Below are 55,528 nucleotides of genomic sequence, written 5' to 3' on the forward strand. Positions count from 1 at the left end.
CCGACCACGCACGGGCGATGCGGTGCTCCCGCGACCTCGACTTCGGCTGCGTGTGGATCAACACGCACATCCCGATCGTCGCCGAGATGCCGCACGGCGGCTTCCGGCACTCCGGCTACGGCAAGGACCTGTCGCAGTACGGGTTCGACGACTACACCCGCATCAAGCACGTCATGTCCTACACCGGCTGACCACCGGACCCGACCCGCGCACCAGCAGGAGGCACCATGGCAATGACCGGCACGTTCGCCGAATCGGGGGCCGATCTGCGGCTCGACCGGATCACCAAGGCCTTCCCGGGCCACACCGCGGTCGACTCGCTCGACCTCACGGTGCCCGCCGGGTCGTTCTTCGCCCTGCTCGGCCCGTCCGGCTGCGGCAAGACCACCACGCTGCGGCTCGTCGCCGGGCTCGAGGAACCCACGAGCGGCACGATCACGATCGGCGGGAAGGACGTCACCGACACGAAGCCGTACCAGCGGCCGGTCAACACGGTGTTCCAGAACTACGCGCTCTTCCCGCACATGAGCGTGCTCGAGAACGTCGCGTTCGGCCTGAAGCGACGGCGCATCCCGGACCCGGTGACGAAGGCGACCGAGGCACTCCGGCTGGTCGAGCTGGAGGGCTCGGCGTCGAAGCGTCCGGCGCAGCTCTCCGGCGGCATGCAGCAGCGCGTCGCCCTCGCCCGTGCGATCGTCAACCGTCCCGCGCTCCTGCTCCTCGACGAGCCGCTCGGCGCGCTCGACCTCAAGCTCCGCCACCAGATGCAGTTCGAGCTGAAGTCGATCCAGGCCGAGGTCGGCCTCACGTTCCTGCACGTCACCCACGATCAAGAGGAAGCGATGACGATGGCCGACACGGTCGCCGTCATGAACGGCGGGCGCATCGAGCAGATGGGCAGCCCGCAGGAGCTCTACGAACTCCCGCGCACCGCCTTCGTCGCGAACTTCCTCGGCCAGTCGAACCTGCTCGAGGGCGAGGTCCGGGGCACCGACGGCGAGCTCCTCGTCGTGGCGACCGAGGCCGGCACCCTCGCGGTCCCCACCGCCCGGGCCGTCGCGACCTCCGGACGCGTGGTCGTCGGCGTCCGCCCCGAGAAGCTCAAGATCCGCACGGCGGAGCCGTCCCCGGAAGCCGGCCGGAACATCCTCGGGCCCGGACGGGTCGTGGACGTCTCGTTCTCCGGCGTCAGCACGCAGTACCTCGTGGACGTCCCCGGGGCCGGGCAGGTCTCCGTCTTCGCGCAGAACTCGAAGGGCGGCCCACGGATCGCCAGAGGAACCGAGGTCTGGCTCACGTGGGGCGTCGACCACGGGTTCGGCCTGGAGGCGCGCCCCGCGTCCGACGCGACCGTCCCCGCCCAGGGCGATCCGGGCCTCCAGTCCGCACCGGCGACCGCAGGAGCGGTCGCGTGACCAGCCGACCCGACCTGGTCCGCGGACTGACGTCCGCGCGCGTCAGCCGACGCGGGTTCCTCGCTGGCGGCGGGGCCGCGGCCGTCGCCGCGCTCCTCGCCGGGTGCAGCATCAAGGGATCCGCTGCCTCGCTCGCCGGCACCGAGGTCGACTGGCAGCGGTTCTGGGCCGACGCGAAGGCGACCAAGCAGCTCAACTTCGCGAACTGGCCGCTCTACATCGACTCCGACAAGGGCAAGTCCGAGTCGATCCAGCTCTTCGAGCAGGCCACCGGGATCTCGGTCGACTACCAGGCGGTGATCCAGGACAACGCGACGTTCTACGCGACCGTCTCACCGATCCTCCGCGCGCAGGGCGCGACCGGGTACGACCTCGTCGTGATGACCAACGGGTTCGAGCTGACGCAGATGATCAAGAACGGGTTCGTGTGCGAACTCGACCACGCGCGGCTGCCGAACTTCGCGAAGCACGCCGGTGACTCGGTGAAGAACCCGACGTACGACCCGGACAACAAGCACTCGGTGGTGTGGCAGACCGGGTTCACCGGGCTCGCCTACAACCCGAAGTACATCGACCGCGAGATCACGTCCTTCCAGGACCTCCTCGACCCGGCCTTCCGGGGTCGTGTCGGGCTGATGAGCGACAACACCGAGCTGGGGTCGCTCGGACTCCTCGCGAACGGGATCGACCCCGAGACCTCGACCCCGTCCGACTGGCGGAAGGCCCAGGACTGGCTGCGGAAGCTCCGGCCGAGCGTCACCGGGTTCTACGACCAGAGCTACATCAACAAGCTCGAGAACGGCGACACCTGGATCACGCAGGCCTGGTCGGGCGACGTGTTCCAGGCGCAGCAGTCCGGGTTCGAGCACCTGGAGTTCGTCACACCCGAGGAAGGCCAGATGATGTGGCACGACAACCTCATGATCCCGAGGCAGGCCGCGAACCCGGTGTCGGCCCTGGCGTGGATGGACTTCTACTACACGCCGAAGATCGCCGGGATCGTCGAGGACTACGTGAACTACGTCTGTCCGGTCCCTGCGGCCGAGGACTACGTGCGGAACGTCCTCGAGGACCCCACCGTCGCCGACAGCCCGCTCGTCTTCCCGTCGCAGGACGTCCTCGAGCGCTCCCACGAGTTCCGGGTCTTCGAGAACTACGACGAGTACTCGGAGTGGAACAGCATCTTCAACGCGGTGGTGCAGTCGTGACCGCGGTCGGGACCGCCGCGATCGCGGGGGTCGGCACGGGGCCGGGGCGTCGTCGGCTCCGGGTGCCGTTCCTGCTCGGGATCGTCGGCACGGCCTACCTCTGCGTGTTCTTCGTCATCCCGCTCGTGTCGGGGCTCATCGTCTCGCTCATGTCGGGCAACCCGGACGACGGGTACACGTTCACGTGGAACGTCGGGATCTACTCGTCGCTCTTCGTCGACCCGCAGGTGCCGTACCTGACGTTCCTGCTCCGGTCGCTCTGGTACGGCGTCGCTGCCACGATCGCGACCATCCTCGTCGGGTACCCGGTGGCCTACTTCATCGCGTTCCGGGTGTCGCCGCGCTGGAAGAACCCGCTGCTCATGCTCGTGTTCATCAGCTTCCTGGTGTCGTTCGTGATCCGCACCGACATGTGGGCGTTCGTGCTCGCGTCGCAGGGCCCGGTCGTGACGACGCTGCAGGCGATCGGACTCGCCGGGAAGGACTTCCACATCCTCGGGACCTCCGGCGCGGTCATCTTCGGCAACGCCTACAACGACCTCGCGTTCATGGTGCTGCCGATCTACGCGGCGCTCGAGCGGATCGACCCGCGGCTCGGTGAGGCCGCCAACGACCTCTACGCGGGGAAGTTCCGCGCGTTCTGGCACACCACGCTGACGCTGTCGCGATCGGGCATCTTCGCCGGGGTGCTGCTCGTGTTCATCGACTGCGTGGGCGACCCGGTGAACTCGGCGCTCCTGGGCGGGACGAACACGTACACGATCGGTCAGGCGATCCAGGACGCCTACTCCGGCAACCAGCAGTACAACGTCGCCGCGGCGCTCTCGACCGTGCTCATGGTCGTGCTCGGCATCATCCTGTTCATCTACGCCCGGGTGTCCGGCACCGACGACCTCGAGGACCTCGTATGACCGCCGTCACACCGACCCGTCCGGGGTCGACCGCACCCCTGTCGCCCGTCTCGTCCGGCACCGCCGCCCGACCGCAGCGCCGCCGTCGTGGGGCCCAACGCCGCGGGCCGTGGCTCGCGATCATCTACTGGGTCGTCATCGCGATCACCCTCGTCCCGATCGTCTCCATGGTGGCGTACTCGTTCAACGACGCCCCGACCAACCGCCTGACCTTCGCCTGGAACGGCTTCACGACGTACTGGTACCAGAACCTCTGGAACGTCTCCGGGCTCGGGGCGGCCTTCGGGACGTCGGTACTCGTCGCGTTCCTGGCGGCGGTCGTCTCCGTGGCGGTCGGCCTGCCGCTCGCCCTCGCCCTGGAGCGCTACCGGTTCCCCGGCCGCGGCATCGTGAGCTCGATCGTCTTCGCCGACATCGCTGCGCCGTCGATCGTCGTCGGGTCGGCGTCGCTGTCGTTCTTCCTGTCGGTCGGACTCGGCACCGGGTTCTGGACGATCCTCATCACCCACGTCGCGTTCGACGTCGCGTACGTCGTCGTGGTGCTCCGCGCGCGGATCGCCGGGACGTCGAAGGTGCTCGAGGAAGCGGCGGGTGACCTCGGTGCGACGCCGTTCCAGGCGTTCCGGCTCGTCACGCTGCCGCTCCTCGCGCCGGGCATGCTCGCTGCGGGGCTGTTGGCGCTCGCGATGTCGATCGACGACTACGTGATCACGTCGTTCGTCGCCGGGCCGTCGGTCACGTTCCCACTGTTCGTGTACGGCGCCGCGAAGGCCGGGATGCCGCCGCAGGTGCTCTGCTTCGGGACCCTCGTGTTCGCGGTGGGCCTCCTCGTGGCGCTGCTGAACGGCGCCCTGAACCGGCGGCTGGCGCGGACGCGGGGCTAGGCCGGGCGGGTCAGCGGAACGCGCAGCCGGGGCATGGTCACAGCGGCGGAACCTGCCGGCGTCCACTCCGCGCCGCGAACGCATCCAGTGCCTCCACGACAGCGTCGTTGACCCACACCCGATTCCGCTGCTTCGAGTTCGCCGGTCGGAGCACCTGTCGTTCGACGAGCTGCGCGAATCCGTTCGCGACGGCGGGGGCACTCGCTCCCGTTCGCTCGACCGCGAGTCGCACGTTCACCACCGGGTGCTCGATCGAGAGCCGCGCGATGCGTCTCGCCGTCGCGTCGGACCGGAGCCCGGACAGTCGTGCGTCCCACTGGTCTTGGAGGGCGCGGATGTCGGAGGCCAGTGTGCTCGCGTTCCGGAGCCCGGCCAGTGACGCGCCCGAGAAGACGTCGACGATCGGGTCGACGTCACCGTCCCGGTAGGCGTCGAGGGCGTCGAAGTACCCGTCCACGTCGGTCAAGATCCCGCTGCTGACCGGGATGGTGAGATGCCTGAGCAGACCCCCTCGTCGCAGGATCGCCTGCACCAGTGCACGTCCAGTCCTGCCGTTGCCGTCGGGGAAGGGGTGGATGGTCTCGAACTGCGCGTGCGCGATCGCGGCCAGGACGAGCAGGGGCAGATCGGTCCGAGCCGTGAACTCCACGAGGTCGTCCATCGCTGCCGGCACCAGTTCCTGGTGGGGTGGGACGAACGCCGCGAGGTGGGGCAGCGCGCCGCCGATCCAGACCTGCTGGTCGCGGAAGCTCCCGACCAGGTGCGGGGTCTGGTCGCGGAGGAGCTCTGCGTGCATCGCGATGATCGTCTCGACGCCCAGGTCGTCCGCGAGCGCGACCGCGGCCTCCATCGCACGGACGTTGCGGACGATCATCGGGGCGTTTCCCTGGATGCGTTCGTCGATCTCCGCCTCGGCGATCGCTCGCGCACCTGCGGTGAGGTGCTCGATCTCCGAGCTCGACGCGGACTCGCTCCGCAGCAGGACCGACGCGAAGGGTGCCGGGAACGTTGCGTGCTCCGCATCGAACCTCGCGATCGCGCGGGAGGCGTCGTCGGCGTCGGAGAGTGCACGGGTCGAGACCGTGAAGTCGGCCGCCGCGATCTGCGGTGGGACGGCGGCACGGTACGGTCCGCTGCGCAGGGCACGAACCCGTCGAGAGTCGAAGTCGGGGTTCTCGGGGCGGGGGAGCCATCGCTCTTCCCACCCGAGTGTCGTCGGCGTCACCGTGCACCCTTTCGTTCGGATCTCCGTTGTGAAAGGTTACGCCACAAACTTTCGCAAGGAGTGGACGGGGGCTTTCGCAAAACCTTGCGCGAATCCGAGCGAAACCTCAATCCGTGCTGAACGGACAATGAGCGACTGCTCAGTCCGCTACGCTCCTGGAGCGCTACTACCCGAGTAGCCCTCACAACAATCAGGAGCAATCGTGTCCGACGCCCCGTACCAGGCGCCTTCCCAGCAGGCCCCCGCGCCCGCCCCTCAGCAGCAGCAACAGCCGTCCGGCAACGGCAACGGCTTCGGCATCGCCTCGCTCGTCCTCGGCATCGTCACGATGGTCGGTTTCGCGATCCCGTTCCTGAACTACGTGACCATCGCGACCGGTGTCGTCGGTGTCGTGCTCGGGATCGTCGGACTCGTCATCAAGTTCCGCCCGCGGAAGGCCGCCATCGCCGGCCTGATCCTCTCGGGTCTCGGGCTCCTGTTGTCCGTCATCCTCGCGGTGATCTACACGGCCGCATTCGCGGGCGCTGCCGAAGCGATCAGCAAGGCGACCGTTCCGCCGGCGGGCTCCTCTGCATCCGCTGCTGCTGCCGGGGACGGCGCCGTCAGCGGCGACGCGTCGTTCAAGAACGGTGTGCTCACGACGTCGAAGATGAAGATCGAGATCACGAGCCACCGCGTGATCCCGGTCGGCCAGCCGGGCAACGAGTACGGCGAGAAGCCCGTGATCGCGTTCGTCTACACGACGACCAACCTCACGAACAAGGAACTCGACCCGACCACCGCGTGGATCGGCTCGTTCGAGGCGTACCAGGACAACGACCCGAATGCGGTCAACGAGTTGAACGTCGGTTCCACGCCGGGTGAGCAGTACCTCGACACGCAGACCGAGCAGATCAAGCAGGGCGGGACCGTCGAGAACGCCGTGGCCTACGAGCTCGACGACGAGACGACCGCCGTCAAGCTCAGCGCCAAGGAAGACCTCTTCAGCGACGAACTCGGCTCGCAGATGTACGAGCTCAAGTAGTACTCGACCAGAGCGGGCGGGGTGACTTTCGCTACCCCGCCCGTTTTCGCGTTCTTCGAACTGCCGGTGCGGGCGCTCGGTTCAGCGGACGCTACCGCCGGGTGAAGAACGGGCGCGCCGCCGGCAGGAAGAGCAGGACCGCAGCGACCGCGGACAGCGCCACGAGCAGGAGCGTCGAGGCGCCGTCGCCGATGCTCAGGAGCGCCCGAGCCGCCGCGACCACCACGAGCACGATGCGCGCGGTCGCCGAGCCGCGCCAGACCCGCAGCACGGCCCAGGCGACGAGCGCCCAGATCACCAGTGAGAGCACGACGGAGATCACGGTCACGAGGGCGCTCGCCGGGAACTCCACGAAGCCGATCACCGACGCGAGCACGCAGCCAACGAGCCACACGGCCCAGAGCACGACCGACACGGTCACCACCTGCGGACGAGCCTGTTGCGAGGTCACGCCAGCAGGGTATCCGTCACGCACCGCAACGATCCGTCGGACACCACGATCCGACCGGAGACTGGACCCATGACCGTCCCGTCCGTGTCCGTGTCCGAGTCCGCCGTCCGCCGTTCCGCTGCCGCCGACCCGCGCGCCGAACGCTGGACCCACGACCACGACCGCCGCGACGGCACCGTCGTCGAGTCGAGCGCCCCGGGTGAGCACCTCAGCGCACTGACGCACGCGGGCGAGGTCGAACTGCGGGTGACGGACGACCGAGCGGACGGTGCACCCGGCGCCGACGGCGCGCTCGTCGACGTCGTGGTCGCGACCGCCACCGCCCGGTACGCATCGGCGCTCGTGGTCGACACCGCCGGACTCGCGGACGGCACCCGACGGCTCCTCGAGGACCGCGGCTTCGCACCCGACCCCCGCGGTGCGGCCGTCCGCACCCTCGACCTCACGACCGCCGACGACGGCACCCCGACGCGGATGCTCGACAACCCCGCGCTCGCGTCCCTCAACGGCGCCCACGCCCGGTTCGCCGAGCGCCGGGGCGAGATCGTGCGCTACCTGCCGGACGTCTCGGTGTGGACCGGAGTGCCGGTGCACCCGACGGACCAGGACTGGGCGGACGTCGCTGCCCTCCTCGGGCCCGGCGCCGGGTTCCGCGTCGACCCGTCCGCGGTGCTGCCGTCCGGCTGGCACGAACTGGAGGGCGCCGGGGGCGTGCAGCTCACGGGAGAGGCGGTCCTCGGCGACCCGGACTCCGAGGCGGTCGAGCTGACGCCCGACGACGTCCCCGAGATGCTCGACCTCGTCACCAGGACGAAGCCCGGTCCGTTCCTCCCGCGCACGATCGAGCTCGGTACGTACCTCGGCATCCGCCGCGAGGGCCGACTCGTCGCGATGGCCGGGGAGCGCCTGCACCCGCCGGGGTGGACCGAGATCAGCGCGGTGTGCACGGACCCGGGGTTCCGCGGCCAGGGGCTCGGACGGCGACTCGTGCTCGCGGTCGCACACGGGATCCGGGAGCGCGGTGAGACGCCGATGCTGCACGCTGCGGCCACCAACACGGGTGCGATCGCCCTGTACGAGCACCTCGGGTTCCGGGTGCGTGATCGCGGTGCGATCCGCTTCGCGCAGGTGCCGGACCGGCCGACGGTCTGACGGGACCACGGGCCGGACGGGAGGCCCGTGGCGGCGCCGCCACGGGCCTCCCGTCCGGTTCCAGGTCACGTTCCGTGATCGTCGATTCTCTATGATCGGACCATGACGAGCACCATGGCCGGGTTCGGCAGTGAGCGGATCACGCAGCTCGGACTGCGCGACCGGGTGTACGACCGCGTGCTCGAGTTCCTCATGGGCCACGACGTCGAGCCGGGCATGCGCCTGTCGATCGACGGGCTCGCCCGGACCCTCGGCGTCTCGCCCACGCCGGTGCGTGAGGCGCTCGTCCAGCTCGAGCGGACCGGACTCGTCACCCGCGAGGCGAACAAGGGGTACCGCGTCGCCCCGCCCCTCGCCGGCGACCAGCTCGAGGCGCTGTTCGACGCCCGGCTCATCGTCGAGAGCGGCGCCGTCGAACTCGCCGCGCGCGGGGACGTCGAGGCGCTCCGGACCCGGCTCGACGCCGCGCTCGCGGTGCAGTCCGACGTCGCCGCCGAGGTCGCCGCGATCGAGGTCGGGACGGTGCCCGACGAACTCATGGCCCGCTTCTTCCGCAGCGACTGGGACTTCCACCAGGTGCTCTTCGACGCGACGCACAACCCGTTCCTCGAGGAGATGTCCGAGATCATCACCACGCGCGTGCACCGGATGCGGCAGATCGTCGGGGGTGGGGACGACGACACCTCGCGTGCGGTGGCGGAGCACCGGTCGATCCTCGACGCGCTCGCGATCAGCCCGTCGGCGGCGGTGTCGGCGATGCGTGTGCACATCGACAACGTGCGGGTCCGGTCGCGCGCCGACGCGTCACACGGGGCCTGACCGCACGGCGTCTGACAGCTCGGCACCCGACCAAACGGGGCCCGATCGCGCGGGCCGGGTTGCGCTCCGGCCGTTTGCGAGTATCTTTCCTATAGGAAAGAGGTTCGGCGCTGAACCGCACCGCACGACTGCGAAGGAGCATGCACGTGGCATCACCACAGGACTGGGTCACCCAGGATTGGGACCCGACGACCTGGACCGACGAGACGTGGCCGATCGCCGCCTGCCTGCACGGGTTCGCCCAGGTCACCCGCGACGGTACGGCCTTCCACGACGCCCCCGCCGAGGTGTGGGACGACGTCTTCGCACAGATCGCGTCCGCGGGATTCTCGCTCGCCGAACTCGCCGACAGCCACATCCGCCCCGCTGACCTCGAGCGGTCCCGGCGTGACGAACTCTTCGCGGTCGCCGCGGCGCACGGGGTCGGCATCCCCTCCGTGCACCTGCAGCGGAAGAGCGTCATCCAGCCCGGGCACGAAGAGGACAACCTCGCGTACGCGCACCGGACCATCGACGCCGCGGCCGAGTGGGGCATGCAGGTGTTCTCGACAGGCCTGCACCAGCCGTTCACCGAGGCGCAGCGGAAGGCCCTCTGGTTCTGGACGGCACCGGGCCCGGAGGACCCCGACGACCCCGAGGTGTGGGACGCCGCGGTGAAGCGCCTCCGGGAGCTCGGGGAGCACGCCGCCAGCGTCGGACTGCCGATGGCACTCGAGCTGTACGAGGACACCTACCTCGGCACCGCCGACAGCGCGGTCCGCCTGGTCGAGGAGATCGGACTGGACACCGTCGGCCTGAACGCGGACGTCGCGAACCTCATCCGCCTGCACCGTCCGGTGGAGGACTGGAAGGAGCTCTTCGCGAAGACCCTGCCGTACACGAACTACCTCCACGTCAAGAACTACACGCGCGACGAAGCCGGCGACGGCAGCTGGGCGACGAGTGCGCCGAGCACCATGGAGACCGGACTCATCAACTACCGCCAGGTGCTCCGGGACGCCGTCGCCGACGGGTTCCGCGGCATCGTCATGACGGAGCAGTACGGCGGGGACAGCCTCGGCGTCTGCGCGACCAACCAGCAGTACATCCGATCCGTCCTCGCCACCTCGGTGGTCGGAGCCACCTCGGTGGTCGGGGCGACGAAGCAAGGAGCAACTCGATGAGCACCCTCGACATCGCCGTCGTCGGGTCCGGCTACATGGGCGGCGGGATCGCCCAGGTCCTGGCCCTCGCCGGCCACACCGTCCGGATCGCGGACGTCTCGGCCGAGATCGCCGCGTCCAACCGCGCCCGGCTCATCGCCGAGACCGAGCAGTTCGTCGCGGACGGCCTGTTCCCCGCGGACGCCGTGGCGCGCGTGGACGCCCACCTCAGCGCCGCCGACTCCATCGAGGAAGCGGTCGCCACGGCCGACTTCATCGAGGAGGCCGTGCCCGAGAAGCTCGAGATCAAGCACGCCACGCTCCGTCGGATCAGCGAGGCCGCGCGCCCGGACGCCGTCATCGGGTCGAACACCTCGACGATCCTCATCGAGTCGCTCGCCGAGGCAGTCGTGGGTCCGGAGCGATTCCTGGGCGTGCACTTCTCGAACCCGGCGCCGTTCATCCCCGGCGTCGAGCTCATCCCGCACCCGACCACGAACGAGCACGCGATCGAGGTCGGTGAGACCGTCGTCGCTGCGACCGGCAAGCAGTCCGCCCGGGTGAAGGACTCCACGGGCTTCGTGCTCAACCGCCTGCAGTACGCCCTGTTCGAGGAAGCGACGAAGATCGCCGACGAGGGCATCGCGAGCCCGGACGACATCGACACCATCGTCCGCACCACCTTCGGGTTCCGCCTGCCGTTCTTCGGCCCGTTCGCGATCGCCGACATGGCCGGGCTCGACGTGTACGCGTTCTGCTTCGAGTCGCTGCAGACCCGCTGGCCCGAGCGCTTCGCCACGCCGCCGTCGCTCCAGCAGCACGTCGACGCCGGTGAACTCGGCACGAAGTCCGGCGCCGGGTACCTCGACGTGCCCGCCGACCGCACGCCCGAGCTGGTCGCCTACCGGAACAAGGCCTACGTCGCGATGCAGAAGCTCCTCGACGACCTCGGCCCGGCCCCGATCCACTGAGGGGACTGAGCATGAGCACCGAACAGCAGACCGTCGTCCTCACCGGCGCCGCCTCCCCGCGCGGGATCGGCCGGGCCACGGCCCACCACCTCGCCGGGCAGGGCTGGAACGTCGGCATCATCGACCTCGACCAGGCCGCGAGCGAGCAGGTCGCCGCCGAGCTCCGCGACCAGCACGGCGTCCAGGCCGTCGGCGCCGGGGCGAACGTCGCGGACGAGGCCGCCGTCCGCGCCGCGTTCGACACGATCGAAGCCGCGCTGCCGCCGATCGCGGCGCTCGTGAACCTCGCGGGCGTCTCGTCCGCGCACGAGTACCTCGACCTGCCCGAGGGGGAGTGGCACCGGGTCCTGAGCATCAACCTCGACGGCGTGCACTTCGCGAGCCTCCGGGCAGCGCAGTCCATGGTCGAGCGCGGGTACGGCCGCATCGTGAACCTGTCGTCGGTCTCCGCCCAGCGCGGCGGCGGCACGTTCAGCAAGACGCCGTACTCGGTCGCGAAGGCCGGGGTCATCGGTCTCACCCGTGGCATGGCCCGCGAGCTCGGCCACCGGGGGATCACCGTCAACGCGATCTCGCCCGGTCCGATCGACACCGACATCATGGGCGGCACGCTCTCCGAGGAGCGCAAGACCGCGATGGCGGCCGACGGTGTGCTCCCGCGCATCGGCACCCCGCGGGACATCGCGGCGGCGATCGCCTACCTCATCAGCGAGGACGCCGGGTTCGTCACCGGGCAGACGCTGAACGTCGACGGCGGCCTCTACATGCACTGAAACGCCCACAGGCGTACTGGGCCGACCCAGCCCCACGACCAGAGCGAGCCGGTGTGCTCGTCGTGAGTCGTGCCTCCAGTCAGACCACCCGATCGCGAAGGAGCGACCGTGTCCGCAACCAGCCCCGCCCTGGGGTCCACCCACGATCCCGCCCTGAAGTCGGCGATCGGCAAGGCGACGAAGCACCTCATGCCGATGCTCGTCATCCTGTACTTCGTCGCCTTCCTCGACCGCACGAACGTCGGGTTCGCCGAAGAGGCCCTCAGCGTCGACCGCAACATCTCCGACGCCGCGTTCGCGCTCGGCGCCGGCATCTTCTTCATCGGCTACGCGATCTTCGAGATCCCGTCGAACCTGCTGCTCAAGCGGTTCGGCGCCCGCTTCTGGCTCGCCCGCATCGCCGTCACGTGGGGCATCGTCGCCGCGCTGTTCTCGTTCACGACGAACGACACGATGTTCATCATCCTGCGCTTCCTGCTCGGCGTGACCGAGGCCGGGCTCTTCCCCGGCGTGATCATGTACCTCTCCGAGTGGTTCCCGAACAAGGTCCGCGTGCGGATGTTCGCGATCTTCTACCTGGCGCAGCCGTTCTCGCAGATGATCGGCGCGCCGCTCTCCGGCGGCCTCATCAGCGTCGGCGACCAGGTCACCCCGTTCCACGGCTGGCAGGTCATGTTCTTCGGCGAGGGCATCCTCGCGGTGCTCGCCGGCGTCGCGGCCCTCTTCTTCCTGACGAACAGCCCGCAGCAGGCGAAGTGGCTCGACGACGGGCAGAAGGCGTCCCTCACGGCGGCGATGGCCCGCGAGGACCACGCCCGGAACGAGGACGGGCCGAAGGGGATCTGGAAGGCGATGGCGAGCGGCCGCGTCTGGTACTTCACGATCATCTACTTCTGCCTGCAGGTCGCCGTCTACGGCACGACGTTCTACCTGCCGCAGCAGGTGTCGTCGCTCCTCGGGCAGGACGTCGGCTGGCAGGTCGGCCTCGTCGCCGCGATCCCGTGGCTCGTCGGCCTCGTCGCCTGCTACCTCGTCGGCTCGAAGGCGGACACCGTCGGACGGCGTCGCCGCTGGGGCACCATGTTCTACGTCACGACGGGCCTGTCGATCCTCGGGTCGGCGTGGGCGGGCGCGAACGGGCAGCCGATCCTCGGCATCCTGTTCATCACCCTGGCCGTGGCGAGCTTCCTCGCGGTCGGCCCGATCACCTGGGCCTACCCGACGGCGTTCCTCACCGGGGCGGCGGCGGCCGCGGGCATCGGCCTCATCAACTCGCTCGGCAACCTCGGCGGCTTCGTGGCCCCGATCATGCGGACGGCCATCAACGAGGTGGTCCCGACTGACAGCGGCGCGTTCGGCATCGTCTCGCTCGGTGTCCTGGCGTTCGTGGCGGCCGTGATGATCTTCTGCACGAAGTTCTTCCGAGGCGCGAAGGCGGATGATCTGCTCGACACCTCACACGTGGCGACGAGTGCGTCGAAGGAGACGACACGATGACCAGGCTCTTCAACGACCCCGCGGACTTCGCGGACGAGGCGGCGGACGGGTTCGTCCTCGCCAACCAGCGGTGGGTGCGCCGGGTGCACGGCGGCGTGGCCCGCGCCACCACCAGTCCCGACGGCACGGTCGCGGTCGTCATCGGCGGCGGCTCCGGGCACTACCCGGCGTTCGGCGGACTCGTCGGGCACGGGCTGGCGGCCGGCGCGGCGATGGGCAACCTGTTCGCCAGTCCGTCGGCGCAGCAGGTCGCCGGGGTCGCCCGAGCAGCCGAGCACGGGGGCGGGGTGCTGTTCTCGTACGGCAACTACGCAGGTGACTGCCTGAACTTCGACGCCGCCGCACGCACGCTCGAGGGCGAGGGCATCCCGGTGCGGACCGTCCGGGTCACCGACGACGTCGTGTCCGCACCCACCGACCGCACCGCCGAGCGCCGCGGCATCGCCGGCGACCTCTGCGTCTTCAAGGTCGCGGGGGCCGCCGCCGAGGAGGGGCGCAGCCTCGACGACGTCACCACGGTGGCGTCGCGGGCCAACGACCGGACCCGCTCGTTCGGCGTCGCGTTCTCCGGGTGCTCCCTCCCCGGTGCCGCCGAGCCGCTCTTCGAGGTCCCGGAACACCGGATGGCCATCGGCATGGGCATCCACGGCGAACGCGGCATCGACGAGACCGAGGTACCCACGGCCGAGGGGCTCGCGTCCCTCCTGGTGTCGCGTCTGCTCGACGAGCTCCCGACGGGCGTCACGGCGTCCGGCGCGCGGGTCGTTCCGATCCTCAACGGCCTCGGCAGCGTCAAGTACGAGGAACTCTTCGTCGTGTACCGCTCGGTGGCCCGTCTGCTCGAGGACGCCGGCGTCGTCATCGTCGAACCCGAGGTCGGCGAGCTCGTCACGAGCTTCGACATGGCGGGCGTCTCGCTCACCCTGTTCTGGCTCGACGAGGAACTCGAACGGCTCTGGGCAGCGCCCGCCGACACCCCCGCGTTCCGCAAGGGAGGTGCGGTCGCAGCCGAGCGGCTGCCGGAGTCCGAGCTCGAGGCGTCCGACGGCATCGAGGTCGGCACCGGCACCGCGGAGTCGCAGGAGGTCGCGGCACGGGTCGCCGCGGCGCTCGCCGCAGCGCGCCGCGTCGTCGACGAGCACGTCGACGAACTCGGAGAGATGGACGCGGTCGCTGGCGACGGCGACCACGGCATCGGCATGCAGCGCGGGGCGCACGCCGCGGACGCGGCGGCTTCCGGTGCGTTGCACCGCGAGGTCGGAGCCGGCGGCCTCCTCGCGATCGCCGCCGACGCCTGGTCCGACAAGGCCGGCGGGACGTCCGGAGCGATCTGGGGAGCCGCCCTGGAGGCACTGGGTCGCGTCATCGGGGACGAGTCACGTCCGTCGTCGGCGCGGCTCGCGGAAGCGGTGCACGCCGCGACCACGGCGGTGTCGGCCTTCGGTGCCGTGCCCGGGGACAAGACGATGGTGGACGCCCTCGTGCCGTTCGACGAGGCGTTCGGCGCCGCGGTCGAGGGTGGGGCGTCGACCGCGGACGCCTGGCGCACCGCGGCGACCGCTGCCCGCGAGGCGGCGGACGCCACGGCCGACCTCGTGCCCCGGAAGGGACGCGCCAAGACCCACGCCGACCAGGCGGTGGGGACGCGGGACCCCGGAGCGGTGTCCTTCGCGTTGATCGTCGAGACGGTGACCTCGGTCATCGAGGAAGGAGCAGCACGATGACGCTGCGACTGGTGGTCGGATCGGACGATGCCGGCTTCGAGTACAAGGAGGCGATCAAGGCCGACCTGCTCGCGGACGAGCGGGTCTCGGACGTCGCCGACGTCGGCGTGGACGCGGACGGGCACACCGCCTACCCGCACGTCGCCGTCGACGCCGCACGCATGGTCGCGAACGGCGAGGCCGACCGGGCGATCCTGGTCTGCGGCACCGGGCTCGGCGTCGCGATCAGCGCGAACAAGGTCCCGGGCATCCGAGCAGTGACCGCCCACGACAGTTACAGCGTCGAGCGTTCCGTGCTGTCGAACGACGCGCAGGTGCTCTGCATGGGGCAGCGGGTCATCGGGCTGGAACTCGCACGACGGCTGGCGAAGGAGTGGCTCGGGTACGAGTTCGACACGTCCTCCGCCAGCGCCGAGAAGGTCGCGGCGATCTGCTCCTACGACGGCTCGGCGGCCGAGGGCATCGACGCGACGGGGGCCGACCGCGCATGACGCTCGTCGGGGTGTCGCTCAAGATGTACTTCTCCCACGCCCGGACCCTCGACTGGGTCCGGCAGGTGGTGGACATCGCCGAGCGGCACCCCGCCGTGCGTTCCGGGGCCGCGCAGCTCTTCGTCGTCCCGACGTTCCCGGCGCTCGTGCCCGTGCGCGAGGTCATCGGCGATGCTCCGGTGCTGCTCGGGGCGCAGGACCTGGCGTGGGCCGACGAGGGCGCGTTCACGGGAGAGGTCTCCGGCCCCGAGCTCCGTGAGATCGGGGTCGACCTCGTCGAGATCGGCCACGCCGAACGGCGGAGCCTGTTCCACGAGACCGACGAGGACGTCGCGGGGAAGGTGCACGCGGCGTACCGCAACCACCTGCGGCCGCTGGTCTGCGTCGGGGAGCCGCACCGGGCCTCCAGTGCGGACGCGATCGCCGAGGTGACCGCGCAACTGGACCGCTCGCTCGCCACCGCGACCGCGGACGGTCTCGCCGGGCCGCTGATCGTCGCCTACGAACCGGTGTGGGCGATCGGTGCGCCGGCGCCCGCGCCGGACGACCACATCGTGGACGTGCTCGCCGGCCTCGAGGCGCACCTCGCGTCGCGGCCCGAACTCACCGGCAGCACGGTGATCTACGGCGGCAGTGCCGGACCGGGGCTCCTCACCCGTGGGCATGGGCGGATCGGCGGACTGTTCCTCGGACGCTTCGCCCACGACCCCGCCGCGATCACCACCATCCTCGACGAGGTGCTGACCCTGCCCGGTCAGCGCAGCGAGTAGCCGCCGTCCATCAGCAGCTCGGTCCCGTGGCAGTACGAGGCCGCGTCACTCAGCAGGAAGTGGATCGCCGCCGCGACCTCGGCCGGCTGCGCGAACCGCCCCGGCACGATGTCCCGCATCCACTCGTCGAACTGGTGGTGCTTCTTGGCGAGCAGCGGTGTGTCCACGTAGCCGGGTGACACGCAGTTCACCCGGATGCCCTCCGACCCCCACTCGACGGCGAGGGTCTTCGTGAGCGCGGTGACGCCCGCCTTCGACACGTTGTAGGCGACCTGCTTCTGCGGGTGGTTCACGACGTGGTTGCCGGACATGGACGCGATGCTCACGATCGCTGCTCCACCGCGCCCCGCCATCACCCGGTGGAGGGCCTGCGAGGTGAGGAACACCCCGACGAGGTTGACGTCGAGGACCCCGCGGAACTGTTCGGCGGACATCTCCGCCGCGGCGACGTCGTCCTCGACGATGCCCGCCGCGTTGACCAGGTCGATGCGGCCGGGGTGCTCGGAGCCGACCCGGTCCGCGAACGCGCGCAGGGACTCCGGATCAGTGATGTCGACCGTGTCCGACGTCACGCCCGCGGGGACGTCGGTCGGTTCGCGGAGGTCGACCGCGACCACCTCGGCGCCGGCGGCGTGGAGGCGGCGCACGACCTCGCGGCCGATGCCGCCGGCCGCTCCGGTCACCACCACCGTCCGGTCCGTCAGGTCGCGGGCCACGGTCGTCGTCTGGTCGATCGTCATCGATCGCCCCTCTCTGCCCGGCGCACCGGGCGTCGTTCGGTCGGTGTCCGGGACGGTACCCGGCGACACCTGACGTGCGTCCGTGCCGCGTCCGCCGCGTCCGCCGCTACGCCTCGTCCGCCGCTACGCCTCGTCGCGTGCGCCCGCGAGCCCGTGGTCGTGGGCGTACACCACCAGCTGCACCCGGTCGCGGAGCTGGAGCTTCCCCAGGATGCTCGAGATCTGGGTCTTCACGGTCGACTCGGTGACGAACTCCTTCGCGGCGATCTCGGCGTTCGACAGACCCCGCGACGCCCAACCGAACACGATGCGCTCGCGGTCGGAGAGCGTCTGGAACTCCTGCGGTTGCGGCTTCGGCGCACGCTCGACGTCGGCGCCGAACAGCTGCGCGAGGTCGTTCGGGGCGATCACCGAGCTGCCCTCGTGCACGGCGCGGATGGCCGCGAACAGGAACGGCGGCGTCGTGTCCTTGAGGAGGAACCCGCTGGCACCGAGCCGGATCGCGGTCGCTGCCGCCGGGTCGAGGCCGAACGTCGTCAGGACGATCACGCGGGGGATCGGGCCGTCGACCGCGCCGGAGAACAGCTGGCGGACGGTCTCGACGCCGTCCATGCCCGCCATCCGCATGTCGAGCAGCATCACGTCCGGACGGACGCCGGGGATCGCTGCGAGGGCCTCCGCGCCGTCCGATGCCTCACCCACCACGACCATGTCGTCCTGGGCGTCGAGCACGACACGGAGCCCCGCGCGGAAGAGCGCCTGGTCGTCGGTGAGCAGGACGCGGATGGGCGCCGGTCCCGTCGCGTCGGTGCTGGCCGGGCCGCGGGCCGGATCGGCGGCGGCTGCGTGGTCGGTCGTGTCGGTCATCGGTGGTTCCCCCCTGGGATGTCGATCGGGATGCGGGCGCGGGCGACGAACACGTCGTCGAGGACCGCGGCGTCGAAGGAGCCGTCGAGGGCGGCGAGTCGGGAGCGCATGCCGTCGACCCCGCGGCCGGAGCCCCCGGTGGCACCACCGCCGATGACGTTCTCGACCTCGAGCACGAGGTCCGCGGAGCGCCAGGTCTCCCGGACGGTGACGGGCATGCCGGGAGCGCCGTGCCGGAGCGCGTTCGTGAGCATCTCCTGCAGCACCCGACGGGCAGCGGTGCCGGCGTCGGGGCCGAACGTGCGCGGGACGCCGCGGACGGTGTGGTCCACGGTGACCCCGGCGTCACGGATGCCCTGCACGATCTCGTCGAGCGTCGCCGGACCGGCGTCCCCGGTGCCGTCGATCTGCCCGAGGACCTGCCGGACCTCCATGAGCGAACTGCGCGCGGTGCTGGCGATCGTGGCGCTGACCTCGCGCACCCGTGCCTCGTCGGCGAGGAACGGCACCGAGTCGGCCTGGGCGATGATCACGGCGAGGGAGTGACCCACGACGTCGTGCACGTCCCGGGCGATCGCCGCTCGGATCCGCTCGGACTCCGCGACGTCGATGGCACGGGTGGCGGTGGCCTCGGCCTCGGTGGCGACGGCCTCCGCTCGGGACCGCGCGGCCTCGGCGTGGGCGCGTCGCTCGGACTCGCGGTCGCGGGAGCGGAACGCCCGCACGGCCAGCCCGCCGGCCCACACCGCGAGCAGCGCCGCCGCGGGGGCCGCCATCGCCAGGAAGGCCTGGTCGCGCGGCCCGTTCACGAGCACGGCGAACCGGAACCCGGTGACGGTCAGGTACAGCGTCGCGCCGACACCGGTGACGAACGCGAGCAGTCCGGAGAGGACGACCTCGGCGCGGGTCCCGACGATCGCGGTCGTCCCGATGACGACGAAGATCGCGAGGTCCACGAGCGACGGACGCTCGCCGCCGGCCACCTGCACGAACCCGAGCGCGACGACGAGCAGCATCGCGACGGACGGCGAGATGCGTCGCACGGCGATGGCCCCGGCCGCGGCGACGACGGCGAGGATGCTGGCGTGCTCGAGCTCGAGGTCGACGGGGGCGAGGAACGCGAGCGCCGCGACGACCGCCCAGACCACGTCGACGACGATCGAGCGCGTGGCGAGCGGTCGGATGAACGTGCGCCCTTCCGTCACGGGTCCGATCATCGCACGGAGGGGTCCGTCACCCGGCTGCGCGTGGGGACGGTCCCGCGGGTCGCCCCGCGCTTCACGCCACCGGTGACATCGCGATGAGCGCCCACGCGGTGACGACGACGATCCCGGCGCAGACCGACAGGGTGGCGATGACGTGCTTGATCGAGGAGTCCATGCTCCTCAGCCTCCGCGATCCCGGGCCGCCGGGCATCGGGCGGACGGCCGAAGCGCATCCGTCGCGGGGACGAACGGCTCAGCGCGCGAGGGCTGCCAGGTCCGAGACGACGTCGTCCAGCGGCCGGGTCGCGTCGAGCTCGTGCGTGCACCCGGCGCGGAGCAGCGGCAGCACCTCTGCGAAGTCCGCCGCGATCATCGCTCGCTCCACGTCGGTCTTCCCGTACGGGTTCGTCGTCCGTCGCGCGACCCGTTCGAGCAGGACGTCGAGCGGTGCGCTGAGGAGCACGACCGCATCGAAGCGGTCGTACCAGCGGCCCTGGTTGCGGACGCACCCCTGGACGAAGAGCGACCGGTCGTCGTCCTCGTCGAGCAGCGCCGTCATCCGGTCCTCGGCCCAGAGCCACTCGCCGCGGTGTGCCTCGTCGGACGGGTGCGGGTACGGGTGGTACCTGCGCCAGCCCGGGTCGTCGGTGTCCACGACGCGGTGACCGAACGTCGCCAGCCGCTCCAGCGCCGAGGACTTGCCCGTCCCCGACATCCCGGTGATCAGCACCCTCTTCACGGTCGCGCGGCGTAGAGGTCCCGGAGGAGCGCCGCCTCGGCACCGTGGTGGATCAGCTCGTCCGCCACGTGCAGCACGAACGACCGCTTCGTCGACTCGGCGTACGGGCCGGCGACGGCGCCCATCGGCTCGGAGGCGGAGTCGCCCACCTCCGTCGCGGCCGCCAGGAACACCCCGATCGCCGTGTCGAGTCCGGCGAGCGCCTCGGCGGCGGTCGCCGGGGTGCCCGGCGTCGGTCCGGTCGACGGCGCGAGCCCCAGCCACTCGCGGTTCCGGCTGGCCGTGAGCACCTCGACGACGTGGTCGAGCCGCCACCGCACGGTGACCTCCGCGTCCCCGGTGATCGGCTGCCATGCCCACTCGTCGTCGGAGAGCCCTTCCATCCGGTCCGTCAGCCGCCCACCGGCGTACTCGACGAGTCCGACCACGTCCTGCTCCGCAGTGTCCATGCCCCATCTTGACCCTGCACCGGGCGCACGGACAGGGCGCTGACGCACCACGGGACGGACGGGAGGCGCGGGGCGGGCCCGCCACGGGCCTCCCGTCCGCCGCGACGCGGCTTCAGACGACGACGGAGCCGAGCATCCGGTGCGCGATCGAGATCGACTCCCCGCTCAGTGCCGAGAGCGGCGACGACAGGAACGCGACGAGGTCGGCGATCTGCTGCGGGCTCGACTCGCCGCCGGCTCCGCGCTGCACCTCCGACGAGGGCTCGTCGGTGACGGTCCCAGGGTTGACCACGTTCACGGCGACGCCGGACCCGGCGCACTCGTCAGCGAGGTTCTTCGCGATGACGTTCGTCGCGGTGTTCCGCAGCGACGCGGTGATGTTGCCCGCGATGTAGGCGTTCTGGCCGCTCACGACGACGACCCGACCGAAGCCCGCCTCCCGCTGGTGGGGGAGCACGGCGTTCGCGACGCGGAGGAAGCCGAGTGCCTTGCCGTCGATCGCCTCGGCGACCTGCGCGGGGTCGGACCCCCGAGCCGGGTCGAGGGTCTGCGCGCTCGGGGCGGCCGTGACCACGAGCACGTCGATCCGCCCGTGCCGCTGGAGCACCGACGCGACGCCGGCGTCGACCGAATCCTGCGACGCGGTGTCCATCGCCACGCTGCCGTCGTCGTCCCCGGCGCTCCGGGAGGCCACCACGACGGTCGCCCCCTCGGTCCGGAGCCGTTCGGCGACGGCACGACCGATGTAGCCCTTCCCTCCGACGACGAGCGCGACACGTTCCGAGAGTTGCAGGTCCATGCCGGCCACGCTACGCGCGGCCCGTCGGGCCGGTGCCCGCGCGATCCGGCCACACCCGCCGCGCGATCGGGCCACTCCCGGACGGCCGCTCAGTGCGGCGCGCCGACCATCGGCCGAACCGAGCGGTCCTCGGACGAAGCGGACCGCGCACCACTGATCAGGAGGCGACATGACCGACCGACAGCAGCCCCCGGGGAGCGACCAGGAGCTCAGCCCGACGGCGGACCACGGCGAGCAGTCGTACCGCGGGTCCGGCAAGCTCACGGGCAAGCGGGCGGTCATCACCGGCGGGGACAGCGGCATCGGCAAGGCCGTCGCGATCGCCTTCGCCCGCGAGGGTGCCGACGTACTCATCAGTCACCTCCCCGACGAGGAGGACGACGCGCAGGACACGAAGCGCTGGGTCGAGGAGGCGGGGCGGACGGCGGTCCTGCTGCCCGGCGACGTCAGCGACCCCGCGTACTGCCGGTCCGTCGTCGCCACCGCGGTGGAGCAACTCGGCGGGCTCGACGTCCTCGTGAACAACGCGGCGTACCAGATGACGCACGAGACGATCGAGGAGATCAGCGACGCGGAGTGGGACCACACCCTCGCGACCAACCTCAGCGCCTCCTTCCACCTCGTCAAGGCCGCGCTGCCGCACCTCGGCCCCGGCTCGGCGATCATCGGGTCGAGCTCGGTGAACTCGGACAACCCGAAGCCCGACCTCGCGCCGTACGACGTCACGAAGGCGGGCGTCGCGAACCTCTCGGCAGCGCTGGCGCAGCTGCTCGGCCCGCGTGGCATCCGCGTCAACAGCGTCGCGCCCGGGCCGATCTGGACGCCGCTGATCCCCTCGACCATGCCTCCGGAGGAGGTCGAGCAGTTCGGGAAGCAGACCCCGCTCGGCCGTCCCGGACAGCCCGCCGAGCTCGCCCCGGTGTACGTGCTGCTCGCGAGCGACGACGGCAGCTACGTCTCCGGTGCGCGCGTCGCCGTCACCGGCGGTACCCCGATCCTCTGAAGCGCACCACCGAACGAAGACAGGAGCACGATCTGTACTTCCACAAGCAGGAACTCCAGTTCAAGTCCACGCCCGACAAGCCCGACGCCGTCTACGCGCGCAAGCTGCAGGAGGTGCTCGGCGGTCAGTACGGCGAGATCACCGTCGCCCTGCAGTACCAGTTCCAGGCGTGGAACATGCACATGCCCGGCAAGTACCGCGACCTGGTGTTCGGCATCGGCGCCGAGGAGATGGGCCACGTCGAGATGCTCGCGACGATGATCGCGCAGCTGCTCGAGAAGAGCCCGCTCGGCATCACCGAGGACGCCGTGCAGGACGACCCGACCGTCGCGGCGATCGTCGGTGGCACGGACGTCCAGCAGGGCATCGTCGCCGGAGCCGGCGCACGTCCGGTCGACAGCAACGGCAACCCCTGGCAGGGGTCGTTCATCACCGCGAGCGGCAACCTGCTCGCCGACTTCACGGCGAACGCGAACGCCGAGATGCAGGGCCGCGTGCAGGTCGCGCGGCTCTACCACCAGACCGACGACGCCGGGGTCCGGGACCTCCTGTCGTTCCTGCTCGCGCGCGACACCATGCACCAGAACATGTGGGCGACGGCCGCCGCGGAGCTCCGCGAGAAGGGCATCGAGGACTTCCCTGTGCCGAGCAACTTCCCGCAGGCGAAGGAGAACCAGGAGGTCAACTACCAGTACCTCAACTTCTCCGACGGCAAGGAGGCGGCGAACGGCCCGTGGGCGAGCGGCCCCTCGTTCGACGGCAAGGGCGAGTACACGTACCACGACGGTCCGACGACCTCGTCGCCGATGCCGCCGCCCACGCACCCGGACGTCCGGTTCTACGGCACGACCGAGCTCCCGAACGTCGTCGAGAAGACGGCCGGCACGGTGCAGGACAAGCTCAACAAGGAGTAGTCGCGGAACGGGACGCGCGCGTTCCGACGTGGCACCCGTCGATCGACCGGTGCGATGTCGGAACGCGCGCGTTTCGTTGACTGATGGGGCGGACGGACGGGAGGCGCGTTGCCGCTGAGCGGGGCGCGCCCGTCCGTCATGCGGTCACCGCGCGGTCGTCGCGATCGTCCCGGTCTCGCCCGCCGGTTCCGGCGGCGGGGCGAAGACGCCGTCGTAGAGCCGGACGACGCTCCACCCGGCCGTGAGCGCCGCCGTCCCGAGGACGGCGGCCACCCACGGCACGAACCCGGAGAACGCGCTCGGTGCGACCACCCACGCGAGGAACGCGCCGACCGTGCTGCCGGTCGCCCCGAGCACGAGGGCGACCCGCCTGTCCAGACTCGTCGCGGTGAGCGCGGCGGTCACGGCCCCGATCGCGAGCAGCGCGTTCAGGAGTGCTGCCATCGCGCCTCCGACCTACTCGGAGGCCCCGCCGCCGACGGCGAGCTGCTGGGACCCGCTGCCCACCGCGACCTCGATCTTGCGCGGCTTCGCCGACTCCTTGACCGGGATCGTGATGCTCAGCACACCGTTGTCGTAGGTCGCGGTGATGCGTCCGGCGTCGAGGTGGTCGCCGAGGGTCAGCTGGCGGACGAACGTGCCGGGCTGCCGCTCGCGCGTGATCCACTGCGAGCCGTCCGGGGCGCCGAGGGTGCGCTCGGCGCGGATCGTGAGGACCGAGCCGTCCACGTCGACGTCGACGCTGCCCGGGTCGATGCCCGGCAGGTCGACGTCGAGGACGTAGTGGTCCCCGGTGCGGTACAGGTCCATCGGCATCGAACGCGGTCCGCCGGCGCTCCCGAGCAGGGATCCGGCGAGGCGGTCGAGCTCGCGGAACGGGTCGAAGTTCATCGTCATCGTCGTCAACTCCTTCACGTGATCCTCGTTGAGTCCCCTCGACTCAACTGCCATCCGTTCTAGCACTCGAACCCAGAGAGTGCCAACAGTGCGCTCCGAGGACGCTGAGGGTCAGGCGAGGAGCGGCTCGAGGCGGTCGGCTCCACGCTGCAGGAGCGGCAGGAGGTCGCCGGGGGAGTCGATCCGGGGCGCCGCGGCGGACAGCGTGAGTCCGGCGACCAGCAGACCGTGCTCGTCGAGGACCGGGACCGCGAGGCACCCGAAGCCGGACCGGAACGCGCCGACCTGCCGGACGACCTCGGTGCCGCCGTGCGCGTGCAGTCGCCCCATCGCGCTCGCCCCGGGGTCTGCGCGGAGCCCCCGCTCGTCGAGGAGCGGGAAGTCGGGGTCCACGTCGACGTCGGCCAGCCCGGAGGCGTCGTACCGGGCGAGGTGCACGCCGGCGCGGACGCTCGACCGGACCTCGGCGAGGACGGACCGCACCGCGCGTGACAGCGGCGGGAGGGACGGCGCTGCCCCGAGCCCGGCCAGCTCGGCGACCTTGTGCCCGAGGGCGAAGCCCCGCAGGTCGGACAGGCGGACCAGGTACTCGTCCTCGACGAGGAGCGTGATGAGCCGGTAGGTCGTCGCCCGTGGCATGCCGAGTGCCTCGGACACCTGCTGCGCGGTGGTCCCCGGCCCCGATGCGGCGACGGCCTCGAGCACGGCGAAGGCGTTCTGGATCGCCTTCGGCTGGCGTGCGCGCAGGCCGGGGTCGCTCACGGCCGGTCGCCTCGGCCGGTCCGGTCGGGGTCGTCGGGGCGCAGCCGGGAGGCACCCAGGAGGTCCGTCTCGACGGGCACGTCCCACACGGCCCGGCTCCTCGCGCGCCGCCACGGACGCCGTCGGGTCACGACCGCGAAGGCGAGCAGGACGACGGCGACCACCCCGACGACCAGCGCGACGGCGGGCCACCGGTCGCTCGTCGCCTCGACCCCGGCGTAGACCACGAGGACTCCCGTCAGGAGCGCCGCCGTCACGACCGCGACGGTCGCGACCCGGGCGGTCAGCTCGCCGATCCGACGGAGGAACACCGGCGCGGCGACGCAGGTGAGCGCGTAGGCGACGAGGTACCCGAGTGCGGCGACGGCGAGTTCGGTCTCCATGAGCGTCCACGTCGCGACGCCCGCGGTCAGTCCTGCGACCGGGACCGCGGTCAGGACGACGCTCGCCACGATCCCCGCGACGAACGGCGTCCGGAAGCGCGGGGACGTCCGACCGAACGCACGGGGGAGCACGCCCTCGCGGCCCATCGCGAAGAGCACCCGGACGAGCGCGGTCGTCGAAGCGATCGCGCACGCCGCGAACGAGGCCGCGATCGCGAGGTCGAGCACGCACCCGACCCAGCCCACACCCGAGGCGACGGCGAGCTCGTTCACCGGCGAGGCGCTCGTCGCGAGTTCTGCTCCCACCGCCGCGAAACCGGACTGCTGGGCCACGGCGCTGCCGAGGTAGAGGACGCCGGCGAGCAGGACGGTCCACGAGATCGCGCGCGGGATCGTGGCGAACGGGCGGCGGGCCTCGACGCCGAGCACCGACGCGCTCTCGAAGCCGACGAACGCGGTGACGGCGAGTGCGGTCCCGACGGAGAACGGCGCCGGCATGACGGGGCCGAGTGCGACCGCCCCGAGGTCCGGCGGTCCGCTGCGGGCCAGCAGGGCGATGACGAGCACCGCGATCACCGCCACCGAGACGGTCTCGACGAGCAGCGTCAGACGGGTCGACAGCCGGACGCCGACGGCCGTCACGGCGAACACGACGGCCCCCGTGACGAGGACCACGAGCACGGTGACGAGCACACCGCCGTCCCCGAGCGGGACGAATCGCGACAGCAGGTACTCGAGGTAGTAGCCGGTCCCCGTCAGCGAGAACACCGCGATGCACCCCGAGCCGAGGAGCAGCGCTGCACCGCACACCACGCCCGCGACCGGTCCGAGGCCGAGGGACACGTACGTGTAGAGGGATCCAGGGCCCGCGACGCGGCGGACGAACTCGTTCACGGTGCGTCCGACCAGGAACGAGAGCGCCATCGCCGCCAGCAGCGACCACGTCGCACCGCTGCCGGCGACGGACGCGACGAGCACCGGGATCGTGGTCGCGGCGGCGGACGGGGCCACCGCGGAGACCGACTGCGAGAGCACGTCGACCGGCCCGACACTGCGTCGCGAGAGTCCGTCGACGGGCGAACCCGCACCGACGCCCGGCACCCGGGGCGGGTGGGCTATCGCACGGTCGAGGGCGGTCACCCGGCCACGGTAGGGCCCGCGCGTTGCCCCGGTGTGGCGGCCGTGTTTCGGGCAGGTACCGGCGGAACGGGACGCCGGCGACGGAGGTGTCCCGTTCGGGTGCGACCGGGTTTCACCTCGGCGGTACGTGGCCGCAACGGCGGCGCGGGACCGTGGTGCCGACCCCCGAAGCCACCCGAACCGGAAGGCCACGATGTCCAGCATCACGAAGGACCCCGCGTCACTCGGAGCGCTCCCCGCCCCGCACGGCCGGACCATGCACGGCTCCCTCGGCGTCACCGCGATCGTCTTCATGGTCGTCGCGGCCGCCGCACCGCTCACGGTCGTCGGCGGCGCAGCCCCGCTCGGCATGCTGCTCGGCAACGGCGTCGGGTTCCCGGCGCTCTACGCCGTCTCGGCCGTGGTGCTCCTGCTGTTCTCCGTCGGGCTCGCCGCGATGACCCGTCACCTGCCGCGGCCCGGCGCCTTCTTCACGTTCGTCGGGCACGGACTCGGACGTCCGGCCGGCGCGGGGGCCGCGACGCTCGCCCTCCTGACGTACACGACGATCCAGGTGGCCGTGCACGCGTACATGGGGTACCTGCTCGGCGTCACCGTCGCGGGCCTCGGCGGGCCGGACGTGCCCTGGTACGTCTGGTCGCTCGCCGTGGTCGTGCTCGTCGGCGTCCTCGGGTACCGGCACATCGACCTGTCGAGCAAGGTCCTCGGGGTCCTGCTCGTCGCCGAGGTCGGCATCGTGCTCGTCCTCGTCGCCGCCGTGGTGTTCCGGGGCGGCGCCGACGGGCTGTCGCTCGCGCCGTTCGCGCCGTCGCAGGTGGTGTCCGGCTCGCCCGGTGTCGGACTGATGTTCGCGATCGCGGCGTTCATCGGCTTCGAGGCCACCGCGATCTTCCGCGACGAGGCGAAGGACCCCGACCGCACGATCCCCCGCGCGACCTACGCGGCCGTGATCGGCATCGGGGTCTTCTACACCCTCGCGTCGTGGGCCCTCGTGATGGCCTGGGGGCCGGACGGGGTGCTGGCCGAGGCGGCGGAGGACCCGGGGTCGCTCATCCTCACCACGGCGGCCCGGTACATCGGCGGAGTCGGCGAAGCGGTCCTCAACGTCCTGCTGCTGACGAGCATGTTCGCCTGCGTCCTCTCGTTCCACAACGTCATCACCCGCTACCAGCACGCGATGGCGAACGCCGCACTGCTCCCCGGTCGCCTCGGCCTCGTGCACCGACGACACGCCTCCCCGCACACCTCGAGCGTCGTCCAGACCGTCACCGCCGTCGTGTTCACCGCGCTGTTCGCCGTCCTCGGCCTCGACCCCGTCCTGCAGGTCTTCAGCTGGTTCTCCGGCGTCGCCACGCTCGGCATCGCCGTGCTCATGGCGGCCACGAGCCTCGCAGTCGTCGTCTACTTCCGCCGCAACCGAGCCGACCTCCGCGTCTGGAACACCGTCGTCGCGCCCCTGCTCGGCTTCGCGGGGCTGGTCGCGTCGGCCGTCCTGATCTGGGCGAACTTCCCGACCCTCGTCGGCGACGTGGACGCAGCCGGGCACAGCGTCTTCGGCGTCGTGAGCACCGTGCTCACCGGCCTCGTGGTGGTCGTCCCCGCCGTCGGGACCGTCCAGGCCCTGGTGCTGCGTCGGCGACGACGCGACCGCTACGAGCTGATGCTCGACCGCCTCGAAGCGGAGCAGTGAGCGGCACCGACCGGCGGCGTCCCGCCAGCAGGACCGACCGACAGCACCGACCACCCGGTCGGCGTGAGCCGACCCACCGACCCACACCGTGCCTCCCGACCGAACGCAAGGAACCACGCGCATGACCATCACCGAACCGACCGTCCCCGCCACCTCGACCACCCACCCGCTGGCGAGCCTCACCGCCCCGGAGATCACCCGGATCCGCGACGTCGTGACGGCGCAGCCGGACTGGACCGACACCACCCGGTTCGCCTACGTCGGTCTCGCGGAGCCGCACAAGCGCGACGTCCTGGCATGGCAGGCCGGGACCGGCGCAGTCCCGGAACGGTGCGCCCGCGTGATGCTGCTCGACATGGCGACGGGCCGCTCGACCGACAACGTCGTGTCGATCGACGGCGGCACGGTCCTGCGCACCGACGTCCTGGACGGCTCGCGCGGTCAGCTCCCGGTGCTCATCGAGGAGTTCGACGCCGTCGGCGAGATCGCGGCGGCCGACGAGCGGTGGGTGGCCGCCCTCGCGGCACGCGGGCTCACCGTCGAGGAGGTCAAGTGCGTCCCGCTGTCGGCCGGGTACTACGACCTCCCCGAGGAGGAGGGCCGACGCATCCTCCGCGTGCTCGCCTTCCGGCAGGACCACCCCGCCGACCACGTCTGGGCACACCCCGTCGACGGGCTCTCGGTGTACGTCGACGCGGCGAACCGCACCGTCACCCGGATCGTCGACGCCGCCGGCATGCCCGTCCCCGCGACCTCGGGCAACTTCGACGACCCGGAGCTCCAGGGCGAGCCGCTCGACCTCAAGCCGATCGTCATCACCCAGCCCGAGGGACCGTCCTTCACGGTCGACGGTGAGTTCGTCGAGTGGGCGAACTGGCGGTTCCAGGTCGGGTTCGACCCGCGCGAGGGGCTGGTGCTCCGCCAGCTCTCCTGGCAGGACGGCGACCGGCTGCGCCCGATCGTGTACCGCGCGTCGATCGACGAGATGCTCGTGCCCTACGGGGACCCCTCGCCCGTGCGGTTCTGGCAGAACTACTTCGACACCGGCGAGTACCTCTTCGGCCGCTTCACGAACTCCCTCGAGCTCGGCTGTGACTGCGTCGGCGAGATCCGCTACTTCGACGCCGTCCTCGCCGACGAGCTCGGCAACCCGCAGACCATCACGAACGGGATCTGCATGCACGAGGAGGACTTCGGCACGCTCTGGAAGCACGAGGACATCTACACCGGCTCGCACGAGGTCCGCCGGTCCCGCCGCCTCGTGATCTCGTTCTTCACGACCGTCGGTAACTACGACTACGGCTTCTACTGGTACCTCTACCTCGACGGCACGATCGAGTGCGAGGCGAAGCTCACCGGCGTCCTGTTCACCTCGTCCTACCCCGGCCGGGACGCCGACGGATCGGACTACGGGTTCGCGTCCGAGGTCGCCCCCGGGCTGGGTGCGCCGTACCACCAGCACCTGTTCTCCGCGCGGCTCGACATGACCGTGGACGGTCTCACCAACGCCGTGGACGAGATCGACGCGGTCCGGATGCCGGTCGGACCCGGCAACGAGCACGGGAACGCGTTCACGAAGCGGGCGACACGCATCGCCTCGGAGTCGACGTCGGGGCGGCTCGCGGACGCGTCCCGTGGCCGGACCTGGTTCATCTCGAACACCGAGGAGCGCAACCACCTCGGCCGGCCGACCGGCTACGTGCTGTACCCGCAGGACGCCCCGGTGCTGCTCGCCGACGACTCGTCCTCGGTCGCGTCGCGCGCCGAGTTCGCCCGCAAGCACCTCTACGTCACGCAGTACGACCCCGCCGAGCAGTACGCGGCGGGTGACTTCGTGCACCAGAACCCGGGCGGGGACGGCGTCGCGCGGTACGTGCAGGCCGACCGGTCGCTCGACGGTGAGGACATCGTGCTCTGGCACACCTTCGGTCCGACGCACTTCCCCCGCCCGGAGGACTGGCCCGTGATGCCCGTCGACTACGCGAAGTTCACCCTGAAGCCGTACGGGTTCTTCCCGCGCAACCCCGCCCTGAACGTGCCGGCCGCGGTGGCGGCCGCCACGGAGGCGCACTGCGCGCACCACACCGGGCACTGAGGTGACGGACGTCCTCGGGCTGGTCGCCGTCCTGCCGGCGTCCGCCGGAGCGTGCTGCACGGTCGGGGCGTGGCGCCCCGGCCGTGCGGTCGACGTCGTCGCGGCGATCACGATGGTCGCCGCGATGGCAGACGGCCTCCTGACGCCCCGCGTCCTCCCCGGAGCCGCCTGGTTCCTGGTCCTGGTCGTCCTGGCGGTGGCGCTCGCCGCGGTCGACCGGTCGCAGCGGAACGGCGCGCGTGCGGACCGGTCCGCGCGGCTGCACGCGGCGCTCGGGTTGCTGGTGATGGGCGCGATGGGCGTCGGGATGTCGCACGACGGTTCGATGCCCGGCATGCACGACCACGGCGGACCGGTCGCCGCGACGTGGGCGGTCGTGCTCGCCGGGCTGACCGCCGGGTACCTCGTCCTGACGGTCGCGGAGGTCCGCGGCTGCCTCCGGGAACGGGAACGGGCGCAGGAGCGAGGCCGGCGCCGGGCGGGCATGCTCCCGCTGCTCGAGACCGTGACGATGGGGACGGCGGTCGTGGTCATGGCCGTCGGCATGCTGTCCTGACGGCACCGTCCGAACGGTTCAGTGCGCGAATCGTCCAGGATGGAAACTGTTCGTTGCGCAAACCGTTCACCTCGTGAAAGAGTCTGGATCGTCCACGACGGACACCTCGACCACAGCAGGAAGGCGGGATCAGACATGCGCAGCACGTACACGGGGATGCCGCGACTCGCAGCCAGCGGACGGAGCCACCCCCGGGTCGGCCTGACCGACCAGGCCGTGATCGACGCCTTCGTCCAGCGTCGGATCGAGGATCCGTCGCTGCTCGCGAAGCAGACCGAACCGTCCTACGCCGACTTCTTCTCGGCACCCCTCGTCTGACCAGGAGCGCATGACCGCATGCCGTTGACCGTCGTCCGCCGCGAGCACGCCCACCTCTACGCCCGCCAGCCCCGCTCGGCCGCCGCCAAGACCGCGGTCGACGCACTGCTCCGTCTGCAGCACGCCGAGGAGCAGCAGATCGAGGCCGCACGTGTCGAGACCGGGCTGACGAAGAACGAGTCGCTCGCGCTCCGGTACCTGCTCCAGGCGCACCGCGACGACCGGCCGATGAGACCGAAGGACCTCGCGGTGATGCTGTCGGTGTCCAACGCGTCCGTCACCAAGCTCGTCGACGGGCTCGTCGCGTCGGGCGACCTCGTACGGGCCGCGCACCCGACGGACCGTCGACAGCAGGTCCTCGAGCCGACCGACCAGGCGGCGGCGAAGATCGGTGTCTCCTACGCCTCGTTCCACGAGGCCGTGGTGGGCGTGCTGGACGGGCTGTCGGACGACGACAACGAGGTGCTCACGCGGACGCTCTCGGCGATCGTGGACGCGCTCGCGGAGGGATCGCCCGTGCCGGTCGACGAGTACACGGTCCCCGCCGACGCAGACTGAATGACCATGCCGTGGTGCGGCGCGCGATCGTGCGCCGGCCCGTGCCCACGACCGGTCGCGCGGAAAACCTTCCAGCGGTAAGTTGGCGGGGTGACCTCCCCGGCCGACGACGACGCGGTCCCGCGACGACGCGGGTACCGCAAGGGCGCCGAGCGCCGGGCGCAGATCCTCGACGAGATGATCCGCATGGTCGCGGCGCAGGGCGTCGACGCGTCGTCGCTCCGGTCGGTCGCCGACGCGCTCGGCATCACCCACGCAGCGCTCCGGCACTACTTCCCGAGCCGCGACGAACTGCTGCTCGCGGTCTACCACGAGCACGAGGTCCGGTCGCAGGCCGATCCGGAGCGCGTCAAGTCGGCGATCGGCGACATGCGGGACAGTGCCGTGCGGAACCGAGCGGTCCCCGGCCTCGTGCAGCTCTACACGACGCTGTCGGCCGACGCGGTGCAGGAGGGGCACCCGGCGACCCGGGAGTTCATGCGCGAGCGCTTCGCCGCACTGCGCGCCGAGCTCGCCGAGTGGATCCGGGCCGACCAGGCCGCCGGGCGCATCCGCGACGACCTCGACCCGGTGGACCTGGCGAGCCTCGGCATCGCGGCGTCGGACGGCCTGCAGGTGCAGTGGCTGCTCGACCCGGACGCCGTCGACGGGGAGCGCGTGCTCCGCATGCTCGAGCGGCTCCTGCCCCCGGCGCCCTGACGCGACCGCGGCTCAGCGGGGCGCGGTGACCCTCGTCGTCATCGTGACGAGCCGCGCGCCGGGGACGTCCTCGACGCTGATCGTGACCGCGGGGTCGACGAGGTCGGCGAGGGACTCGGCGTGCGTGCCGCCGCAGGGGATCGCCGCGGTGCCCTCGGGCAGCGCGCACGTCCACTGCCGCCGTGCGGAGAGGCCGGTACCCTCGGCGTCGACGTGGATCGAGCCCCCGGCGGCGGTCCAGGCGCGGAGCTGCTCCGTCACCCGGGCAGCGATCGCGTCGGGGTCGTCGAACGCGCTCGGGTCGAAGCCCTTCTTCCGGAGCGACTTGCCGATCCGGTAGACGTCCTCGGACCGGTACTCGTGGATCGAGGACCGGGTGACGGCCAGCGCGTCGAAGGCCGGACGGCCGAGGGCGTCCTCCGGCACGGCCTTCGACCAGTGGTCCGCGAGCGCGGCGTCGAGGGCGAGGGCGGCGAGGTGGCAGGCACTGTGCGCGACGCTCAGCGCCGCGCGGTACGCCGCGTCGACGGTGACCGTGACGGTCTCGCCGACCCGTGGTGGGGTCCCTGCGACCACGTGCGCGACACCGAACACCCACCCTGGCGTGCCGGTCCGCACGGGCAGGGCGTCCCCGAGGAGCACGCTCCCGTCGTGGAAGCCGGCGACCCGTACCTCCGCCACGTCGTACGCGTCGTCGGGCCCCCGCAGGGCCACCCGGTCGGCTGGCTGGTCCGGCCAGGCGGTGTCGACCGGGTGCGCCGCGGTGCGGTCGAGGAACACGGCCCACCGGTCGTCGCCCGCGGGCTCGACCTGCAGGACCGTCCCCTCGCTCGTCAGGGCGCCCGCGGGGTAGGAGACCTCGGTGTCGGTCGTCGGTGCTGCCATGGTCGCGCCCTCCTGCTCGTCCGCCGGTCGACGGCGTCCACCCATCTTGGCGCGGACGCCGAACGACCCGTCGGAGGCGGGCCGACCGCGCGGGTCTCGTGGACCGGGGCGGGATCAGCCGTTCGCCAGCGCGTCGTCTCGGGTCCGGACCAGCAGCTCACGGAGCACCGACCGATCGACCGCCTCGAGTCGGGTCAGGTAGAGGCAGGCGGTGCTCGCCCGGTGCGCTCCGAGCTGCTCGAGCAGGTCCGGCCACCGTTCCGCGAACCCCGAGGCGAGGTAGACCGTGTGGTGCTTCGGACCCGGGGCGAACGCGAGCAGGGGCACGGTGCCCGAACGGCCGGAGTCGTGCCGGTACTCGACCGCACCGAACCCGAGGATGCGACCCGCCCACACCACCGGCTCCGCCCCGCTCAGGTCGCGGTGGAGCGTCACCAGATCGTCGACCTCGGCGCGACGGGCACCGGTGGCCCGGCCGAGCACCTCGGCGAGGGGCGTCGGCGTCGGTGTCATCGCAGGGGTCTTCGCCACGGGGCGACGCTACCCCAGCCGGACGGGCGCGGTGTCCCGGATCGACCCGCGCGGCGCGACCGGTGCCCGCGGGGCGGGCGCGACCCGTGCCTCCCGGCCGACGACGCTGGACGGCGGACACGAAGGGGGCCGGTCCCTGACGGAACCGGCCCCTCCTCGTGCGGTGCGACTAGGCGTTGACGCCCTCGGCGAGGACCGCGGCTGCCGGGTCGAAGTCCTCGGGCAACGGCTCCGGCTTCGCGATGCGCGAGGCGATCTCGACGGCCTGGCCGGACTCGGCCGCGTCGCGGATGCCGAGCATGACGTCGAGCGCGTGCGACGCGACAGCACCGGAGGCCCGCTCGGGGCGGCCCTCGGCGATCGCGCGGGCCATCTCGACGACGCCCGTGCCACGACCCCAGGTGGAACCCTTGTGCGCCAGCGTCGTCGGCTCGTCCTTGCCGAGCGTCCACAGCGTGCTGTCACCGTCGAAGACGTTCGGGTCCGGCAGCACGATCGTGCCCTCGGAGCCGTTGATCTCGACGAAGCCGTTGCGCGGCAGGGCGTGCTGGAACGACAGCGTCGTCTGCGCGGACTGCCCGTCGGCGAACGAGATGAGCGCGGCGTGGTGCGTGGGCACCTCGACCGGGAACTCGGTGCCGGCACGGGGACCCGAACCGATCACGCGGGTCTCGCGCGACTTCGACGACACGGCCTGCACGCGCGAGGCGGAGCCGAACGCGTGGAGCAGCGTCGTGACGTAGTACGGGCCGATGTCGAACAGCGGACCGGCGCCCTGCGCGTACAGGAACTCGGGGTCCGGGTGCCACTGGTCCGGGCCGGGCACGTGGAACATCGTCGTCGCGGTGAGCGGCGTGCCGATGTCCCCGCGGGCGATGGCGCGGATCGCGGTCTGGATGCCCGCACCGAGCACGGTGTCCGGCGCCGTGGCGTAGCGGACCCCGGCAGCCTCGGCCGCGGCGAGGAGCGCCTGCGCGTCCTCGGCCGTGGTGGCGACCGGCTTCTCGCTCCAGGTGTGCTTGCCGGCGGCGATGATCTGCTGGCCGACCTTGGCGTGCTCGGCCGGGATCGTGATGTTCACCACGATCGAGATGTCGTCGCGGGCGAGGAGCTCCTCGACCGAGCCGTACGACGGGACGCCGTACTTCTCGGCCTGGGACTTCGCGCGCTCCTGGATGAGGTCGGCGACGAACAGGACCTCGACGTCGGCGAACTGCGTCAGGTTCGTCAGGTACTGGTCGGAGATGTTGCCGGCACCGATGATGCCGACGCCGACGCGGGTCACGCGGCGCTCCCGGCGGTGTCGTTCTCGCGCAGCCACTGCAGCGACTCGGTGATGCCCTCGAAGACGTCACCGGCGTAGGCGTCGAACTCGACGACGCGGATGGCCTGCGGAGCGGCGGCGAGGATGCCTGCGACGTCGACGTCGCCCTGACCGGCGGGCTTCTGGTTCTCGAACGCGCGCTGGAGCGCCTCCGGGACGATGAGGGCGCTCTCGGCGGAGGGGAGGGCGGTGAGGATGTCACCGTCGACCTTGCCGTCCTTCACGTGGATCGCGACGACGCGGTCACCGAGGGAGCGGAGCACGGCGGGGGCGTCCGCGCCGCCGACGGTCGCCCAGAAGGTGTCGACCTCGAGCACGGTCTCCGGTGCGAGCTGCTCGACGAACAGGTCGTAGACGGTGCGCCCGTCGACCTTGTTCGTGAACTCCCACTGGTGGTTGTGGTACCCGAACTGCAGGCCGTGCCCGGCGGCCTCGGCGGTCAGCTCGTTGACCCGGTCCGCGATCTTCTTGACGTCGTCGGCGGTCTGCCAGCGGTCGGTCGGGATGAACGGGTCGATGACGGTCTGGATGCCGAGGCGCTTCGCGGCGTCCCAGATCGGGGCGGTGTCCTCGGCGTCGATCACCGCGACGTGGCCCGAGGGCGCCGAGAGGCCGTTGGCCTGCAGTGCCCGCTCGAGGTCGTCGACGCGCTCGACGAAGGCGTACGGCTCGACGTTCTCGTAGCCGATCTCGCGGACCCGGGCGATGGCCTTGTCGAGGTCTTCGGCGATGGCGTCGCGCAGCGAGTAGAGCTGCACAGAGGTGGTGGGCATTGCAGAGGCTCCTTCGGTCCTGACTGGTGTCGCGGCACTGGTCGCCGTGACGGTGTCGTCGCGGCCCTGGTCGTCGCAGCCCGCAGAGGAGCGATGCTCCACGGCGAGATCGAGGACGACGCTACCGGAAAAACCACCCGGTGGGTAGTTTTCGACGCCGTGTCGCGGGCGTCGGCGCTAGCGTGGAGGGCGTGACCGATCTGCGCGCGTTCGAGACCCCGGTCGGCACCGTCCAGGCCCGCGTCGACGGGGACGTCGTCCGGGCGCAGGGGATCCCCTACGCCGTCGCCGAGCGCTTCGGCCGGCCCCGACCCGCACCCGCGTTCGGTACACCGTTCGCCGCCGTCACCCCCGCCCCGGTCGCGCCGCAGCCGCCAGCAGCGTTCGTGGACGAGTTGCTGCCCCCGATGCAGCACCTCGCCGTCGCCGAGGACTGCCAGCGCCTGACCATCACCCTCCCCGCCGACGTGCGTCCGGACGAGCAGCTCCCCGTCATGGTCTGGGTCCACGGCGGCTCGTACGTCATCGGCGGCGGCGACCTGCCCATCCACGATGCGCACGACCTCGTGGTCGAGCAGCGGGTCGTCGTCGTGTCGGTGACCTACCGCCTCGGCGTGCTCGGGTTCCTCGGCGACGGGAAGCGCGTGCCCGCGAACCTCGGACTGCTCGACCTCGTCGAGGCGCTGCGGTGGGTGCACGGGAACATCCGGTCCTTCGGGGGCGACCCGGACGCCGTGACGCTGTTCGGGCAGTCGGCCGGTGGCGACGCGATCGCGCACCTCATGATCAGCGACGGCACCGAGGGGCTGTTCCGTCGCGCGATCATCCAGAGCGCCCCGCTCGGCATCTCCCGACGGCGAGCGCGGATGTCACGCGCGGTGCTCCGGGCCGTCGGTGTCGTGGGCGCGACCACACCGCTCGACGACGTCCTCGAGCGGCAGCTGGCCGGCACCCGGGCGGGCGCACCGTTCGGCCTCCGCGGCGGCATGCCCTTCGGCACGCAGTACGGGCACGATCCGCTGCCGACCGAGCGCCGGGCGGCCGACGCCTGGCGCGCGGTGGCGCCGAGGATCGACGTGCTCATCGGCTCCGCGGTCGACGAGGCGGCGATGTTCGTCCGGGCCGTCCCCGCGCTCGCAGCCGTGACCCGGATCCGCCCACTGCGCTCCCTCGTGCGATGGTGGCTCGTCCGGCCCCTGTCCGAGGTCATCTACGGACGGGACGTCCGGCGCTTCCGCGACCGGCACCGAGCAGCCGGCGGGCGGGCGACCTCGTACCGCCTGCTCCGGGGCACCACGGCCCGCCCCACCGGCGCGGTGCACATGAGCGACCTGCCGATGCTGCTCGGGGGGCGTGCGGCGTGGGCCGGGTCGGCGTTCGTGCCCGAGCGGGACTGGGCGGCGGTCGATGAGCGTGGTCGCCGGATCCGGAAGGTGTGGGCCGACTTCGCGCGGACCGGACGGGTCGAGGAGCCGGACGACGGGACGATCGCGTTCGACCGCGGCTGACGAGCACGAGCTGACGAGCTGACGCGCTGACGGGCGGGCGGGACCGGCTGGCGGGTGGTTGGCTGACCGGCGGGGCACCCCGGCGCCCCGGACTGACCCCCTGAACTGGGCGATGCTCCGCACCCGCCGGTCGGGACAGGATCGACGGCATGCCCGATTCCGACGCCGACCTCCGGTCCCGTGTGGTCACCGGTGCCGTCGAGGCCTACCGGTCCGGTGACTTCCACAGCGTGGGTCACGCCGAGATCGCCGGCGCGGCCGGCCTCACGGAGGACGACGTGCGCCGCGCCTACCCGATCTGGGACCTCCTGATCGTGGCCGTCATGGACCGTTGGAACAACGGGAGCCGCCGGGCGCTGTGGAGCATCGCCGAGCGGGACGGCGTGGTCGCCTACCTCCGTGCCCGGTTGCAGGCCGGGCTCGACGAGCCGTCGCTCGTCCGGCTGCGGATCGCCCTCCTCAGCGCCGCGTCCACGCCGGGTCACCCGGCCGAGGGCTGGTTCCGCGCCCAGTACGCCCACTCGTTCGAGGACATCACGCTCGGACTGACCCGCGACGTCGTCGCCGGGCGCGAGTCGCGGGGCGCGTCCCCACGGCACGCCGCCGAGCAGCTCGTCGCGCTGTACGAGGGCCTGCAGCTGCAGGCCATGCTCCGCGACGACACCGAGGTGCTGGGTGCGTTCGACCGAGCGGTCGCTCGGCTCCGGGTCGGGTGGAGCACGGTCGCGACGGCGTGAGCACCGTCACACCGCGGTGAGCGGCGGCGTGCGGTCGTCCCGCCGCATCAGCCGGGAGGCACGGCGCGGCTGAACGAGTCGCACTCGCCTTCCTGGCATGGTCGGGTCATGGAGTACACGGACTACGACACCCGGCTCGCGGCGTACGCCGTGATCACCGAGGGCGACCGGGTGCTCCTCGCGAAGCTCCGGTTCCCCGAGGCCGGGACGTGGACGCTGCCGGGCGGGGGAGTCGAGTTCGACGAGACCGTGGAGCAGGCCGTCGTGCGCGAGGTGCAGGAGGAGACCGGGCTGGACGCCACGGTCGGGCCGCTGCTCGGCATCCGGCACCACGTGGTCCCGGGGGAGCGGCGCATGCACGCCGGAGCGAAGGGCCGCCCGATGAAGGCCGTGCAGGTGGTGTTCCGCGCCACCGTCACCGGTGGGGTGCTCCGCGACGAGCTCGACGGATCCACCGATGAGGCCCGGTGGATCCCGATCGCCGAGCTGCCCCACCACCGACACGGGCTCCTCGTCCCGATCGCCCTCGCGTGGGCGGGTGCGCTCACACGCTGACGGCCTGAGCGGACCGGAGCTCCCAGTCGACCTCCGGCGCATCGACCCGCCACCCCAGCGCACGCAGGGCGTCGGCCGTCTCTGCGGGGAACTGGCGTGCCGTCGCAGCGGCCTCGTCCCGACGCCAGTCCCGCCGGTACTCGTGCACCGCGATCCGCCAGCCAGGTCGTGCGTCCACGCCGCACTCCTCGATGAGGAACTCGACGAAGTCGGCGAGCCCGGTCCGGAAGTGCGGCCCGCCGAGCGGGAGGTGCAGCGACGCGAGCCGGCCGGGACTGCGCGTCCCGCCGTCCGTGCCGTGCGTCCGCGCGAGCATCGCCCCGAACGCACTGCGCTCCGCGTGCACGTGGAAGTGCGAGGGCGGCGTCGACGTCAACGACTCGTGGTACTCGAACCGCACGAGTGGCTGGCGGTCGCCGACCAGGAACAGCGCCATATTCGATGCCCGGACCACCAGCGCATCGTCCGGGACGGACCACCGGTAACGCAGGTCGATGGTGGCGCTCCCGACGTGCTCCTGAGCGGCGAACAGCCGGATGGTGTGCGTCCCGTCGGCGTCCTGCGCCGTGACCAGGTCGATCCCCGCACGGCCGGTCTCGGCCGTCACGATCTGCGCTCCGTGGTCGGGCAGCGTTCGGTCGAGCAGAAGCTGCAGCCGCTCTCCAGCCTCGGCGAGCGGCAGCGACACGTCGCTCACCGGTCCTCCCCGAGCAGGAAGGCGATGCCCTCCAATTCGTTGTTCGCGAGGTATTCGTCCCAATCGAGTTCGCGCCACTCCAGGATCGGCGCGAACCCCCGTTCGTCGAGGCGGAACTGTTCCAGGATCGCCGCGCGCTTCGCGTGGAGTTCTTCGTCCGTGTACTTGATGACCTTCATGGCCGTGTCCTCTCACTCGTGTGGAGAGGACCGTACGGCCGTCAGTCCCGAGGGCCGCAATCCTCGGGATACGACATCCCGACTACTCCTCGAGGACGCTGAGCACGTTGCCCGACGGGTCGGTGAACCACGCGATCAGCGGACCGCCCTGCCGGTTCACGCCCCGCTCGTCCGTGACACCGTCGTAGTGCAGGAACACGACCCCGGCATCGGTGAGCTCGTCGACCGCCGCATCGATGTCGGGCACCGGGAAGTTCAGGACGGTGAAGGACGCCGGCTCGTGCGCGGGACCCTTCGGGTAGACCAGCACGTGGGTCCCGCCGACCTGCAGGGAGAGCATGCCGTACTCCTCCGTCACGGGGACGCCGAGCACCCCCTCGTAGAACGCCCTCGCCTCCGGGACGTCGCGCACCGAGAACCCGCTGAACGCCTTCGTCGCATCGACCATGCGGCCAGTGAACCACCGCGCCTGCGAGGATGACACCGTGCCGCAGCAGGAGATGTCCGTCGACGAGGCCGTCGAGCGAGCCGTGGAACTGGCACGGGGCGCGGACCGGGTGGTCCTCGGCATCGTCGGCGCTCCGGGCGCGGGGAAGTCCACGCTCGCCCGACGCATCGTGACCGCGGTCGACGAACGGCTCGGCGCGGGGACGGCCGTGCAGGTGCCGATGGACGGGTTCCACCTCGCGAACGCGGCGCTCGACGCCCTCGGCCGGCACGACCGCAAGGGAGCGGTCGACACCTTCGACGCCGCCGGGTACGTCGCGCTCGCCCGTCGACTGGCGACCGCGGACGAACCGGTCGTCTGGGCCCCGGACTTCGACCGCCGGATCGACGAACCCGTCGCGGGCAGCATCGCCGTCCCGCGTGCGACCCGACTCGTGGTGACCGAGGGGAACTACCTCCTCGACACCGAGGCGCCGTGGACCGCGCTGCCGGCGCTCCTCACCGAGACGTGGGCCTGCGTCGTCGACGACGCGGTCCGCGTCGACCGCCTGGTCGGTCGCCACATGCGGCACGGGCGCGACCACGACGCAGCGCGCGCGTGGGCGGTGGAGGTGGACGGTGTGAACGCCGCACGGGTCGCTGCCACGGTGAGCCGTGCCTCCAGGACGGTCCGGACGTGACCACCCGACCGACGCTGGCCGGCCAGCCCCGCACCACCCGACCGACGCGCGCCGGCCGGCCCCGCACCCCACGAGAGGACCGACCATGACCATCGCCGTCACCGGGGCCACCGGCAACATCGGCGGCGCCGTCGCCCGCGCGCTCGCCGCGGCCGACGTGCCCTTCCGCATGATCGTGCGGGACGCCTCCCGTGCGCCGCAGCTCCCCGGCACCGAGCTCGCGGTCGCCTCCTACGACGACGCCGGGGCCGCACGCGCCGCGCTCGAGGGCGTGGACCTGCTGCTCATGGTGTCCGGTGCCGAGGCCGAGGACCGCCTCGCGCAGCACCGCACCTTCGTCGGCGCCGCCGCGACGGCCGGGGTGCGCCACGTCGTCTACACCTCGTTCGTCGGTGCGGCCGCGGACGCGACGTTCACGCTCGGCCGCGACCACTGGGCGACGGAGCAGGCGATCCGGGCGACCTCGATGGCGCACACGTTCCTCCGCGACTCGTTCTACCTCGACTTCGTCGAGGACCTCGTCGGCGAGGACGGCGTGATCCGCGGGCCGGCGGCGGACGGCGCGATGGCCGCGGTCGCGCGCGCCGACGTCGCTCGTGTCGCGACGGCCGTGCTGCAGGCGCCGACGTCGCACCTCGACCGCACGTACGAACTGACGGGACCGGCCGCGATCACCCTCGCGCAGGCCGCGGCGACGGTGTCGGAGGTCCGCGGGCGCGGCGTGACGTACCACTCGGAGACCCTCGACGAGGCGTACGCCTCCCGCGCTCGGTGGGAACCGGCGCCGTGGCAGGCCGATGCCTGGGTGAGCACCTACACGGCGATCGCCGAGGGGGCGCTCGCACACGTCTCGGGCGACGTCGAGCGCGTCACCGGGCGCCGGCCGATGTCCCTGCGCGAGGTGCTCGAGCAGGCCTGACGAGCAGCTCGACCCGGCCGTGGCCGTCGGCCGGGTGCACGAGCACGCTGCCGACCGAGGGTCCCGACAGCCCGCAGCGCCACACCGACCACCGCAGTCCGGCGATGGCCCAGCGCCCGCGGGTGTGGTGCCTGCCCGGGAGGACGTCCCCGACGGTCCGGCACCCGCCGAGCAGCACCGCGCGGAGCACCGGGTCGCCGAGACGGGTGCCCTCCCGCACGACGACCACGCGGAGTCCGTGGTCGATCCGCTCCCGGATCTGGTGCGTCGTGAACACCGCGACGGTCCCGGAGAAGCCGCCGTCGGTCAGGACCGGCAGCCCCGTCGCCGAGATGACGCGGGAGGACAGCCGCCACGTGTCCGTGAGGAACAGCGGCACGCCGTGGCGGGGGCCGTCGATGCGCTCCGAGAGCGCGACGAGCCGGCGGAGCGCGACCGAGTAGGCGGTCGGCTCGCCGCCGCGCCAGTCCGGCGACGAGACACGGAAGCGCTCCGCCGCGTCGGCCGTGCGCCCCACCGACGCGTCGAGTCCACTGCCGTCGCGTGCCGCGTCGAGCGCCTGGAGCGAGAAGGCGGCCGGCCCCGCCACGAGGGCCAGTCCGGTGGCGGTCGCGATCACCGCACGGGAGGCACGGTGCAGCCCCGACGGTCCCCCCGCGACCTGCCGTGGCCGCCAGAGCAGTGCCACGACCGCCGCGACGACTCTCGCGTTCGCGACGACGTGCGCCGCGTGGGCGAGGACGGTCGGCTCACCGGCGCCGTGCGCGAGGAAGAGCCACCAAGCCTCCTGCCCGACGGCGAGGACGAGCGGCAGGGCGCGCAGCCATGCGGACCGGGAGCGCGCCAGGCCGACCGCCCCGCACCAGCCGACGGCGGCGAGGACCGCGAGCTGGACGCCGACCGCGGCGACGTAGGCGGTGTGCGGGATCCGGGCCACCGAGAGCACGGCGGCCGCGGTCGCGAGCCAGACCGTCACGACGACGAGCGTGACGGCACCGGCGCGGGTGTCGAGCGCGCCGCCGAGGACCAGCGCGGCCCGGTCGCGCCGTCGGATGCACACCACGACGGCTCCGACGAGGACGGCGAAGAGCGCTGCCGGCAGCAGCCACGACACCTGCGAGCCGAGGTGCGGCTCGAGCAGCTTCGTCAGCCCGCCCGGGTCACCGGACGGCGCCGGCGTGGCCGAGGGGTGCACGGCGACCGACCCCGGGAACGTCCCCGGTCGGAAGCGGTCGAGCCCGTTGTAGCCGAACACCATCGCCCACGGGTCGTCGTCCGTCGAGCCGTCCACGACGGGCCGTGCCCCGGCGGGCGTCGCGGCGAGCCAGACGATCCACACGAGCGAGGCCGCGACGGCGACGGTACCGAGCACCGCGGACCGCCCGAGCCGCATCCACACGCTCCACCGTCGTCCGTCGGGCCGGGCGTCCGCGAGCAGTGCGCCGGCCACCAGTGCGGGCAGGATGAACCACGCCTGCAGCATCTTCGCCTGGAACCCCACCCCGACCGCGAGGCCGGATGCCACGAGCGGCCACCACGTCCCGGTGATCGCGGCACGCTGCCAACAGAGCAGGGCGACGGCGAGTGCGGCCGTGACGAGTGCGTCCTCCATCGGGTGCGCGAACACGGACACGAAGATCGGCGTGCTGGCGGCGGCGAGGGCGGCGACGAGTCCCGTCCCGGCACCGGCCCAGCGGAGGCCGACGACCGAGCACGCCCACACCGTGACGAGTCCCTCGACGACCTGCGGCAGCGCGAGGGCCGAGGTGGAGTCGCCGAACAGCCGGATGCTCAGTGCCTGCGGGACGAGGAACCCGCTGAGCTTGTCGAGCGTCACCGTCCCCGAGGGGTCGAAGGACCCGGACCACAGCGCGTGCCACGATCCGGACATCGAGCGGGCGGCCGCCGCGTAGAAGGGCGCATCGCCGCCGCGGGCGAGGTTCCACCCGAGCAGCACCGTGGAGCCGGTCAGGACGAGGAGCAGTGCGACCCGCGCCGCGGGGTGTTGGTCGGCCCACCGGGCCGGACGTCGGGTGTCCACCCCTGGACCCTCGCGCTGCCGGGTGACGGTGTGCCGCGACGCTGCCGCCAGCATGCCGCGAAGCCGGAGCCTGCGCTGAGCCGACGTGCGGTTCGTCCGGGCAACGTCCAGCCCGCGTGCGGCCTCGACTGACCGGAAGCTCAGCCGACGCCGAGGACCGGTCAGTCGACCCGACGCGCCGAGATCGTGCCCGCGACGCCGAGGGTCAGCACGGCCACGAGGACGACGAGCAGCGGCGCCGTCCAGTCGCCCGTGGCTCCGTGCAGGGACCCGGCCACGAGCGGTCCGGCGCTCCCGAGGAGGTACCCGCCGCCCTGCACGAACGCCGACATCCGCCGGGCATCGGCGTCACTCGAGACGATCCGGACGATGACGATGAAGATGACCGTGATGCCGCCGCCCTGCGCCGCGCCGCCGAGGACCGACCAGAGCAACCAGAGCTGCGGCGCGAACAGCAGCCCGAGCGGCATCGCGAGCCAGAGGAACGCGACGAGCGCGATGATCGCCCGTGGACGCCACCGGGTCGCGAGCAGCGGGACGCCGAGCGCCCCGACGACGGCGAGGATCTGGAAGACCGACGAGCTCGCGCCCGAGGACTCCTTCGAGAAGCCGATCTCGTCGTGCAGCAGCGTCGGGATCCATGCGGTGAGGGCGTAGTACGAGAACGCCTGCCCGCCGAACGCCAGCGTGAGCCCCCAGGTGATGAGTCGCCGAGCCGGACGGACAGGGGTCGTTCCCGCACCGCCGTCGACGGTCCGGATCGACCCCGTGCCGAGCACCTGGTCGATCGGTCCGGTCTCCACGACGGGCTCGACCGCGACCGGCCGACGCCAGGCCGCCCGAGCCCCGACGGTGTACGTCCAGCCGATGCCGGCGAGGACTGCGAGCACACCCCAGATCGCGATCGCGATCGGCCAGCCCCAGACCGCGGCGATCGGTGCCGTCCCGAGCGAGGTGATCATCGACCCGACGTTGAGCGCCGAGGTGTACACGCCCGTGACGAGTCCGACCCGCTCCGGGGAGGTGTCCCGCCGGATGACCACCGGGATCACGACGTTGCCGATCGTGATGCCGATGCCGATGACCGCGGTGCCGACGAGCAGCGCCACCGACGAGGGCAGCGACCGGACGACCGTGCCCGCGAGGACGACCACGAGCGAGAGCGACACCGCGCGCTCGGGGTCCGCCTTCGCGATCACCCAGCTCGCGAACGGTGTCGCGAGTGCGAAGCAGAGCACCGGGATGGTCGTCAGGAGACCGGCGATGCTCGCGGTCAGCCCGAGGTCGGCGCGCACGTCACCGATGACCGGGGCGGTCGCGACGATCGGGCCGCGGAAGTTCAGGGCGATGAGGACGACGGCGGCGGGGAGCAGCCACGCGGCCCCACGGAGCCCGGTGCGGACGGCGCCCGTCACGGGAGCAGGATCGGCAGGAGGTCGAGCGGGGTCGCGGCCCGGGCGACGGTGCCCTCGGCCTCCTCCGGCGAGCCGTAGCCCCACTCCGCGAAGATCGTCGGCACGCCGTGGACCGCTGCGCCCTCGACGTCGTGCTTGCGGTCGCCGATCAACACGGGACGGCTGACGTCGAACCCGCGGGCGTCGAGTCGGCGCAGCGCCTCCGCGACGACGTCGGCCTTCGAGCTGCGGACCTCGTCGTCGCTCGCGCCGGTGATGATGTCGATGTCCCCGGTCAGGCCGTAGTGCTCGAGGATGTACGTCGCCGGGGTCTCCGGCTTGCTCGTCGCGGTCGAGATCGGCAACCCGGCCTCGTGCAGCGTGTGGAGCACGACGTCGATCCCTTCGAACATCGCCGAGTCGAGGGCGCCGTGCGAGAGGTAGTGCTCGCGGTACACGGCGAGGGTGTGCTCGGCCTGCGCGGCGTCCATGCCCATCGCGTCGTGGAAGGTGTCGAGGATCGGCGGGCCCACGAACGACATGAGCGTCGCGTGGTCCGGCACGGGGACGCCCACGGTGGTGAAGGTGTGCGTCATGCTCTCGAGGATGCCCGGAGCGGAGTCGCTGATGGTGCCGTCGAGGTCGAAGAGGATGGCGGTGAACGGGCGCGTCATGTCCCACCCAGCCTAGCCGGGGCCGTGGAGACGACCACGCGGCCGCCGTCGGCGACGGGGCGGACCCGCACCGTGCCTCCCGGCTGCGGGTGAGCGGGGTCCACGAAACGCGCGCGTTTCGACGTTGCACCCGTCGATCGACGCGCGCGATGTCGGAACGCGCGCGTTTCGCGACCCTGTTGCCGGCAGACCCGCGCGTCAGAACAGGCGGGTGTGCCCGCCCTCGATGCCGCGCATCGCGTCGTAGTCGAGCACCAGGACGCGGATGCCGCGGTCCTCGGCCAGGGTGCGGGCCTGCGGCGCCACCGTCTGCGCCGCGAGGACGCCCTGCACCGGACGGAGCAGCGGGTCGCGGTTCATCAGCTCGAGGTACCGGGTGAGCTGCTCGACCGCGTCGATGTTCGCGTTCCGCTTCATCTCGACCGCGACGCTCGCCCCCGCGTCGTCCCGCGCCAGGATGTCGACCGGCCCGATCGCGGTCATGTACTCGCGGCGGACGAGGGTGTGCCCGTCGCCCAGGAGCTCGATCTGCTCGGCGAGGAGCTGCTGCAGGTGGGCCTCGACGCCGTCCTTCACGAGACCAGGGTCGACGCCGAGGTCGTGGGTCTCGTCCGCGATGACCTCGTACAGGCTGACGACGAGCTTGTCCTGCGTCTTCTTCTGCGTCACCGTCCAGACCTGCGTGATGCCGGCCTCGGCTTGCTCCTCGCTCGGCTCGCCCATCTCGATCGAGCAGGGCGGGCTCATCCAGTTCAGCGGCTTGTAGCTGCCGCCGTCGGAGTGCACGAGCAGCGAACCGTCCGCCTTGAGCATGAGCAGGCGCGTGGCGAGCGGGAGGTGGGCCGAGAGTCGCCCCGCGTAGTCCACGGAGCAGCGGGCGATGACGAGACGCACCCGGCGATCCTAACGGTCGGTGCGTGCCCCGCCCGACGACGCCGGGTCTGCCATCGTGTCGTCCGTCGCGTGGTCCGGGCGGTCGGCCTGGAGGCGCGGCTCGCCTCCGCCGCGCTGCGTCGCGTCCCTCTGGTGGTCGGGTGCCTGGTGGCCGGGTGCGGCCCCGTGCGCACCGTCGGCGCGGCGGTCGCCGCCGGCCCGCCGCCTGCGCAGGGTCTCGGCGGCCGCGCCGGTCTCGCGGGCGGCACCGGACGCCAGGCCCGCGGCGATGATGAAGACGAACACCACGAGCAGGGCGCCGAGCAGCCCGATGTGCTCGCCGAGGAAGCCGATCAGCGGCGGGCCGGCGAGGAACGCCACGTACCCGATCGTCGCGACGGCGCTGACCTTGAGCGCTGCGGAACGGGGGTCGTCGGCGGCGGCGGACATGCCCATCGGGAAGCCGAGGCTCGCCCCGAGGCCCCACAGGACCACGCCGACGATCGCGATCGGGATGACGTCGACGAAGATGAGCAGGCCGAGTCCGACGACGGCGACGGCGGCGCTCACCCGGAGCACGGGGACACGGCCGAACCGGTCGATGAGCGGGCTGCCGGCGATGCGCCCGGCGGTCATCGCAGCGAGGAACACCGTGAGCACCGCGGAACCGGCGGCGTTGTCGAGGCCGTGGCCGTCGATCATGGCGAGGGGCAGCCAGTCGTTCGCGGACCCCTCGGCCAGCGCCATACCGAGCACGATCACGCCGATGAGGAGCGTGGACGGCTGCGCCCACACCTGCCAGCGGGTGAGCTGCACCGGGGTCGGGCTGGTCTCGGTGTCTTCGTGCTCCTCGTACCGGTGCTCGTCGCCGAAGCGCGAGGCGGCGGCGAGCATGACGAGGCAAATCACCACACCGAGGACCGCGAAGTGCAGGACCACCGGGACGTCGAGCGCCTCGGTCAGGGCGCCGAGGCCGGCACCTGCGAGCGTCCCGACGCTGAACGCGGCGTGGAAGAGCGGCATGATCGTGCGGCCACCGGCCTTCTCGGCGGCTGCGCCGGAGACGTTCATCGAGACGTCCACGAGGCCGTTGCCGAAGCCGAAGGCGACGAGGCCGATCCAGATCGTGGCGAAGCCCCAGCCGAAGGTGACGGCGAACCCGGCGAAGACGATCCCGGCCGCGAGGCAGACCGACGCGACCTGCACACCCCGACGGGCGCCGACCTTGGCGACGATGTGCCCGGCGAACGTGAGGCCGCCGATCGAGCCCACCGCCATGCCGAGCACGAGCAGGCCCATCTCGAAGGTGGTCGCGCCGAGGGAGTCGCGGACGCTCGGGATCCGACCGAGCCACGTGGCGATCGCGAGGCCGGACATCGTGAAGGCCACGAACACGGCGGTGATCCACGCCCGGGTGGTCGGTGCGGTGCGTGCGGACGTCGTCGTCATGGTGCTCTTCCGGGTCTCGTGCTGGGTGGGGTCCCGCGTCGTCTTGCGTGTCGGGCCGCTGGTCGAATCGATTCGACCGCCGTTGACGATTACGCTAACGGGCGATGGACGAACCGGCAACCGCGAACGGCGCGGCGCGACCCACGACGGGCAGTCGTGTCGCGCGCCCGACCCTGGCCGCGGTCGCACGGGCCGCCGGCGTGGCACCCTCGACCGCGTCGCTCGCGTTCAGCGGTGCCGGCCCGGTCTCGGACGAAGCCCGCGAGCGCGTGCTCGCGGCCGCCGCGGAACTCGGCTACGGCGGCCCCGACCCACGTGCGCGCTCCCTCCGCCGAGGTCGGTCCGGGGTCATCGGCGTGGTGATGGACGAGCGGCTGAGCGACGCCTTCCGTGACCCGGTGAACGTCCTCACGCTCGACGGCATCGCCGAGGTCGCCGGCGAGGCGGGGACCTCCCTGCTCCTCGTCCGCAGCCCGCTCGACGACGCCGGGTTGGTGGGACCGCTCGTCGACGCCCCGGTGGACGCGGTGGTGCTCATCGGGTGCAACGTCCGGATCGATCCAGCGGTCGCCGTCCTCCGCCGTCGGAACATCCCCGTCGTCGCCATCGAGGCGGACGACATCGAGGGCGCGGTCCCCGTGCAGCTCGACAACCGGGAGGCCTCGCGCCGCGCCGCTGCCTTCCTCCGTGACCTCGGCCACACCGACGTCCTCGTCGTGACGCTGCCGCTCGACGGCACCCACCGACGCGGGCCGATCAGCCCCGGACGTGAGGCCGAGGGCATCGCGCACACCTCGCTCGAACGCCTGCGCGGGGTCCGCGGGGTCTTCCCGTCCGCGCCGGCGCACGAGGCGGCCGGCAGCTCGGTCGAGGAGGGCCGCATCGTCGGGGCCGCCCTCTTCGCCCCCGACGGGCCTCGGCCCACCGCGGTGGTCGTGCAGAGCGACGTCCTCGCGGTCGGGGTGATCTCGGCGGCGCTCGATGCCGGACTCCGCGTGCCCGAGGACGTCAGCGTCGTGGGGTTCGACGGCATCCCCGTCGACGACAGCCTGTTCCACCGCACCCCGATCCGGCAGCTGACCACGCTGGTCCAGCCGTTCGTGCAGAAGGGCCAGGCCGCGGCCCGGGCGGCGATCGCCATGCTCGAGGGGGCTCCGGCCCAGCCCGCTGCCTTCCGCTCCGAGCTCCGCATCGGCGACACGACGGCCCCGCCGCCCGCGCACTGACGCGGTGCGCGGAACGCGCCGGCGATCGTCGTTTCCGCGAAAGCGACAGTCTGCCGCGGGGATCCGCACGGTTCTTCTCGCTCTCGCGAGAGCGACACGGCACATCTGTCGCTGGCACGGCACCCGCGCGCCCTCACCAGGGCGCGCGGACGCCGCCGCTCAACGGGCCAGCGCCACCTCGATCCAGCCCCGCCGGTGCGCCCGCACCCCGAGCGTCACCGCGCGCACGCCGATGTACCCGAGCGCGAACGCAGCCCAGAGCCCTGCGAGTGTCCCGCCCGCCCACCACAGCAGCGGCAGGTACACGACGAGGTTCACGCCGCCCGCGAGTGCCAGGTACCGCGCGTCCCCGGCGCCGATGAGCACCCCGTCCAGCACGAACACGTACCCGGCGACCGGCATCCCCACCGCGACGATCACCAGCACCAGGGGGAGTGCCTGCTGCACCGCGCTCGAGCCCGAGAACACCGGCCCGAGCACGCCGCTCACCGCCGCGGTCAGGAGTCCGAGCACGACGCCGCCCACGATCCCGAGCAGCACCAGCCGGCCGGTCACGAGCCGCACCCGGTCGGGATCGCGCGCTCCGAGTCCGTGGCCGACGAGGGCCTGCCCTGCGATCGCGAGGGCGTCGAGCGCGAACGCCAGCGTCGAGAACACGGTGAGCCCGACCTGCGTCGTGGCGAGCCCCGTGGTGCCGAGTCCCGCCGCCACCGACACCGTCGCGAGCATGGCGATCCGGAGCGAGGCGGTGCGGAGGAACAGCCACGCCCCCGACCGGAGCGCGCGTGCCACCCCCGAGGCGCCAGGGCGCAGCGGGGCACCGGACGCCCGGGCTGCCCGCACCGCGATCACCACGTAGACGGCGGCCATCGCCCACTGCACGACGACCGTCCCGGCCGCCGAACCCTCGACGCCCCAGCCCGCGCCGTAGATGAGGACCGCGTTGAGCAGCCCGTTCGCGACGAACCCGACGGTCGCGACCACGAGGGGGGTCCGCGTGTCCTGCAGTCCGCGCAGGAGCCCGGTGGACGCCGTCACCACGAGGATCCCCGGCAGTCCGACGAGCGACAGCGTGAGGTACGCCGTCGCTGCCGCCGAGACCTCCGGCGCAGCGCCGAACGCATCGACGAGCGGTGCCGCGAGGGGCCACCCGACGAGAGCGAGCACGACCCCGAGCACGAGGGCGAGCCACATGCCGTCGATGCCCGCGTGCACGGCTCCGCGTCGGTCACCGGCGCCGAGGGCCCGCGCGACCGCAGGGGTGGTCGAGTACGCGAGGAAGACGAGCAGCCCCGTGACGGTCTGGAGGACGGCACTCGCCAGACCGACCGCTGCGAGCGGCGTCTGGCCGAGGTGCCCGACGAGGGCGGTGTCGGTGAGCAGGAACAGCGGTTCGACGACGAGCGCGCCGAGCGCGGGCACGGTGAGTCGGACGATGTCCCGGTCGACTCGACGGGTCTCGGTCCTCAGGTGCACCGGACCATCTTGACGGGTCGCGCGGCTCGCGCGGCTCGCACGGGAGGCTCGGGGCGGGCCGGCGACGAGCCTCCCGTCCGTCCCGTGCCGGCGTCTCAGTCGGCGCGCGGCTCTGCGGGGACCGCACCGGTCGCGGCGTAGGCCGCGTCCGACGCCGCAGGCGTCGCCGGGTCCGTCCCGCGGGCCCGGCCGATCAGGTCCATCACGTGGTACACCACGATCGCAGCGACCGTGCCGACGATGATCCCGCCGAACGTCGCGCTGCCGAACGAGAACGTGAAGTCCGCGATGCCCATGATGAGCGCGATCCCCGCCGTGAGCTGGTTCTTCGGCTTCGCGAAGTCGACCTTGTTCTCGACCCAGATCCGGATGCCGATGATCCCGATGAGGCCGTAGAGCGCGGTCGTCGCTCCGCCGAGCACCCCCGCGGGGACCGACGAGATCAGGACACCGATCTTCGGGGAGAGTCCGAGCAGGACCGCGACGATCGCCGCGACCCAGTACGCCGCGGTCGAGAACACGCGGGTGGCGGCCATCACGCCGATGTTCTCGCCGTAGGTCGTCGTCGCGGATCCGCCGCCGATGCCCGCGAGGACCGTCGACACCCCGTCCGCGAACAGCGCACGCCCGGTGAGCGGGGTGAGGTCGCGGCCGGTGAGCTGTCCCACGCCCTTCACGTGGCCGACGTTCTCGGCGACCAGAGCCAGGACGACCGGCACGAAGCCGAGGTAGATCGCGAGCTGGCCGGCGTCGAAGGCCGGGGCGGTGAACGTCGGCAGACCGATCCACGGCGCCGCCGCCACCTTCGAGAAGTCGACCTCGCCCGCGATGACCGCCGCGACGTAGCCGACGACGACGCCGATGACGATGGAGAGCCGCCCGATGAGCCCCTTGAACAGGACGGTCACGAGGATGATGGCGAGCAGGGTGATCAGCGCGATGACCGGCGCCTTGACGAAGTTGTCGCGTGCGGCGGGCGCGAGGTTGAACCCGATGAGGGCGACGATCGCACCGGACACCACCGGCGGCATCACCCGGTCGATCCACCCGGCGCCGGCGAGGTGCACCACGAGTCCGACGACCGCGAGCAGCGCCCCGACGACGATGATCCCCGACAGGGCGAGCGGGATGCCGCCGATCTTCGTGGCGGCGCCGATCGGTGCGAGGAACGCGAACGACGAACCGAGGTAGCTCGGCAGGCGGTTGCCGGTGATGAGCAGGAACAGGATCGTCCCGATGCCGCTGAACAGCAGGGTCGTCGACGGCGGGAAACCGGTGATGAGCGGGACGAGGAAGGTGGCGCCGAACATCGCCACGACGTGCTGCACGCCGAGGCCGACGGTCCGTCCCCAGCCGAGGCGCTCGTCGGGGGCCACGATCGTCGTCGCCGAGACGGTGCGGCCGTCGCCGTGCAGCTTCCAAGGGAGTCCCATGCGGGAAACGGTAGTGGCACCGGGACCCACGTGACGAGGACCCGCGCCGACTGTGGAAAAGTTGTATATGGTGTGTGACGTACCACCGAGGAGTCGCCCGTGCACCGTCCCGTCCGGGGACGGAGCCCGCGGGACCGCTCGCCGCTGCCGCCGGGCTGCTCGCAGCAGGGGCGGTGCTCCTCGGCGTCGGACGGTCGTCCGGGCGCCGCGGCCGACGCCGGCACTGAGCGCCCGCGCACAGGGCAACGGTGGCTATCGTGGACGGCATGACCGACGTCGCAAGCACCTCCGGCATCCACACCGACGAGCTCGACGCCGGTGTGCGCCCACAGGACGACCTCTACCGGCACGTCAACGGCACATGGGTCGCCGCCACCCCGATCCCCGACGACAAGGCGCGGTACGGGTCGTTCACCGTCCTCGCCGAGTCGGCTGAGCTCGCCGTCCGCGACATCGTCGAGCGCTCCCAGCAGGCAGCCCCGGGCACGGAGGAGCGCAAGGTCGGCGACCTCTACACCTCCTTCACCGACGAGACGCACCTCGAGGAGCTGGGCACCGGCCCGATCGAGCCCCTGCTCGCCGAGGTCGACACGGTCGAAACGGTCGAGGACGTCGTCCGCATGGTCGGCCGCTTCGAGCGCCTCGGGCTGCCGAGCTTCCTCCAGCTGTTCGTCGACAACGACCCGGGTGACCCCGAGTCCTACGTCGTGTTCCTCGAGCAGAGCGGCCTCGGACTGCCCGACGAGTCGTACTACCGCGAGGACCGCTTCGCCGACATCCGCACGAAGTACCGCGAGTTCGTCGCCGCGATGTTCCCGCTCGCGGGCTTCGACGACGCGGGCGACCGCAGCGACAACGTGATCGGCCTGGAGACCGCCCTCGCCGCCGAGCACTGGGACAACGTCACCACGCGCGACAGCCAGAAGACCTACAACAAGCTCCCGTGGACCGAGGTCGCGGCGCTCGCCGAGGGCATCGACCTGCGGCAGTGGTGGGAGGCCATCGACGCCCCGGCCGGTGCCTTCGAGACCGTCGTCGTCCGCGAGCCGTCGTTCATCACCGGGCTCGCGCGACTGCTGCGCACCGAGCCGCTCGCAGCGTGGAAGGACTGGCTCCGCTGGCAGGTCGTCCGCGGCTCGGCGGCCTACCTGACCAGCGCGTTCTCCGCGACGAACTTCTCGTTCTACGGCACCGCGCTGACCGGAGCGCCCAAGCAGCGCGAGCGGTGGAAGCGCGGCGTCTCCCTGGTCGAGGGCGCCATGGGCGAGGCGATCGGTCGCATCTACGTGCAGGAGCACTTCGACGAGACCTCCAAGGCCGAGATGGACGAGCTCGTCGCGAACCTCGTCGAGGCCTACCGCCAGAGCATCACGGGTCTCGACTGGATGACCGACGAGACCCGCGCGCGTGCCCTCGACAAGCTCGACAAGTTCACGCCGAAGATCGGCTACCCGGTGAAGTGGCGCGACTACTCGGCGCTGCAGGTCTCCGCCGACGACCTCATCGGCAACGTCCGCGCCGTCGCGAGCTTCCAGGTCGACCGTGAGCTCGGCAAGATCGGCAAGCCGATCGACCGCGACGAGTGGTTCATGACCCCGCAGACGATCAACGCGTACTACAACCCCGGCTTCAACGAGATCGTGTTCCCCGCCGCGATCCTGCAGTTCCCGTTCTTCGACGCCGGACGCGACCCCGCCGCGAACTACGGCGCGATCGGCGCCGTGATCGGCCACGAGATCGGTCACGGCTTCGACGACCAGGGGTCGCAGTACGACGGCGACGGTCGCCTGCAGAACTGGTGGACCGAGGCCGACCGCGCCGCGTTCGAGGAGCGCACGAAGGCCCTCATCGCGCAGTACGACGCCCTCGTCCCGACCGAGGTCCCCGACGGTCACGTCAACGGCGCGCTGACGATCGGTGAGAACATCGGCGATCTCGGTGGCCTCTCGATCGCGTGGAAGGCGTACCTGCTGTCCCTCGACGGTCAGGAGCCGCCGGTGGTCGACGGGCTCAGCGGCGCAGAGCGCTTCTTCCTCAGCTGGGCGCAGGCCTGGAGGATGGCGATCCGTCCGGAGGAGGCCGCGCGCCTGCTCAGCATCGACCCGCACTCCCCGAACGAGTTCCGGTGCAACCAGGTCGTGCGCAACATCGACGGCTTCTACGACACGTTCGGCGTGACGGAGGGCGACTCGATGTACCTCGACCCGGCCGAGCGCGTCGCCATCTGGTGATGGTCGAGCCGGACGCGGCTCTGCCGTCCCGGCGACGCCGTCAGGGGTCGGCCGGCGACGGCGACCGATCGCGCGGCGGCAGCGGCGGCCGTGCGCACGGCCGGCACCGTGGCGGTGCCGACGAGCGCTTCGGAGCCACCCTGGAGGCACTCGGTGCGTTGGCGAGGGACGGTGCGGGGGTCAGTGCCTCCGTCATCGACACGTCGACCGGCAAGGCGCTGCTCGCGGTCGACGACACCTTGGTCCAACCGGTCGCGAGCCTCGGGCGGGTGCTGCTGCTCATCGAGGTCGCTGCACTGCTCGAGGACGGTGGTCTGCACGGCGACCGCCTGCAGCGGATGGCCCGGGACACCGCGACGGGCGCCGGCCTGTGGCAGTTCCTGCAGGAGTCCACCATGCAGGTGTCGGACCTCGCGACCCTGGTCGGCGCCACCGCGGACGCCTGGGCCATGAACGCCCTGCTCTCGACCGTCGGCATCGACGCTGTCCGTGAGCGAGCCGAGTCGCTCGGCATCGAGCGGACGGCGCTCATCGACCGCATCCGTGACCGTCGCGGTCCGGACGACGCCCCGGACGCCTCCGTCGCCGCGACCGGTGAGCTGAGCTGGCTCTTCCGCGGGCTGGCGCTCGGGGAGGTCGTCGACGAGGCCGTCTCGAACCGGGTGCTCGGGTGGCTCTCCCTGTCGAGCGACCTCTCCCTCGTGGCGGGCTCCTTCGCGCTCGACCCGCTGGCCCACCGGTCGCTCGACCACGGGTTGCAGGTCGTGTCGATCACGGGTTCGTCGCTCGGGGTCCGTGCCGAGGCGGGGATCCTCCGCGGTCCGGCGTCCTCCGTGAGCTACGCGGTCACGGTGACGTTCGACGACGCCACCCTGCAGCGGCGACTGGCGGTCGTGGATGCCCTGCGCACGATGGGCACCGAGGTGCTCGAGGCCGTGCACCTGCCCGCTCGCCGCTGACCGGCACCGTCTCAGTCGAGGAGGCGCCGGACCCACGCGTCGAACCGCTGCCGGATGACCCGCGCCGTGATGTCCTCCCGACCGATCCCGGCGTAGTTGGGCGCCCACGTCTCCACGTACGGGTCGGCGCGTGCCGCGGCCGAGACGTCCCAGGCGTGCACGTCGAGGACCCGCACACCGCCAGCGCGCTCGTACGCGGCGAGGAACCGGTCGGCGGCGTCGGTCGAGCCCAGCAGCACGAGGTCCTGTCGGCACCACGCCACGTC

At 72.0% G+C, this 55,528-nt stretch carries 58 protein-coding genes (2 of these 58 running past the window's edge); 31 read left to right on the forward strand and 27 right to left on the reverse strand.

Annotated features, from left to right (window positions below; translation table 11 throughout):
- The 5 genes in view from ACRQ4C_RS00550 to ACRQ4C_RS00570 are tightly spaced (at most 36 nt apart) and all read left to right on the forward strand, a layout consistent with a single transcriptional unit that may run on beyond the window.
- Positions 1–191: the 3' portion of a gamma-aminobutyraldehyde dehydrogenase gene (locus tag ACRQ4C_RS00550; protein WP_439689661.1), read on the forward strand. 1,255 nt of this gene lie to the left of the window's left edge; only the last 191 of its 1,446 coding nucleotides appear in the window; its start codon lies off the left edge, out of view; the stop codon is at positions 189–191.
- Between the two features lie 36 nt (positions 192–227).
- The gene (locus tag ACRQ4C_RS00555; protein WP_439689662.1) at positions 228–1,415 is read left to right on the forward strand and encodes an ABC transporter ATP-binding protein; all 1,188 of its coding nucleotides are present in this window, start codon (positions 228–230) and stop codon (positions 1,413–1,415) included.
- Positions 1,412–2,623, forward strand: a complete 1,212-nt coding sequence (locus ACRQ4C_RS00560) for an ABC transporter substrate-binding protein (protein ID WP_439689663.1) — start codon at positions 1,412–1,414, stop codon at positions 2,621–2,623. Before ACRQ4C_RS00555 ends, ACRQ4C_RS00560 begins: the two co-directional genes overlap by 4 nt.
- Positions 2,620–3,534 (forward strand): ABC transporter permease, encoded by a 915-nt coding sequence (locus ACRQ4C_RS00565; RefSeq protein WP_439689664.1) that lies wholly within the window; start codon positions 2,620–2,622, stop codon positions 3,532–3,534. Before ACRQ4C_RS00560 ends, ACRQ4C_RS00565 begins: the two co-directional genes overlap by 4 nt.
- Positions 3,531–4,418: an ABC transporter permease gene (locus ACRQ4C_RS00570; protein ID WP_439689665.1), complete on the forward strand. Its 888-nt coding sequence runs from the start codon at positions 3,531–3,533 to the stop codon at positions 4,416–4,418. The genes ACRQ4C_RS00565 and ACRQ4C_RS00570 overlap by 4 nt, the downstream gene beginning before the upstream one ends.
- Positions 4,419–4,455: 37 nt before the next feature.
- Here the strand turns inward: ACRQ4C_RS00570 and ACRQ4C_RS00575 are convergent, their stop codons facing one another.
- A complete protein-coding gene (locus ACRQ4C_RS00575) occupies positions 4,456–5,643 on the reverse strand; it encodes a Fic family protein (RefSeq protein ID WP_439689666.1) in 1,188 nt (395 codons plus the stop codon).
- Between the two features lie 202 nt (positions 5,644–5,845).
- Between ACRQ4C_RS00575 and ACRQ4C_RS00580 the strand changes: the two genes are divergently transcribed.
- Positions 5,846–6,667, forward strand: a complete 822-nt coding sequence (locus ACRQ4C_RS00580; protein ID WP_439689667.1) for a DUF5067 domain-containing protein — start codon at positions 5,846–5,848, stop codon at positions 6,665–6,667.
- Positions 6,668–6,758: 91 nt separating this feature from the next.
- On the opposite strand, the gene ACRQ4C_RS00585 is transcribed toward ACRQ4C_RS00580, so the two are convergent.
- On the reverse strand, positions 6,759–7,118 hold the full coding sequence (locus ACRQ4C_RS00585) for a hypothetical protein (protein ID WP_439689668.1): 360 nt from the start codon (positions 7,116–7,118) through the stop codon (positions 6,759–6,761).
- Between the two features lie 69 nt (positions 7,119–7,187).
- Between ACRQ4C_RS00585 and ACRQ4C_RS00590 the strand changes: the two genes are divergently transcribed.
- The 9 genes from ACRQ4C_RS00590 (at position 7,188) to ACRQ4C_RS00630 (ending at position 16,457) form a co-directional block, all read left to right on the forward strand.
- Complete coding sequence (locus tag ACRQ4C_RS00590) at positions 7,188–8,270, forward strand: GNAT family N-acetyltransferase (protein WP_439689669.1); 1,083 nt, start codon at positions 7,188–7,190, stop codon at positions 8,268–8,270.
- A gap of 102 nt (positions 8,271–8,372) precedes the next feature.
- On the forward strand, positions 8,373–9,089 hold the full coding sequence (locus tag ACRQ4C_RS00595; RefSeq protein WP_290133325.1) for a GntR family transcriptional regulator: 717 nt from the start codon (positions 8,373–8,375) through the stop codon (positions 9,087–9,089).
- Between the two features lie 140 nt (positions 9,090–9,229).
- On the forward strand, positions 9,230–10,252 hold the full coding sequence (locus tag ACRQ4C_RS00600) for a sugar phosphate isomerase/epimerase family protein (protein WP_439689670.1): 1,023 nt from the start codon (positions 9,230–9,232) through the stop codon (positions 10,250–10,252).
- Complete coding sequence (locus ACRQ4C_RS00605; RefSeq protein WP_290133323.1) at positions 10,249–11,202, forward strand: 3-hydroxyacyl-CoA dehydrogenase family protein; 954 nt, start codon at positions 10,249–10,251, stop codon at positions 11,200–11,202. Before ACRQ4C_RS00600 ends, ACRQ4C_RS00605 begins: the two co-directional genes overlap by 4 nt.
- A gap of 11 nt (positions 11,203–11,213) precedes the next feature.
- Complete coding sequence (locus ACRQ4C_RS00610) at positions 11,214–11,975, forward strand: SDR family NAD(P)-dependent oxidoreductase (RefSeq protein ID WP_290133322.1); 762 nt, start codon at positions 11,214–11,216, stop codon at positions 11,973–11,975.
- A gap of 108 nt (positions 11,976–12,083) precedes the next feature.
- Complete coding sequence (locus tag ACRQ4C_RS00615; protein ID WP_290133321.1) at positions 12,084–13,472, forward strand: MFS transporter; 1,389 nt, start codon at positions 12,084–12,086, stop codon at positions 13,470–13,472.
- Positions 13,469–15,196, forward strand: coding sequence for a dihydroxyacetone kinase family protein (locus ACRQ4C_RS00620; protein WP_439689671.1), 1,728 nt, complete (start codon positions 13,469–13,471; stop codon positions 15,194–15,196). Before ACRQ4C_RS00615 ends, ACRQ4C_RS00620 begins: the two co-directional genes overlap by 4 nt.
- On the forward strand, positions 15,193–15,687 hold the full coding sequence (locus tag ACRQ4C_RS00625; protein WP_400411464.1) for a ribose-5-phosphate isomerase: 495 nt from the start codon (positions 15,193–15,195) through the stop codon (positions 15,685–15,687). The genes ACRQ4C_RS00620 and ACRQ4C_RS00625 overlap by 4 nt, the downstream gene beginning before the upstream one ends.
- The gene (locus ACRQ4C_RS00630) at positions 15,684–16,457 is read left to right on the forward strand and encodes a triose-phosphate isomerase family protein (RefSeq protein ID WP_439689673.1); all 774 of its coding nucleotides are present in this window, start codon (positions 15,684–15,686) and stop codon (positions 16,455–16,457) included. Before ACRQ4C_RS00625 ends, ACRQ4C_RS00630 begins: the two co-directional genes overlap by 4 nt.
- On the opposite strand, the gene ACRQ4C_RS00635 is transcribed toward ACRQ4C_RS00630, so the two are convergent.
- The 6 genes from ACRQ4C_RS00635 to ACRQ4C_RS00660 all read right to left on the reverse strand — a co-directional run bounded on the left by ACRQ4C_RS00635 (position 16,442) and on the right by ACRQ4C_RS00660 (position 21,256).
- Complete coding sequence (locus tag ACRQ4C_RS00635) at positions 16,442–17,197, reverse strand: SDR family NAD(P)-dependent oxidoreductase (RefSeq protein ID WP_290133317.1); 756 nt, start codon at positions 17,195–17,197, stop codon at positions 16,442–16,444. The genes ACRQ4C_RS00630 and ACRQ4C_RS00635 overlap by 16 nt on opposite strands.
- 123 nt (positions 17,198–17,320) lie before the next feature.
- Complete coding sequence (locus ACRQ4C_RS00640) at positions 17,321–18,064, reverse strand: response regulator (RefSeq protein ID WP_439689674.1); 744 nt, start codon at positions 18,062–18,064, stop codon at positions 17,321–17,323.
- Complete coding sequence (locus ACRQ4C_RS00645; RefSeq protein ID WP_439689675.1) at positions 18,061–19,269, reverse strand: sensor histidine kinase; 1,209 nt, start codon at positions 19,267–19,269, stop codon at positions 18,061–18,063. Before ACRQ4C_RS00645 ends, ACRQ4C_RS00640 begins: the two co-directional genes overlap by 4 nt.
- A 253-nt stretch (positions 19,270–19,522) precedes the next feature.
- Complete coding sequence (locus ACRQ4C_RS00650; RefSeq protein WP_439689676.1) at positions 19,523–20,008, reverse strand: AAA family ATPase; 486 nt, start codon at positions 20,006–20,008, stop codon at positions 19,523–19,525.
- On the reverse strand, positions 20,005–20,457 hold the full coding sequence (locus tag ACRQ4C_RS00655) for a DinB family protein (RefSeq protein WP_439689678.1): 453 nt from the start codon (positions 20,455–20,457) through the stop codon (positions 20,005–20,007). The genes ACRQ4C_RS00650 and ACRQ4C_RS00655 overlap by 4 nt, the downstream gene beginning before the upstream one ends.
- A 112-nt stretch (positions 20,458–20,569) precedes the next feature.
- Complete coding sequence (locus tag ACRQ4C_RS00660) at positions 20,570–21,256, reverse strand: SDR family NAD(P)-dependent oxidoreductase (protein ID WP_439689679.1); 687 nt, start codon at positions 21,254–21,256, stop codon at positions 20,570–20,572.
- 169 nt (positions 21,257–21,425) lie between these two features.
- Here ACRQ4C_RS00660 and ACRQ4C_RS00665 point away from each other — a divergent pair, with 169 nt between their 5' ends.
- Entirely contained in the window at positions 21,426–22,259 is an 834-nt protein-coding gene (locus ACRQ4C_RS00665) for an SDR family oxidoreductase (protein ID WP_439689680.1), read from the forward strand.
- Between the two features lie 32 nt (positions 22,260–22,291).
- The gene (locus tag ACRQ4C_RS00670; protein WP_290133308.1) at positions 22,292–23,173 is read left to right on the forward strand and encodes a manganese catalase family protein; all 882 of its coding nucleotides are present in this window, start codon (positions 22,292–22,294) and stop codon (positions 23,171–23,173) included.
- A gap of 144 nt (positions 23,174–23,317) precedes the next feature.
- On the opposite strand, the gene ACRQ4C_RS00675 is transcribed toward ACRQ4C_RS00670, so the two are convergent.
- The 4 genes from ACRQ4C_RS00675 to ACRQ4C_RS00690 all read right to left on the reverse strand — a co-directional run bounded on the left by ACRQ4C_RS00675 (position 23,318) and on the right by ACRQ4C_RS00690 (position 26,355).
- Positions 23,318–23,617: a hypothetical protein gene (locus ACRQ4C_RS00675; protein ID WP_439689682.1), complete on the reverse strand. Its 300-nt coding sequence runs from the start codon at positions 23,615–23,617 to the stop codon at positions 23,318–23,320.
- A 12-nt stretch (positions 23,618–23,629) separates the two neighbouring features.
- Positions 23,630–24,070, reverse strand: coding sequence for an Hsp20/alpha crystallin family protein (locus ACRQ4C_RS00680; RefSeq protein WP_400412517.1), 441 nt, complete (start codon positions 24,068–24,070; stop codon positions 23,630–23,632).
- 111 nt (positions 24,071–24,181) lie between these two features.
- Positions 24,182–24,832, reverse strand: a complete 651-nt coding sequence (locus tag ACRQ4C_RS00685; protein ID WP_290133306.1) for a helix-turn-helix domain-containing protein — start codon at positions 24,830–24,832, stop codon at positions 24,182–24,184.
- On the reverse strand, positions 24,829–26,355 hold the full coding sequence (locus ACRQ4C_RS00690) for an APC family permease (protein WP_439689683.1): 1,527 nt from the start codon (positions 26,353–26,355) through the stop codon (positions 24,829–24,831). The genes ACRQ4C_RS00685 and ACRQ4C_RS00690 overlap by 4 nt, the downstream gene beginning before the upstream one ends.
- A gap of 193 nt (positions 26,356–26,548) precedes the next feature.
- On the opposite strand from ACRQ4C_RS00690, the gene ACRQ4C_RS00695 reads away from it, so the two are divergent.
- The 6 genes from ACRQ4C_RS00695 (at position 26,549) to ACRQ4C_RS00720 (ending at position 32,271) form a co-directional block, all read left to right on the forward strand.
- The gene (locus ACRQ4C_RS00695) at positions 26,549–28,045 is read left to right on the forward strand and encodes an APC family permease (protein ID WP_439689685.1); all 1,497 of its coding nucleotides are present in this window, start codon (positions 26,549–26,551) and stop codon (positions 28,043–28,045) included.
- 121 nt (positions 28,046–28,166) lie between these two features.
- Positions 28,167–30,140, forward strand: a complete 1,974-nt coding sequence (locus ACRQ4C_RS00700) for a primary-amine oxidase (RefSeq protein ID WP_439689686.1) — start codon at positions 28,167–28,169, stop codon at positions 30,138–30,140.
- A 1-nt stretch (position 30,141) separates the two neighbouring features.
- Positions 30,142–30,696 carry a hypothetical protein gene (locus ACRQ4C_RS00705; protein ID WP_439689688.1) on the forward strand — a complete coding sequence of 185 codons (555 nt, stop codon included), beginning with the start codon at positions 30,142–30,144 and terminating at the stop codon, positions 30,694–30,696.
- Positions 30,697–30,831: 135 nt separating this feature from the next.
- Entirely contained in the window at positions 30,832–31,014 is a 183-nt protein-coding gene (locus ACRQ4C_RS00710; protein ID WP_400411429.1) for a hypothetical protein, read from the forward strand.
- 18 nt (positions 31,015–31,032) lie between these two features.
- Positions 31,033–31,572: a MarR family winged helix-turn-helix transcriptional regulator gene (locus ACRQ4C_RS00715; protein ID WP_439689689.1), complete on the forward strand. Its 540-nt coding sequence runs from the start codon at positions 31,033–31,035 to the stop codon at positions 31,570–31,572.
- 90 nt (positions 31,573–31,662) lie between these two features.
- A complete protein-coding gene (locus ACRQ4C_RS00720) occupies positions 31,663–32,271 on the forward strand; it encodes a TetR/AcrR family transcriptional regulator (RefSeq protein ID WP_290133299.1) in 609 nt (202 codons plus the stop codon).
- Between the two features lie 12 nt (positions 32,272–32,283).
- Here ACRQ4C_RS00720 and ACRQ4C_RS00725 read toward each other — a convergent pair whose 3' ends face one another.
- The 4 genes from ACRQ4C_RS00725 to ACRQ4C_RS00740 all read right to left on the reverse strand — a co-directional run bounded on the left by ACRQ4C_RS00725 (position 32,284) and on the right by ACRQ4C_RS00740 (position 35,784).
- The gene (locus ACRQ4C_RS00725; RefSeq protein WP_439689690.1) at positions 32,284–33,156 is read right to left on the reverse strand and encodes a metal-dependent hydrolase; all 873 of its coding nucleotides are present in this window, start codon (positions 33,154–33,156) and stop codon (positions 32,284–32,286) included.
- Between the two features lie 114 nt (positions 33,157–33,270).
- Positions 33,271–33,687: a DUF1801 domain-containing protein gene (locus tag ACRQ4C_RS00730; protein ID WP_439689691.1), complete on the reverse strand. Its 417-nt coding sequence runs from the start codon at positions 33,685–33,687 to the stop codon at positions 33,271–33,273.
- Between the two features lie 169 nt (positions 33,688–33,856).
- Positions 33,857–34,972, reverse strand: coding sequence for a Gfo/Idh/MocA family protein (locus ACRQ4C_RS00735; protein ID WP_290133296.1), 1,116 nt, complete (start codon positions 34,970–34,972; stop codon positions 33,857–33,859).
- Complete coding sequence (locus tag ACRQ4C_RS00740) at positions 34,969–35,784, reverse strand: sugar phosphate isomerase/epimerase family protein (protein ID WP_290133295.1); 816 nt, start codon at positions 35,782–35,784, stop codon at positions 34,969–34,971. Before ACRQ4C_RS00740 ends, ACRQ4C_RS00735 begins: the two co-directional genes overlap by 4 nt.
- A 191-nt stretch (positions 35,785–35,975) precedes the next feature.
- Between ACRQ4C_RS00740 and ACRQ4C_RS00745 the strand changes: the two genes are divergently transcribed.
- From ACRQ4C_RS00745 to ACRQ4C_RS00755, 3 genes are all read left to right on the forward strand, one after another.
- Positions 35,976–37,292: a carboxylesterase family protein gene (locus ACRQ4C_RS00745; RefSeq protein ID WP_439689693.1), complete on the forward strand. Its 1,317-nt coding sequence runs from the start codon at positions 35,976–35,978 to the stop codon at positions 37,290–37,292.
- A gap of 149 nt (positions 37,293–37,441) precedes the next feature.
- Positions 37,442–38,029, forward strand: coding sequence for a TetR/AcrR family transcriptional regulator (locus ACRQ4C_RS00750; protein ID WP_439689694.1), 588 nt, complete (start codon positions 37,442–37,444; stop codon positions 38,027–38,029).
- Between the two features lie 108 nt (positions 38,030–38,137).
- Positions 38,138–38,584, forward strand: a complete 447-nt coding sequence (locus ACRQ4C_RS00755; protein ID WP_439689695.1) for an NUDIX hydrolase — start codon at positions 38,138–38,140, stop codon at positions 38,582–38,584.
- Here ACRQ4C_RS00755 and ACRQ4C_RS00760 read toward each other — a convergent pair.
- The 3 genes from ACRQ4C_RS00760 to ACRQ4C_RS00770 form a co-directional block, all read right to left on the reverse strand.
- Positions 38,574–39,281 carry a hypothetical protein gene (locus tag ACRQ4C_RS00760; RefSeq protein ID WP_439689696.1) on the reverse strand — a complete coding sequence of 236 codons (708 nt, stop codon included), beginning with the start codon at positions 39,279–39,281 and terminating at the stop codon, positions 38,574–38,576. The genes ACRQ4C_RS00755 and ACRQ4C_RS00760 overlap by 11 nt on opposite strands.
- A complete protein-coding gene (locus ACRQ4C_RS00765) occupies positions 39,278–39,460 on the reverse strand; it encodes a hypothetical protein (protein ID WP_439689697.1) in 183 nt (60 codons plus the stop codon). The genes ACRQ4C_RS00760 and ACRQ4C_RS00765 overlap by 4 nt, the downstream gene beginning before the upstream one ends.
- Positions 39,461–39,542: 82 nt before the next feature.
- Complete coding sequence (locus ACRQ4C_RS00770; RefSeq protein WP_439689698.1) at positions 39,543–39,908, reverse strand: VOC family protein; 366 nt, start codon at positions 39,906–39,908, stop codon at positions 39,543–39,545.
- Here ACRQ4C_RS00770 and ACRQ4C_RS00775 point away from each other — a divergent pair.
- Positions 39,907–40,587, forward strand: coding sequence for a nucleoside/nucleotide kinase family protein (locus ACRQ4C_RS00775; protein ID WP_439689699.1), 681 nt, complete (start codon positions 39,907–39,909; stop codon positions 40,585–40,587). The two genes, ACRQ4C_RS00770 and ACRQ4C_RS00775, sit on opposite strands and share 2 nt — an antisense overlap.
- Positions 40,588–40,672: 85 nt before the next feature.
- Positions 40,673–41,506: an NmrA family NAD(P)-binding protein gene (locus tag ACRQ4C_RS00780; RefSeq protein WP_439689700.1), complete on the forward strand. Its 834-nt coding sequence runs from the start codon at positions 40,673–40,675 to the stop codon at positions 41,504–41,506.
- Here ACRQ4C_RS00780 and ACRQ4C_RS00785 read toward each other — a convergent pair.
- The 5 genes from ACRQ4C_RS00785 to ACRQ4C_RS00805 all read right to left on the reverse strand — a co-directional run bounded on the left by ACRQ4C_RS00785 (position 41,457) and on the right by ACRQ4C_RS00805 (position 47,937).
- Positions 41,457–43,547, reverse strand: coding sequence for an ArnT family glycosyltransferase (locus ACRQ4C_RS00785; protein WP_439689701.1), 2,091 nt, complete (start codon positions 43,545–43,547; stop codon positions 41,457–41,459). The two genes, ACRQ4C_RS00780 and ACRQ4C_RS00785, sit on opposite strands and share 50 nt — an antisense overlap.
- A 161-nt stretch (positions 43,548–43,708) precedes the next feature.
- Positions 43,709–44,962 (reverse strand): MFS transporter, encoded by a 1,254-nt coding sequence (locus tag ACRQ4C_RS00790; protein ID WP_439689702.1) that lies wholly within the window; start codon positions 44,960–44,962, stop codon positions 43,709–43,711.
- Positions 44,959–45,615, reverse strand: a complete 657-nt coding sequence (locus ACRQ4C_RS00795) for an HAD hydrolase-like protein (protein ID WP_439689703.1) — start codon at positions 45,613–45,615, stop codon at positions 44,959–44,961. Before ACRQ4C_RS00795 ends, ACRQ4C_RS00790 begins: the two co-directional genes overlap by 4 nt.
- 198 nt (positions 45,616–45,813) lie before the next feature.
- On the reverse strand, positions 45,814–46,509 hold the full coding sequence (gene nucS / locus ACRQ4C_RS00800; RefSeq protein ID WP_290133283.1) for an endonuclease NucS: 696 nt from the start codon (positions 46,507–46,509) through the stop codon (positions 45,814–45,816).
- Between the two features lie 9 nt (positions 46,510–46,518).
- Positions 46,519–47,937, reverse strand: a complete 1,419-nt coding sequence (locus tag ACRQ4C_RS00805) for an MFS transporter (RefSeq protein WP_439689704.1) — start codon at positions 47,935–47,937, stop codon at positions 46,519–46,521.
- A 104-nt stretch (positions 47,938–48,041) separates the two neighbouring features.
- Between ACRQ4C_RS00805 and ACRQ4C_RS00810 the strand changes: the two genes are divergently transcribed.
- Positions 48,042–49,163: a LacI family DNA-binding transcriptional regulator gene (locus ACRQ4C_RS00810; protein WP_439689705.1), complete on the forward strand. Its 1,122-nt coding sequence runs from the start codon at positions 48,042–48,044 to the stop codon at positions 49,161–49,163.
- 159 nt (positions 49,164–49,322) lie between these two features.
- Here the strand turns inward: ACRQ4C_RS00810 and ACRQ4C_RS00815 are convergent, their stop codons facing one another.
- Both ACRQ4C_RS00815 and ACRQ4C_RS00820 read right to left on the reverse strand, forming a co-directional pair.
- Positions 49,323–50,633: an MATE family efflux transporter gene (locus tag ACRQ4C_RS00815; protein WP_439690929.1), complete on the reverse strand. Its 1,311-nt coding sequence runs from the start codon at positions 50,631–50,633 to the stop codon at positions 49,323–49,325.
- A gap of 101 nt (positions 50,634–50,734) precedes the next feature.
- A complete protein-coding gene (locus ACRQ4C_RS00820) occupies positions 50,735–52,072 on the reverse strand; it encodes a uracil-xanthine permease family protein (protein WP_439689706.1) in 1,338 nt (445 codons plus the stop codon).
- Between the two features lie 266 nt (positions 52,073–52,338).
- Here ACRQ4C_RS00820 and ACRQ4C_RS00825 point away from each other — a divergent pair, with 266 nt between their 5' ends.
- Positions 52,339–54,303, forward strand: a complete 1,965-nt coding sequence (locus ACRQ4C_RS00825; RefSeq protein ID WP_439689707.1) for a M13 family metallopeptidase — start codon at positions 52,339–52,341, stop codon at positions 54,301–54,303.
- Complete coding sequence (locus ACRQ4C_RS00830) at positions 54,303–55,262, forward strand: serine hydrolase (RefSeq protein WP_439689708.1); 960 nt, start codon at positions 54,303–54,305, stop codon at positions 55,260–55,262. Before ACRQ4C_RS00825 ends, ACRQ4C_RS00830 begins: the two co-directional genes overlap by 1 nt.
- An 11-nt stretch (positions 55,263–55,273) precedes the next feature.
- On the opposite strand, the gene ACRQ4C_RS00835 is transcribed toward ACRQ4C_RS00830, so the two are convergent.
- On the reverse strand, positions 55,274–55,528 hold the end of the coding sequence (locus ACRQ4C_RS00835; RefSeq protein ID WP_439689709.1) for a phosphotransferase family protein. The gene runs 591 nt beyond the window's last position; only the last 255 of its 846 coding nucleotides appear in the window; its start codon lies off the right edge, out of view; the stop codon is at positions 55,274–55,276.

Origin of the sequence: Curtobacterium sp. SP.BCp (assembly GCF_051903255.1) — a bacterium.
GTDB lineage: Bacteria > Actinomycetota > Actinomycetes > Actinomycetales > Microbacteriaceae > Curtobacterium.

Bases quoted from the DNA above. Each gene is read 5' to 3' on its own strand.
- ACRQ4C_RS00555 (WP_439689662.1), top strand. From the start codon at position 228: ATGGCAATGACCGGCACGTTCGCCGAATCGGGGGCCGATCTGCGGCTC.
- ACRQ4C_RS00570 (WP_439689665.1), top strand. From the start codon at position 3,531: ATGACCGCCGTCACACCGACCCGTCCGGGGTCGACCGCACCCCTGTCG.
- ACRQ4C_RS00590 (WP_439689669.1), top strand. From the start codon at position 7,188: ATGACCGTCCCGTCCGTGTCCGTGTCCGAGTCCGCCGTCCGCCGTTCC.
- ACRQ4C_RS00595 (WP_290133325.1), top strand. From the start codon at position 8,373: ATGACGAGCACCATGGCCGGGTTCGGCAGTGAGCGGATCACGCAGCTC.
- ACRQ4C_RS00600 (WP_439689670.1), top strand. From the start codon at position 9,230: ATGCACGTGGCATCACCACAGGACTGGGTCACCCAGGATTGGGACCCG.
- ACRQ4C_RS00605 (WP_290133323.1), top strand. From the start codon at position 10,249: ATGAGCACCCTCGACATCGCCGTCGTCGGGTCCGGCTACATGGGCGGC.
- ACRQ4C_RS00610 (WP_290133322.1), top strand. From the start codon at position 11,214: ATGAGCACCGAACAGCAGACCGTCGTCCTCACCGGCGCCGCCTCCCCG.
- ACRQ4C_RS00620 (WP_439689671.1), top strand. From the start codon at position 13,469: ATGACCAGGCTCTTCAACGACCCCGCGGACTTCGCGGACGAGGCGGCG.
- ACRQ4C_RS00625 (WP_400411464.1), top strand. From the start codon at position 15,193: ATGACGCTGCGACTGGTGGTCGGATCGGACGATGCCGGCTTCGAGTAC.
- ACRQ4C_RS00630 (WP_439689673.1), top strand. From the start codon at position 15,684: ATGACGCTCGTCGGGGTGTCGCTCAAGATGTACTTCTCCCACGCCCGG.
- ACRQ4C_RS00635 (WP_290133317.1), bottom strand. From the start codon at position 17,197: ATGACGATCGACCAGACGACGACCGTGGCCCGCGACCTGACGGACCGG.
- ACRQ4C_RS00640 (WP_439689674.1), bottom strand. From the start codon at position 18,064: ATGACCGACACGACCGACCACGCAGCCGCCGCCGATCCGGCCCGCGGC.
- ACRQ4C_RS00655 (WP_439689678.1), bottom strand. From the start codon at position 20,457: ATGGACACTGCGGAGCAGGACGTGGTCGGACTCGTCGAGTACGCCGGT.
- ACRQ4C_RS00660 (WP_439689679.1), bottom strand. From the start codon at position 21,256: ATGGACCTGCAACTCTCGGAACGTGTCGCGCTCGTCGTCGGAGGGAAG.
- ACRQ4C_RS00665 (WP_439689680.1), top strand. From the start codon at position 21,426: ATGACCGACCGACAGCAGCCCCCGGGGAGCGACCAGGAGCTCAGCCCG.
- ACRQ4C_RS00675 (WP_439689682.1), bottom strand. From the start codon at position 23,617: ATGGCAGCACTCCTGAACGCGCTGCTCGCGATCGGGGCCGTGACCGCC.
- ACRQ4C_RS00680 (WP_400412517.1), bottom strand. From the start codon at position 24,070: ATGACGATGAACTTCGACCCGTTCCGCGAGCTCGACCGCCTCGCCGGA.
- ACRQ4C_RS00695 (WP_439689685.1), top strand. From the start codon at position 26,549: ATGTCCAGCATCACGAAGGACCCCGCGTCACTCGGAGCGCTCCCCGCC.
- ACRQ4C_RS00700 (WP_439689686.1), top strand. From the start codon at position 28,167: ATGACCATCACCGAACCGACCGTCCCCGCCACCTCGACCACCCACCCG.
- ACRQ4C_RS00710 (WP_400411429.1), top strand. From the start codon at position 30,832: ATGCGCAGCACGTACACGGGGATGCCGCGACTCGCAGCCAGCGGACGG.
- ACRQ4C_RS00715 (WP_439689689.1), top strand. From the start codon at position 31,033: ATGCCGTTGACCGTCGTCCGCCGCGAGCACGCCCACCTCTACGCCCGC.
- ACRQ4C_RS00725 (WP_439689690.1), bottom strand. From the start codon at position 33,156: ATGGCAGCACCGACGACCGACACCGAGGTCTCCTACCCCGCGGGCGCC.
- ACRQ4C_RS00740 (WP_290133295.1), bottom strand. From the start codon at position 35,784: ATGCCCACCACCTCTGTGCAGCTCTACTCGCTGCGCGACGCCATCGCC.
- ACRQ4C_RS00750 (WP_439689694.1), top strand. From the start codon at position 37,442: ATGCCCGATTCCGACGCCGACCTCCGGTCCCGTGTGGTCACCGGTGCC.
- ACRQ4C_RS00755 (WP_439689695.1), top strand. From the start codon at position 38,138: ATGGAGTACACGGACTACGACACCCGGCTCGCGGCGTACGCCGTGATC.
- ACRQ4C_RS00765 (WP_439689697.1), bottom strand. From the start codon at position 39,460: ATGAAGGTCATCAAGTACACGGACGAAGAACTCCACGCGAAGCGCGCG.
- ACRQ4C_RS00775 (WP_439689699.1), top strand. From the start codon at position 39,907: ATGCGGCCAGTGAACCACCGCGCCTGCGAGGATGACACCGTGCCGCAG.
- ACRQ4C_RS00770 (WP_439689698.1), bottom strand. From the start codon at position 39,908: ATGGTCGATGCGACGAAGGCGTTCAGCGGGTTCTCGGTGCGCGACGTC.
- ACRQ4C_RS00780 (WP_439689700.1), top strand. From the start codon at position 40,673: ATGACCATCGCCGTCACCGGGGCCACCGGCAACATCGGCGGCGCCGTC.
- ACRQ4C_RS00795 (WP_439689703.1), bottom strand. From the start codon at position 45,615: ATGACGCGCCCGTTCACCGCCATCCTCTTCGACCTCGACGGCACCATC.
- ACRQ4C_RS00805 (WP_439689704.1), bottom strand. From the start codon at position 47,937: ATGACGACGACGTCCGCACGCACCGCACCGACCACCCGGGCGTGGATC.
- ACRQ4C_RS00810 (WP_439689705.1), top strand. From the start codon at position 48,042: ATGGACGAACCGGCAACCGCGAACGGCGCGGCGCGACCCACGACGGGC.
- ACRQ4C_RS00820 (WP_439689706.1), bottom strand. From the start codon at position 52,072: ATGGGACTCCCTTGGAAGCTGCACGGCGACGGCCGCACCGTCTCGGCG.
- ACRQ4C_RS00825 (WP_439689707.1), top strand. From the start codon at position 52,339: ATGACCGACGTCGCAAGCACCTCCGGCATCCACACCGACGAGCTCGAC.
- ACRQ4C_RS00830 (WP_439689708.1), top strand. From the start codon at position 54,303: ATGGTCGAGCCGGACGCGGCTCTGCCGTCCCGGCGACGCCGTCAGGGG.